General features: G+C 44.6%; 52 protein-coding genes, 29 tRNA genes and 1 pseudogene. 17 read left to right on the top strand and 65 right to left on the bottom strand.

Features of this window, described 5'->3' with window-relative positions:
* Positions 1-55: 55 nt before the first annotated feature.
* The 6 genes from JGK39_RS04140 to JGK39_RS04115 form a co-directional block, all read right to left on the bottom strand.
* Positions 56-823, bottom strand: coding sequence for a phycobilisome rod-core linker polypeptide (locus tag JGK39_RS04140; RefSeq protein ID WP_293257283.1), 768 nt, complete (start codon positions 821-823; stop codon positions 56-58).
* Positions 824-935: 112 nt separating this feature from the next.
* A complete protein-coding gene (locus tag JGK39_RS04135; protein ID WP_293225294.1) occupies positions 936-1,811 on the bottom strand; it encodes a phycobilisome linker polypeptide in 876 nt (291 codons plus the stop codon).
* 203 nt (positions 1,812-2,014) lie between these two features.
* Positions 2,015-2,614, bottom strand: coding sequence for a chromophore lyase CpcT/CpeT (locus JGK39_RS04130; RefSeq protein WP_293257280.1), 600 nt, complete (start codon positions 2,612-2,614; stop codon positions 2,015-2,017).
* Positions 2,615-2,786: 172 nt separating this feature from the next.
* The gene (locus JGK39_RS04125) at positions 2,787-3,320 is read right to left on the bottom strand and encodes a phycobiliprotein lyase (RefSeq protein WP_293257277.1); all 534 of its coding nucleotides are present in this window, start codon (positions 3,318-3,320) and stop codon (positions 2,787-2,789) included.
* A 108-nt stretch (positions 3,321-3,428) separates the two neighbouring features.
* Positions 3,429-3,502: transfer RNA gene (locus tag JGK39_RS04120), tRNA-Lys, on the bottom strand.
* The gene (locus JGK39_RS04115; protein ID WP_293260522.1) at positions 3,493-3,639 is read right to left on the bottom strand and encodes a hypothetical protein; all 147 of its coding nucleotides are present in this window, start codon (positions 3,637-3,639) and stop codon (positions 3,493-3,495) included. The genes JGK39_RS04120 and JGK39_RS04115 overlap by 10 nt, the downstream gene beginning before the upstream one ends.
* Before the next feature lie 42 nt (positions 3,640-3,681).
* Here JGK39_RS04115 and JGK39_RS04110 point away from each other — a divergent pair, with 42 nt between their 5' ends.
* Positions 3,682-4,026: a XisI protein gene (locus JGK39_RS04110; protein ID WP_293260525.1), complete on the top strand. Its 345-nt coding sequence runs from the start codon at positions 3,682-3,684 to the stop codon at positions 4,024-4,026.
* Between the two features lie 119 nt (positions 4,027-4,145).
* Here the strand turns inward: JGK39_RS04110 and JGK39_RS04105 are convergent, their stop codons facing one another.
* The 7 genes and pseudogenes from JGK39_RS04105 to JGK39_RS04075 form a co-directional block, all read right to left on the bottom strand.
* Positions 4,146-5,234: a hypothetical protein gene (locus tag JGK39_RS04105; protein ID WP_293308380.1), complete on the bottom strand. Its 1,089-nt coding sequence runs from the start codon at positions 5,232-5,234 to the stop codon at positions 4,146-4,148.
* Between the two features lie 564 nt (positions 5,235-5,798).
* Positions 5,799-5,897 (bottom strand): annotated as a pseudogene (locus JGK39_RS04100) (hypothetical protein); the annotation flags it as partial.
* A gap of 3 nt (positions 5,898-5,900) precedes the next feature.
* A complete protein-coding gene (locus JGK39_RS04095) occupies positions 5,901-6,140 on the bottom strand; it encodes a hypothetical protein (RefSeq protein ID WP_293260531.1) in 240 nt (79 codons plus the stop codon).
* Positions 6,127-6,399 carry a BrnT family toxin gene (locus tag JGK39_RS04090; protein ID WP_293183806.1) on the bottom strand — a complete coding sequence of 91 codons (273 nt, stop codon included), beginning with the start codon at positions 6,397-6,399 and terminating at the stop codon, positions 6,127-6,129. The genes JGK39_RS04095 and JGK39_RS04090 overlap by 14 nt, the downstream gene beginning before the upstream one ends.
* 309 nt (positions 6,400-6,708) lie before the next feature.
* Complete coding sequence (locus JGK39_RS04085; RefSeq protein WP_293260534.1) at positions 6,709-7,278, bottom strand: 3'-5' exonuclease; 570 nt, start codon at positions 7,276-7,278, stop codon at positions 6,709-6,711.
* Positions 7,279-7,356: 78 nt separating this feature from the next.
* A complete protein-coding gene (locus tag JGK39_RS04080) occupies positions 7,357-7,572 on the bottom strand; it encodes a hypothetical protein (protein ID WP_293260537.1) in 216 nt (71 codons plus the stop codon).
* A gap of 170 nt (positions 7,573-7,742) precedes the next feature.
* Positions 7,743-8,318, bottom strand: coding sequence for a dihydrofolate reductase family protein (locus JGK39_RS04075; protein WP_293260540.1), 576 nt, complete (start codon positions 8,316-8,318; stop codon positions 7,743-7,745).
* A gap of 170 nt (positions 8,319-8,488) precedes the next feature.
* Here JGK39_RS04075 and JGK39_RS04070 point away from each other — a divergent pair, with 170 nt between their 5' ends.
* Complete coding sequence (locus tag JGK39_RS04070; protein ID WP_265234033.1) at positions 8,489-8,653, top strand: ribbon-helix-helix domain-containing protein; 165 nt, start codon at positions 8,489-8,491, stop codon at positions 8,651-8,653.
* Between the two features lie 77 nt (positions 8,654-8,730).
* Entirely contained in the window at positions 8,731-8,961 is a 231-nt protein-coding gene (locus JGK39_RS04065; protein ID WP_293260548.1) for a hypothetical protein, read from the top strand.
* 436 nt (positions 8,962-9,397) lie between these two features.
* Here JGK39_RS04065 and JGK39_RS04060 read toward each other — a convergent pair.
* From JGK39_RS04060 to JGK39_RS03915, 30 genes are all read right to left on the bottom strand, one after another.
* Positions 9,398-9,483 (bottom strand) — tRNA-Ser (locus JGK39_RS04060).
* 496 nt (positions 9,484-9,979) lie between these two features.
* Positions 9,980-10,054: transfer RNA gene (locus tag JGK39_RS04055), tRNA-His, on the bottom strand.
* A gap of 4 nt (positions 10,055-10,058) precedes the next feature.
* Positions 10,059-10,131: transfer RNA gene (locus tag JGK39_RS04050), tRNA-Ala, on the bottom strand.
* 5 nt (positions 10,132-10,136) lie between these two features.
* Positions 10,137-10,213 (bottom strand) — tRNA-Ala (locus JGK39_RS04045).
* A gap of 5 nt (positions 10,214-10,218) precedes the next feature.
* Positions 10,219-10,295: transfer RNA gene (locus JGK39_RS04040), tRNA-Ala, on the bottom strand.
* 6 nt (positions 10,296-10,301) lie between these two features.
* Positions 10,302-10,375, bottom strand: a tRNA-Arg gene (locus JGK39_RS04035).
* A 367-nt stretch (positions 10,376-10,742) separates the two neighbouring features.
* A complete protein-coding gene (locus JGK39_RS04030; RefSeq protein ID WP_293260551.1) occupies positions 10,743-12,029 on the bottom strand; it encodes an RNA ligase family protein in 1,287 nt (428 codons plus the stop codon).
* A gap of 601 nt (positions 12,030-12,630) precedes the next feature.
* Positions 12,631-12,703: transfer RNA gene (locus JGK39_RS04025), tRNA-Arg, on the bottom strand.
* A gap of 57 nt (positions 12,704-12,760) precedes the next feature.
* Positions 12,761-12,832: transfer RNA gene (locus JGK39_RS04020), tRNA-Gly, on the bottom strand.
* 100 nt (positions 12,833-12,932) lie between these two features.
* Positions 12,933-13,003, bottom strand: a tRNA-Gly gene (locus tag JGK39_RS04015).
* 57 nt (positions 13,004-13,060) lie between these two features.
* On the bottom strand, positions 13,061-13,903 hold the full coding sequence (locus JGK39_RS04010) for a TIGR02452 family protein (RefSeq protein WP_293260554.1): 843 nt from the start codon (positions 13,901-13,903) through the stop codon (positions 13,061-13,063).
* A gap of 93 nt (positions 13,904-13,996) precedes the next feature.
* Positions 13,997-14,068 (bottom strand) — tRNA-Thr (locus tag JGK39_RS04005).
* Between the two features lie 95 nt (positions 14,069-14,163).
* A tRNA-Leu gene (locus JGK39_RS04000) sits at positions 14,164-14,237 on the bottom strand.
* A gap of 179 nt (positions 14,238-14,416) precedes the next feature.
* Positions 14,417-14,490, bottom strand: a tRNA-Leu gene (locus JGK39_RS03995).
* Between the two features lie 28 nt (positions 14,491-14,518).
* Positions 14,519-14,593 (bottom strand) — tRNA-Leu (locus tag JGK39_RS03990).
* Between the two features lie 4 nt (positions 14,594-14,597).
* Positions 14,598-14,671, bottom strand: a tRNA-Pro gene (locus tag JGK39_RS03985).
* A 4-nt stretch (positions 14,672-14,675) separates the two neighbouring features.
* Positions 14,676-14,756: transfer RNA gene (locus JGK39_RS03980), tRNA-Leu, on the bottom strand.
* 24 nt (positions 14,757-14,780) lie between these two features.
* Positions 14,781-14,857 (bottom strand) — tRNA-Leu (locus JGK39_RS03975).
* 29 nt (positions 14,858-14,886) lie between these two features.
* Positions 14,887-14,960: transfer RNA gene (locus JGK39_RS03970), tRNA-Gln, on the bottom strand.
* 9 nt (positions 14,961-14,969) lie between these two features.
* Positions 14,970-15,039, bottom strand: a tRNA-Gln gene (locus tag JGK39_RS03965).
* A 231-nt stretch (positions 15,040-15,270) separates the two neighbouring features.
* Positions 15,271-15,345, bottom strand: a tRNA-Asn gene (locus JGK39_RS03960).
* Between the two features lie 5 nt (positions 15,346-15,350).
* Positions 15,351-15,423 (bottom strand) — tRNA-Phe (locus JGK39_RS03955).
* Positions 15,424-15,427: 4 nt separating this feature from the next.
* Positions 15,428-15,514 (bottom strand) — tRNA-Ser (locus JGK39_RS03950).
* 1 nt (position 15,515) lies between these two features.
* Positions 15,516-15,593: transfer RNA gene (locus JGK39_RS03945), tRNA-Cys, on the bottom strand.
* 34 nt (positions 15,594-15,627) lie between these two features.
* A tRNA-Tyr gene (locus JGK39_RS03940) sits at positions 15,628-15,709 on the bottom strand.
* Positions 15,710-15,722: 13 nt separating this feature from the next.
* Positions 15,723-15,797: transfer RNA gene (locus tag JGK39_RS03935), tRNA-Lys, on the bottom strand.
* Positions 15,798-15,802: 5 nt separating this feature from the next.
* Positions 15,803-15,876, bottom strand: a tRNA-Glu gene (locus JGK39_RS03930).
* Positions 15,877-16,362: 486 nt separating this feature from the next.
* Positions 16,363-16,436, bottom strand: a tRNA-Cys gene (locus tag JGK39_RS03925).
* A tRNA-Glu gene (locus JGK39_RS03920) sits at positions 16,437-16,511 on the bottom strand.
* A gap of 141 nt (positions 16,512-16,652) precedes the next feature.
* Positions 16,653-16,725, bottom strand: a tRNA-Gly gene (locus JGK39_RS03915).
* A gap of 257 nt (positions 16,726-16,982) precedes the next feature.
* Here JGK39_RS03915 and JGK39_RS03910 point away from each other — a divergent pair.
* Positions 16,983-17,744 (top strand): glutathione S-transferase family protein, encoded by a 762-nt coding sequence (locus tag JGK39_RS03910; RefSeq protein ID WP_293255734.1) that lies wholly within the window; start codon positions 16,983-16,985, stop codon positions 17,742-17,744.
* A gap of 130 nt (positions 17,745-17,874) precedes the next feature.
* Here the strand turns inward: JGK39_RS03910 and JGK39_RS03905 are convergent, their stop codons facing one another.
* Positions 17,875-18,042, bottom strand: coding sequence for a hypothetical protein (locus tag JGK39_RS03905; protein WP_293255731.1), 168 nt, complete (start codon positions 18,040-18,042; stop codon positions 17,875-17,877).
* Between the two features lie 37 nt (positions 18,043-18,079).
* On the opposite strand from JGK39_RS03905, the gene JGK39_RS03900 reads away from it, so the two are divergent.
* Positions 18,080-19,021: a polysaccharide deacetylase family protein gene (locus JGK39_RS03900; protein ID WP_293255728.1), complete on the top strand. Its 942-nt coding sequence runs from the start codon at positions 18,080-18,082 to the stop codon at positions 19,019-19,021.
* A 207-nt stretch (positions 19,022-19,228) separates the two neighbouring features.
* Entirely contained in the window at positions 19,229-20,050 is an 822-nt protein-coding gene (locus JGK39_RS03895) for a biotin--[acetyl-CoA-carboxylase] ligase (RefSeq protein WP_293255725.1), read from the top strand.
* A gap of 283 nt (positions 20,051-20,333) precedes the next feature.
* Here JGK39_RS03895 and JGK39_RS03890 read toward each other — a convergent pair whose 3' ends face one another.
* Complete coding sequence (locus tag JGK39_RS03890) at positions 20,334-23,942, bottom strand: BON domain-containing protein (RefSeq protein WP_293255722.1); 3,609 nt, start codon at positions 23,940-23,942, stop codon at positions 20,334-20,336.
* A gap of 120 nt (positions 23,943-24,062) precedes the next feature.
* Complete coding sequence (pdxA, locus tag JGK39_RS03885) at positions 24,063-25,109, bottom strand: 4-hydroxythreonine-4-phosphate dehydrogenase PdxA (protein WP_293255719.1); 1,047 nt, start codon at positions 25,107-25,109, stop codon at positions 24,063-24,065.
* 124 nt (positions 25,110-25,233) lie between these two features.
* Between pdxA and petM the strand changes: the two genes are divergently transcribed.
* From petM to JGK39_RS03870, 3 genes are all read left to right on the top strand, one after another.
* A complete protein-coding gene (gene petM / locus JGK39_RS03880; RefSeq protein ID WP_172189541.1) occupies positions 25,234-25,338 on the top strand; it encodes a cytochrome b6-f complex subunit PetM in 105 nt (34 codons plus the stop codon).
* A gap of 196 nt (positions 25,339-25,534) precedes the next feature.
* Positions 25,535-26,512 (top strand): NmrA family NAD(P)-binding protein, encoded by a 978-nt coding sequence (locus tag JGK39_RS03875; RefSeq protein ID WP_293255716.1) that lies wholly within the window; start codon positions 25,535-25,537, stop codon positions 26,510-26,512.
* 1 nt (position 26,513) lies between these two features.
* Positions 26,514-27,431 carry an NAD(+) kinase gene (locus JGK39_RS03870; RefSeq protein ID WP_293255713.1) on the top strand — a complete coding sequence of 306 codons (918 nt, stop codon included), beginning with the start codon at positions 26,514-26,516 and terminating at the stop codon, positions 27,429-27,431.
* Between the two features lie 615 nt (positions 27,432-28,046).
* Here the strand turns inward: JGK39_RS03870 and JGK39_RS03865 are convergent.
* The 9 genes from JGK39_RS03865 to era form a co-directional block, all read right to left on the bottom strand.
* Positions 28,047-28,988, bottom strand: a complete 942-nt coding sequence (locus JGK39_RS03865) for a Fic family protein (protein ID WP_293295524.1) — start codon at positions 28,986-28,988, stop codon at positions 28,047-28,049.
* A gap of 411 nt (positions 28,989-29,399) precedes the next feature.
* Positions 29,400-30,383 (bottom strand): hypothetical protein, encoded by a 984-nt coding sequence (locus JGK39_RS03860; protein ID WP_293218274.1) that lies wholly within the window; start codon positions 30,381-30,383, stop codon positions 29,400-29,402.
* Positions 30,384-30,410: 27 nt separating this feature from the next.
* Positions 30,411-31,130, bottom strand: a complete 720-nt coding sequence (locus tag JGK39_RS03855; protein ID WP_293295526.1) for a hypothetical protein — start codon at positions 31,128-31,130, stop codon at positions 30,411-30,413.
* A 266-nt stretch (positions 31,131-31,396) separates the two neighbouring features.
* Positions 31,397-32,758: a folylpolyglutamate synthase/dihydrofolate synthase family protein gene (locus tag JGK39_RS03850; protein ID WP_293295528.1), complete on the bottom strand. Its 1,362-nt coding sequence runs from the start codon at positions 32,756-32,758 to the stop codon at positions 31,397-31,399.
* A 477-nt stretch (positions 32,759-33,235) separates the two neighbouring features.
* The gene (locus JGK39_RS03845; RefSeq protein WP_293295530.1) at positions 33,236-34,786 is read right to left on the bottom strand and encodes an AAA family ATPase; all 1,551 of its coding nucleotides are present in this window, start codon (positions 34,784-34,786) and stop codon (positions 33,236-33,238) included.
* Between the two features lie 324 nt (positions 34,787-35,110).
* The gene (locus JGK39_RS03840; RefSeq protein ID WP_293322000.1) at positions 35,111-35,482 is read right to left on the bottom strand and encodes a PIN domain-containing protein; all 372 of its coding nucleotides are present in this window, start codon (positions 35,480-35,482) and stop codon (positions 35,111-35,113) included.
* Complete coding sequence (locus JGK39_RS33540; RefSeq protein WP_366515968.1) at positions 35,439-35,705, bottom strand: hypothetical protein; 267 nt, start codon at positions 35,703-35,705, stop codon at positions 35,439-35,441. The genes JGK39_RS03840 and JGK39_RS33540 overlap by 44 nt, the downstream gene beginning before the upstream one ends.
* 392 nt (positions 35,706-36,097) lie before the next feature.
* Positions 36,098-36,328 (bottom strand): DUF433 domain-containing protein, encoded by a 231-nt coding sequence (locus JGK39_RS03835; RefSeq protein ID WP_293255701.1) that lies wholly within the window; start codon positions 36,326-36,328, stop codon positions 36,098-36,100.
* 74 nt (positions 36,329-36,402) lie between these two features.
* The gene (gene era / locus JGK39_RS03830; RefSeq protein WP_293255740.1) at positions 36,403-37,314 is read right to left on the bottom strand and encodes a GTPase Era; all 912 of its coding nucleotides are present in this window, start codon (positions 37,312-37,314) and stop codon (positions 36,403-36,405) included.
* 508 nt (positions 37,315-37,822) lie between these two features.
* On the opposite strand from era, the gene JGK39_RS03825 reads away from it, so the two are divergent.
* On the top strand, positions 37,823-38,242 hold the full coding sequence (locus tag JGK39_RS03825; RefSeq protein WP_293255698.1) for a hypothetical protein: 420 nt from the start codon (positions 37,823-37,825) through the stop codon (positions 38,240-38,242).
* 356 nt (positions 38,243-38,598) lie between these two features.
* Here the strand turns inward: JGK39_RS03825 and JGK39_RS03820 are convergent, their stop codons facing one another.
* The gene (locus JGK39_RS03820) at positions 38,599-38,865 is read right to left on the bottom strand and encodes a hypothetical protein (RefSeq protein ID WP_293255695.1); all 267 of its coding nucleotides are present in this window, start codon (positions 38,863-38,865) and stop codon (positions 38,599-38,601) included.
* 429 nt (positions 38,866-39,294) lie between these two features.
* Here JGK39_RS03820 and JGK39_RS03815 point away from each other — a divergent pair, with 429 nt between their 5' ends.
* The 3 genes from JGK39_RS03815 (at position 39,295) to JGK39_RS03805 (ending at position 41,398) form a co-directional block, all read left to right on the top strand.
* Positions 39,295-39,852 (top strand): NUDIX hydrolase, encoded by a 558-nt coding sequence (locus JGK39_RS03815; protein WP_293305244.1) that lies wholly within the window; start codon positions 39,295-39,297, stop codon positions 39,850-39,852.
* 116 nt (positions 39,853-39,968) lie between these two features.
* Positions 39,969-40,706, top strand: coding sequence for an ATP-binding cassette domain-containing protein (locus JGK39_RS03810; protein WP_293255690.1), 738 nt, complete (start codon positions 39,969-39,971; stop codon positions 40,704-40,706).
* A gap of 29 nt (positions 40,707-40,735) precedes the next feature.
* Entirely contained in the window at positions 40,736-41,398 is a 663-nt protein-coding gene (locus JGK39_RS03805; protein ID WP_293255687.1) for an ABC transporter permease, read from the top strand.
* A gap of 238 nt (positions 41,399-41,636) precedes the next feature.
* Here JGK39_RS03805 and JGK39_RS03800 read toward each other — a convergent pair whose 3' ends face one another.
* The 3 genes from JGK39_RS03800 to JGK39_RS03790 all read right to left on the bottom strand — a co-directional run bounded on the left by JGK39_RS03800 (position 41,637) and on the right by JGK39_RS03790 (position 45,908).
* Complete coding sequence (locus JGK39_RS03800; RefSeq protein ID WP_293255684.1) at positions 41,637-44,933, bottom strand: PAS domain-containing protein; 3,297 nt, start codon at positions 44,931-44,933, stop codon at positions 41,637-41,639.
* A complete protein-coding gene (locus JGK39_RS03795) occupies positions 44,930-45,139 on the bottom strand; it encodes a hypothetical protein (protein ID WP_293255681.1) in 210 nt (69 codons plus the stop codon). Before JGK39_RS03795 ends, JGK39_RS03800 begins: the two co-directional genes overlap by 4 nt.
* A gap of 157 nt (positions 45,140-45,296) precedes the next feature.
* Positions 45,297-45,908 (bottom strand): DUF1802 family protein, encoded by a 612-nt coding sequence (locus JGK39_RS03790; protein WP_293255678.1) that lies wholly within the window; start codon positions 45,906-45,908, stop codon positions 45,297-45,299.
* Between the two features lie 126 nt (positions 45,909-46,034).
* Between JGK39_RS03790 and JGK39_RS03785 the strand changes: the two genes are divergently transcribed.
* Entirely contained in the window at positions 46,035-46,994 is a 960-nt protein-coding gene (locus JGK39_RS03785; RefSeq protein WP_293295533.1) for an aldo/keto reductase, read from the top strand.
* A 260-nt stretch (positions 46,995-47,254) separates the two neighbouring features.
* The gene (locus tag JGK39_RS03780) at positions 47,255-49,120 is read left to right on the top strand and encodes a serine/threonine-protein kinase (protein ID WP_293295535.1); all 1,866 of its coding nucleotides are present in this window, start codon (positions 47,255-47,257) and stop codon (positions 49,118-49,120) included.
* A gap of 148 nt (positions 49,121-49,268) precedes the next feature.
* Here the strand turns inward: JGK39_RS03780 and JGK39_RS03775 are convergent, their stop codons facing one another.
* Together JGK39_RS03775 and JGK39_RS03770 are read right to left on the bottom strand one after the other, a co-directional pair.
* Positions 49,269-49,910 (bottom strand): Uma2 family endonuclease, encoded by a 642-nt coding sequence (locus JGK39_RS03775; RefSeq protein ID WP_293295537.1) that lies wholly within the window; start codon positions 49,908-49,910, stop codon positions 49,269-49,271.
* A 32-nt stretch (positions 49,911-49,942) separates the two neighbouring features.
* Positions 49,943-50,452: a hypothetical protein gene (locus JGK39_RS03770; protein ID WP_293295539.1), complete on the bottom strand. Its 510-nt coding sequence runs from the start codon at positions 50,450-50,452 to the stop codon at positions 49,943-49,945.
* Positions 50,453-50,765: 313 nt separating this feature from the next.
* On the opposite strand from JGK39_RS03770, the gene JGK39_RS03765 reads away from it, so the two are divergent.
* Both JGK39_RS03765 and JGK39_RS03760 read left to right on the top strand, forming a co-directional pair.
* Positions 50,766-51,254: a hypothetical protein gene (locus JGK39_RS03765; RefSeq protein WP_293295541.1), complete on the top strand. Its 489-nt coding sequence runs from the start codon at positions 50,766-50,768 to the stop codon at positions 51,252-51,254.
* A 71-nt stretch (positions 51,255-51,325) separates the two neighbouring features.
* Positions 51,326-52,444, top strand: coding sequence for a hypothetical protein (locus tag JGK39_RS03760; RefSeq protein WP_293295543.1), 1,119 nt, complete (start codon positions 51,326-51,328; stop codon positions 52,442-52,444).
* A gap of 29 nt (positions 52,445-52,473) precedes the next feature.
* Here the strand turns inward: JGK39_RS03760 and JGK39_RS03755 are convergent, their stop codons facing one another.
* The 4 genes from JGK39_RS03755 to JGK39_RS03740 form a co-directional block, all read right to left on the bottom strand.
* Complete coding sequence (locus JGK39_RS03755) at positions 52,474-53,409, bottom strand: branched-chain amino acid ABC transporter permease (protein WP_293295545.1); 936 nt, start codon at positions 53,407-53,409, stop codon at positions 52,474-52,476.
* Between the two features lie 36 nt (positions 53,410-53,445).
* Positions 53,446-54,015 (bottom strand): GNAT family N-acetyltransferase, encoded by a 570-nt coding sequence (locus tag JGK39_RS03750; RefSeq protein WP_293295547.1) that lies wholly within the window; start codon positions 54,013-54,015, stop codon positions 53,446-53,448.
* A gap of 47 nt (positions 54,016-54,062) precedes the next feature.
* Positions 54,063-55,013 (bottom strand): branched-chain amino acid ABC transporter permease, encoded by a 951-nt coding sequence (locus JGK39_RS03745; protein WP_293295549.1) that lies wholly within the window; start codon positions 55,011-55,013, stop codon positions 54,063-54,065.
* 93 nt (positions 55,014-55,106) lie between these two features.
* Entirely contained in the window at positions 55,107-56,366 is a 1,260-nt protein-coding gene (locus JGK39_RS03740) for an ABC transporter substrate-binding protein (protein ID WP_293262188.1), read from the bottom strand.
* Positions 56,367-56,597 lie beyond the last annotated feature (231 nt).

Genomic DNA, 56,597 nt, shown 5'->3' with positions numbered 1-56,597 from the left:
ACCCAAGAAAGTTTCTGGTTATCCCCAACTCAGGCTCGCGTCATCCCTCTATGGCTCAAGCAACTTCGGTGATACTGACAATTTTTCCGCCAGCGCGATGGATGCGCTGAATTTGCGGAGTCATCTTCGCACCAGAGACAAGATATTCAGTGTTGCTCACTCGGCGAGGGCTATCAAATTTAGCTCCCTTGACTGAAATCTTGAACATTTTTTCAGTGGCATCTTTGGCAGCACTAATGCGACCGCCTGTGCTTGGTAAAGTAATTTTGTTACCACTATTACCAGCTACGAAGTCAACTAAGCGAGAAGCGGTAAAAGCACTGTCAACTCCTGCATAACCTTGATACAGGGAAAGGGTGCGATTGTAGCCAACTTGCTTTTGTCCGAGTTGACTTTTTGCCCCTTGATAATAAGGGACTGTATTTTCGCCAAATTTGTCCTGATACTCTTGACTGTCGAGGTACGAGTCAATTTCTGCATCGTAGCCTTTTTCGATACAGGTGCGAATATGCTCGGAAAGTTCTGCTTGGTCTAAGGGAGCGCGACCTAACAAATGTTTAAAGTTTAGCTCGACAAAGCGGTAGGGCGCGCAGGATTCAAAATACCGACTGCGATAGAAGTCAGATTTTGCGACAGCGCGGACAAATTCCCGTACCGTTATCGCACCATCGCACAACTGCGATTCTGCCACAGTCAGGCGTTCGCTTTCCATCACGTGGGGATTCCCCAACACTTGCTTGTAAACTGCCCGAATTACGGCCTGTGTATCATCCGAACTGCTAGCAGACCAAAGTTCTACTGGCGCATCTAAAACCACGCTCATTGAGTTTCTCCTAAGATTAAATAACGTTTCAAAACTGGGAATTAACGATTGCAGACCAACACGCTCAGGGAGGTGATTCCCCAAGTCGTGAAGCTAGAAGTTTAAACGGTTTCTAGTTGACAGCAGTGATGCTGGCAATCACGCCGCCTTGTTTGTGGATGCGTTGATATTCTTGGGAAAGTCGGGAAAACGGCACTACATAAACTTGGTTGCTCTGCCGAATTTTTTGAACCCGATTTTTAGCAGAGGTGCGATAGCCAGTGACTTCGATACGGAACACCTTACCCTCGTCACCCGAACCCACGTTGTAAACACTTTTAGCACCGCGCTGTCTATCGGGAAATGACCAACCATCCCCAACTGAACCGCCGGAAGGAGGAATGATTGCTACAGGGGTTTCTTGAATCACGTATTTGTTCAAAACAGGGGATTTTCCAGACAGACTTCCTTTGAAATCGCTGCTGGAAGCACCGCGCAAGAGAGCAAACATATGAGTAAACCCAACCATGTTTTGTCCTGGTTGGGTTTTGTAGCCTCGGTAGTAGGGAACGATATTTTCGCCGTAGGCGTTTTGGTATTCATCGCTGTCGAGGTAAGAATCAATATCTGCCTCGTAGCCTTGGGTATCTAAAATTGTGCTGTGGGCTCTCATTTCTTCTAGGCCATCGGGAGTGCGACCGAGAAGATGTTTGAAATTGAGTTCAAGAAACCGATAGCGAGGACAAGTATCGAAAAAGCGAGAACGGTAAGCATCGGATTTTGCCAGAGCGCGGACAAATTCGCGTACACTCAATGCACCGCTTTTGAATTGCGATTCAGGAATTGTTGCCCGTTCGCTTTCCATGACGTAAGCATTACCCAAAACTTGCCGGTAGACGGCACGAATAATGGTTTCTACTTCTTCTTGTGAACGTCCTGGAATCAGTTCTAAACAGGGTGTTTCTTCAAATAAACTGACTCCAAGTCGAGATGCAGGTCCAAAAACCATTTAAAAAATCTCCACTATTGTGTTATGTGAAAATTTACCATAATTGGATGTTATATTAGAAAACTTTACATAATGTAACATTGGCTGCAAAGTTGCTGTTTCACGTACTACAGGAGTGTTTTTTTTACACAGGAGTTTTTTAGGACAATAAGTGTGGTTGTAGTATGTGCTGCGCTCGCCAGGAAATTCGTCGGCGGTAAAATTTAGAGAGGCGGTAGCTCTCCGGCAAAACTTTGGCGCTTTTCAAACCACAAAGAGCCATTATCCGAGCCCCAAATCTGTTGGTGAGTGTTTACGTCCATACCGCGATCGAGACTGCTCCAGGTTGTTTCGGTAATTTCTACGTCGCTGATGAGGTAGGTTGAACAACCTTTTTTTTCGATGAGACACTGGTTTCCTGGCTCTACACTACCGCGAAACATTTCTCCTTCTCGTTTGAAAACCATAGAGCAATTGTAGCGCCGTTGAATGCAATCTGGTTTAATTGTCTTGAGAATGCTTAATTCCCGTGCTGCTCCGGCGTACTGTACTGGATCGTTGAGACTATAATTTTCAATATAAATTTGTTCTCCTTGGTCTATTAATTTGTGGACTCCTTGACGGTAGGGAGTCCACAGATCGTGGTCGTAAACCTGTTCGGAGTAAAATCCAATGGCATTGAAAAATTCCCAGGGTAAGGGCCGGAAGAAGATATGAATGTGGGCAAATTGTTGGGGCTTTTCAAAGGATTGTTTGTAGTTGCTGAAATCCCCTGCCATCCACTGAGCGAGAGTGATTAAATCATTGGTTTTTACTGAATTCATAAGCTGTTATTTATTTTTTATACATCCAAAGTGTTGCTATAAAATCAGTGTTCGGCTTGTTTGAACGACTGTTTAGGTAAGGTGCGTCGCCGCGATATTGTCGATTAAAATTAGGGATTGTTTGTGGATCCGCACCCTACAAATAATGTTGCATGATTTTTGATGATTGGTATTATTTCGCAGAGAGCGATCGAATTTCTGAAGAAAATGATGCAGTGACAACTCCACTTCCTTTGCTGGTTTTGATCAGGGAAACACGAAAGCGCAGGTTGGGATTGGCAAACCAAATTTTTTCTTCGGCGGCGGCGTTATCGTAGCTTGTCAGGAGGACAAAGGTGCCATCGTCTGTGATGTGATAGTCTGCGGCGGCGGGAATGGTTTCGGCATATCCTTGGTCTCGCAGTAATTTACCGCGATTGGGGACTGTGGGATCTGGGATTGGTACGAGGATACAACTGCCTTTCATTTCAGCGTTTTCATCCCAATCTGACTGGCCTTCCCATGCCATGTGAAAGGGGTTTACTGCTTGGGCTGGGTCGATGTTGTAGGATTTGCAGAGGTCGATTACGGCAGCATCATCGGGTGAGAGTGCAACGATATCAATGACTGACTCGATCGCTTCAAAGTGTCGGAATGTCAAGTGATGGGCGCTGCGCTGCGATCGCCATTGTCCGAGGGAATTGTTAACAAATTGCTGGATGTTCATGAAAATTATTGTACAAGCTCAATGACACAAATATTCTTTCCAATTTTTTAAGATTGACGATATCACCACAGCTTGCTGGTAGTGGCATTGTACTGTGTGGTTGGAGGATGGGAGTAGAAGGACTTGAACCTTCGACCTTGAGATTAAGAGTCACCTGCTCTAACCAACTGAGCTATACTCCCGCATCTAAGCTACTATAACACAACTGTTCTAAAATATCAACTATTTTTGTAAATATTTGTGGCGATCGCCCTGAGGGAGTTTTTGTGTAAGGGCGACCGACAAGAGCCAAGAACCCGCAAGCTACTGATGATATCATTCGTTTAGTTACCTTCGATCCTACAGAGGAGGCGATCGCGCAATGGATTCATTAAACCTTCAATATCGCGACACAGTTGAAAAAATCCTCCAAGAATATATCGATTTTCTCGGTAATGACGACCTAGCTGAAGTCAAATTAGTATTAGAGGAAAAGCGCGATCGCTATTTGTTAGTCGAAACAGGTTGGCAAAACGGTCATCGCATTTACGGAAATCTGATCCACATTGAAATTATCGACAATAAGCTGTGGATCGAACACGACGGTACGGAAGATGGAGTTGCTTACGAGTTGATGGCGGCGGGAATTCCTCAAGCAGATATTGTTTTGCCTTTCAAATTGCCGGAACTGCAAAAAGTGCGATCGGGGGCGATTTCGCGATCGTGAGCGATCGACCTTACTCAAACCAAAAGTCTCTCAACCGATACCCGACTATCGGGAAATGCCAGCGGTATAATTATTCCGGATTCGAGCTTTGAACTTGTTAGGTCTCATTAAAGAGTAACCTATTCCGCTTGAATCCAGCCTTTAATTATAGCTTTACCAACGTTGACATAGGGGTTGGCTAAAAACTCTTCTATCGCGGTTTCCCCACCTGCTTTTAAGGCTGCGATTGCCCGTTTTTTAATATTTGGATTTGTTGCATCGTTGACATAAGCAATTTTTTCATCTTTGGTAGCAGTGGGATTGTCTATCTCCAACTGCTTGAGGAGTTTTTGGATTTCGGCAGCAGCTTCGGCAAGAGTCACCTTTTGCTCAGATTGTACAAAAGTATTTTTATGAGAGCTAGCATATTTACCAACGCCCGCAGCCTGACCGCTAATATTGTATGTATCTCCGTTGTATGTATCCCCTTTGTTAACCATAATTGCATCTCTTTTTTTAGTGATAAACCCAATTACTGTAAAATATACTAGCACAACAACTATTATTGCTGTCAAGTATTTCCATTCTTTTTCTATAAAATTTTTTATAGAAAAAGATGGATTTACTTTAACACTAACTTGAATTGTGTTTGCTTCAAAACGCTTGGGTGGCAATTTTTCGTAGCCCGGAACATCAAGTATAACAGAGACAACAAAATCCAGTTTTTGCATTCCTGCTTCTCTTGGGGTTACATCCCATTGCCAGCTACTGAAAGATTTATCTTCTATTACTTGCTCTTCTCCATTTCCTTTTAGTTTTATAGCAAAACTTTCACCTGTTAACGTCACACTCATTCTAGAACTGACATATTGAAGTTTAATCTCTTCAATATTTTGGAAATTTAGTCCCTTATTTATAGCCTTTCTAAAATTTGATAAATATTTATCATTGGCAATACGGGCCGTACAATTTTCAGCTATACCTACAGTCATTTCTTTGGAACACGAATATACAAATAATCCTTTGGGAAGGATTTCAAAAATCTTGGAAATTTCTGATTGTGCAGATGGCGATAGGCTAGGTAGCCAGTCTTCTTTCGGTAAATAAAGATTTGGCAAATAAAATATACATAGTAGTATAAATAAACAGCTAAAACTAAATTCTAATATTTGGGTTCGCAAGCTAGCATCTCTATGTCTATAGAGTTTATAAATAATTATTACTTCCAATGTAACCCAGCGAACTAACAGAGCTGTAGCTATTATTATAAAAAATATTTTATAACTATTAACTGAATTAGGTAAAATTAGTGTTAAAAAAATGCCAAGCAATATCCATAAAAAGATATCACCAATTTTTACGATCTGAGAGCGGAAAACAGTATGTCTCTCTCTCTAAATTTTAAGTTTATAAAAAATTATTGATTCAAATATAAACCAGCTTATTACAGTTACTAATAGTGCTATTTTTATCAGCATTCTTCTATCAACATTGTCCGACAGATGTGAAGTTAGTAGTGAAAATATACATAGCACTATAAATAAAAAACTAACACCGATTTTTAATATTTGGTATAAAAAATCGGCATATCTATTTCTATAAAAATTAAAAAACAATATTAATTCTAATGTTTAAAATATAAACCAACAGGTTACAACTATAGTCAAAGACATGATTTTATAATCGAATGTTTACTTACTTTTATCAACTTACCTGCTGACGCTAGGCAATAAACTAGGTTTATTGCCGAAAGTTTAACTTTTTACTAGCTTGATTGTCGATCGCCCTTGTGCCTACTTCAAAATTTGATAGACGACACCAGCACCGACAGTACGATCGCCTTCGCGGATGGCAAAACGCATATTTTGCTCGATCGCGATCGACTTCACTAAATTCTAGCCATCGCCTCTCATATTGCCGAGAGGATACTTATTGTCTTTCATAACTCTCATCAAAAACCGTAGAGCTTCATTCACTGCTTCAGAATCGGGAAACATTTCTGCAACATCAGGTTCCAGATGAACTGTCAGCCCGTCAAAACTCTTGCGTGCGTTGCCTACCTTTCTCACTCGCAAGCTCTTCAGATCGTATTCCGATCGCAGTTCGTCTTCCATATCTGTTTCAGCCTTCTTCATAAACTTCTCGCTCTTTTCTAGTTACTTCTCTGGCGCTAATTAAACGAATTGTCTTGCCCCTTTCCGTATAAGACACTATTAATAAACGGCCTCGGCGCGATTCTCCTACAATAATATATCGATCTTCCTCATCAGAATGGTCTGGATCGTAGAAATCGACATATAGCGGATCGTCAAAAACAGTTTTTGCCTCTTCAAATGAGACTCCGTGCTTTGACAGATTTCTCGCTGCTTTGTTTTCATCCCACTCAAAATTCATGTACGTATTGTAGCATCATGCGTTTTTTGAATGCAACTGTGTTGTGCAGGCACGAACGTTATTTCTATTGACTGGCGATCGCCCCACTAACTATCTTACAACAGCACCTTTACAAACAAGCAAACAGAAAAGCCAATTACCATTCGGGCAATTGGCTTTTCTGCTACTTATCAATTCAGCAAAATGCTATCGCTGAATCTTGGAAACGACGCCCGCACCGACGGTACGATACTACGAACCTAGAATAAGGACTAAATTCCTCACTGCGAACCTAGAATAAGGACTAAAGTCCTCACTACGAACCTAGAATTAAGTAAGGTTTTTTTGACCTAGAATATAGGGCAACAATTTAGCGATGTTTCTAGCATCGTCAATGCCTCGATGATGGGTTCCTTCTAGGGGTAAAGCCGCAAGTTCTAAGGCTGTTTCCATGCCGTACCTTTTTGGCAAGCCTTGGGTTTCTGTAAACAATTGTTTAAGATTGATATGGGGATAAGCAATGGGAAAAGGAAGTTGATGAAAGTTGCTATCCTTTTTAAATTGTTTGCGATCGTAGTCTCCCCAGGAACCAAATACACCGTTTGAATAACCAGACAGCCAATTTTTCAGCATAGCGCTTGCTTCTGGGTAGGTTGGAGCCCGATCGACTTCTGTTTGGGCGATCGATGTTAGCGACTTGCAGAATTCTGTTAATATGGGATTGCGCCTTGGTTTGACGAAAGTTTGAAATTCATCAAGGATTGTTAGCGTTTTGGACTCTACCATAACTGCTCCTATTTCGATGATTTCCATATTGTTTGGCGCGATCGAGCCTTTGTCGCAGCAAGTTGCTTCTAGGTCAAGTACCAGATAATAGTCGAATGGTTTTAAATTCTTCATAAATTTTACCTCAATATTTTTTATTTTTAACCGCAGATGAACGCGGAGTAACGCAGATAGATTCCGATCGCAACAACTTTACATGATATATTCTTCAAAACCAGGAGGTGTTTCATCAAAATCATCTGCAACGTCACTAAAAATTCCTTTACCACAGCCAAATTGACGGGAATTGGTGACAGCAGTTGGTTGTGGTGACTTTTCTTTCAGTTCTTGGATTTCGTTTAAAACTTGAACATTATTCAATAACAAAATCCACTGAATCAATTCAAATTTGAGAATCTGAATGCTCATCGTTTCTATATTATAACTCTTTCAACAGTTGCAAACTCTCTTGAAATTATCTGCGTTTATCTGTGTATATCTGCCTGACATCTGCGTTTGAGCTATCAATTATTGTCTGTTGAATGATTGGTAAACTCAAATTTTTTATTGATGCTATTCGCTCCGATCGCCAAAACACCTCATTTCTGCAATCGATAGTGCAGCAGCATGAAACCGTTGCTGTAGATTTTGCGATCGACCAATTCCAGATTCGTCGGTGCGATCGCCCTGGCAAACATCGGAATGCCCGCCCCAATGACTACCGGATTCAACTTGACAATCATCTCGTCAATCTCTGAAACAACCGTTGCCGCTAACTCACCGCCACCGCACAGCCAGATATCTTTACCCGTTTCCTGCTTCAATTCCTGAACCAATTCCACAGCATTTTCCGAAACCAGTGCAACATTCCCATCGGGGCTGGCTGGCATACTGCGCGAAAAGACATACTGTTTCAAGCTGGGATAAGGATTAGTCAAACCGACATTTAGCCCGACTTCATAGGTTTTGCGTCCCATCAAAACAGCATCAAATTGCTTGTTTCCTAAAAAATTAATTCCCAGCGCTTCGTGAAGGTGAGCCGGAATGGTTTCGGGAAAGCGATCGAACAAATCGGCGAAATGCTCTCCTGACATCGGAAAACAATCAAAGGAGCCATCTTCGCGAGCAATAAACCCGTCAACGGTGCAAGCCACGTAATATATTAGTTTTCTCATATTTAAGATTGTTTTTTAAGAAGTTTTGGGAACGATCGAGACTGAAACCATCCTAGCAGTAGCGCTTTTAAAGTGCGCGATCGCCCGCATCCCTACAGACAATTGCATTAAGGCGCGATCGATACTCCGAAAGAAGATAAGCTGGTTTCAACTAAATATGACTGCTTGAAATGGCTGACAAAGAAGAGACTGCTGTGATTAAAGTCACAGTTCCCAAGAGTTTGCACGAAAAACTGAGAAAAATCTCCCAGCAGACAGGAGTTCCTATGTCCACTCTGCTAGTCATGGCGGCCGTCAAGGAATACAACCTCGTGGACGAACCCGAGTTTAAGTAACTAATAGCATACTACAAGTACCCTCTAAAGGTACTATATGGTATATTCCAGGAATGGTCAACCCTGGAGGTGCGTTTGTGACCCAAGATGAACTCGAAGCCCTTGTCGATGAACTCGGCTTAGTGGCTGTCGTTAGCCTGCTGGCAACTATCTGCCACAACAAAGCCCGACAAACCTTGTGCTTAAAGGGACAAGGGGCTACTACTTATACCGCGTGGAACAGCAATGGCTTCTTGCTGAAGCAGTTGATGACCAGACTGCGCCCGATCGGCAGTGGCGATCGCGATCTAAACCTCAACGTCAACTGAGGTTCTGAAATTCAACCCGTGCAAGTCCGCAAAGCATTGATTTTAGTCGGTTAACTGCCGGGTATGTATGCTTTAACTGTTAGAGCGCGGGTTGAAATTCCTCGCTTTTGAACCTTGAATGGAGAGGAGGGGACTCGAACCCGCATCGATCGACAGCAACTTTCAGGAAACGCGCTTCCTTACTGCCCGCAAGCAGACGGGAACTGCCCCCATCTCGGACTGTTAATTCCTTTCAGTGCATCTGCAACCCGCTGCCAGTTTGCAGTTTCAGGGAACGTCGCGAAGCAACTTTTTACCCTACTCAACAAACGCGATCGTCCTTTTGAGAGCCGCTTTACCTAGTTTTTACGGTGCCATTCCATTTAGGCGACCTCCCCAAAGTTTTTATTGCTATAGGATAGCAAATCTCTTTGCCAAATCCCAGAATATTTCATTAAGGAAGATGAAGGAATCGAACCCTTACAGGTGTTACCTGTACCCTTGTTTTCAAGACAAGTTGCTGACCATTTAGCGGCATCTTCCATGATGCAAAATATCCATGATTCCTATGGCTAAACCATAAGAAATCCACCGGGAAGGTACTGCCCCTTCTACCTCTGCGTTATCAGCACAGTTCCTCGCTTCTCGGATTCCGGTGGTGAGATCAAATCCCTGCAAAATATCACCGCATTGGTAAGGACATAGCAGTGCTGTGTCCCTACAATATATCGGTACAATTAACCGGATTTGATATTAAAAGGAAGATGAAGGAGTCGAACCTTTACAGTTGCCTGTACCCTGGTTTTCGAGGCCAGTTGCCAACCATTTAGCGGCATCTTCCAAGGCATTGTTGTCAACAAATACGCGCTGCGTTGCCGTCCGACAGGGAATTAATTCCCTGTCTCATAGCGCAAGTCCTCTGAAAGAGGACTGAAGAACTCATGAGTCGTCTTCAGACGACTTTCGCTATGAGGCAGGGGTTTAAACCCCTGCCGGATTGTGGGTGTAATGCTAAGCTAAATTAACATCACTTTCAAGGGGTATCCGACGGGACTCGAACCCGCTAATAACTAGCTTCACGGGCTAGCGTCTCGACCGCTTCGACTTCAGACACCGCATGGAATCAAGGAGGATCGAACTCCTAACCTCTTGCGTGCAAGGCAAGCGCTCTACCAATTGAGCTATGACCCCTTTTTTGGTGGATACTGGTCAGAATCGAACCGACATTTTCCTAGTTGCGAACTAGGCGCTTTTCCAATTAAGCTACAGACCCAAAGTTGGTGGATTGCGATCGGACTCGAACCGATATCTTTCTAACAGCCAGTTAGATGCTTTTCCAATTAAGCTACGAACCCATTTAACAGGAGCGGTAGGACTCGAACCCACAACATTCGAGGTAGAAGCTCGACACTCTTTCCAGTTGAGTTACGCTCCCGAATTCTTTGTTAATAGGACTTACGCACGAGTATCAGAAACCGGGTTTGTAGGAACACGGCATTGCATTTCGTTGTGTCAATTTAAGGTCAAACCCACAGTCCGGCAGGGGTTCAAACCCCTGCCTCATAGCGAAAGTCGGTTAAAACCGACTGTAAGGTACAATTATTGAAAGTAGGATACTTGTCAAACAAAGTAACTAAAAATGCTCTCGATTTCAGTCCTCTTTGAGAGGACTTTTGCTATGAGACAGGGAATTGATTCCCTGTCGGTCTGTCGGACTCACAAACGATATCCGTATAGCATTTGATTAAGTTGACCCTACGAAAGGTAATGCCGCGTTCCTACAAACATGAAATCTGCTGTATCTACAAAGATTTAGCTTTTTCCTGATACCATTTCTTAGCAGAATTCATCACAGCTTTGTTGACCTCTTTCCAAGAAAGTTGAGCCGCCTCTAATTCGGCAACACTTTCTTTTTGTACGTCAGCCACAAACCATTGCAAAAAAGTTCCGATTTTTGCCATTTCAAACCCCTCGCACCTAACTGCTGTCACTCCTTGTTCCAAACGAGCTGGCGTTACAAAAAGATTCACAAAATCGTCAATACTTTGAGCAACTTCCGGGTCAATTTGCACTGGTAGTTTTGTTTTCACTGCTTGGTGTTTTTCACCTTTAGCTTTGAACAACAGTTCCGCATAGGACAGCCTTTCTGCAAGTTCGCCGCTTTCGGGAAACAAAACCAATCCTTCGCCAATTCCTTCGATGCCAAAAGTTTCTTTCACCCAAGGATCGACTTTTTCTACAGTATCAACCGCTTGATTGATGGTATCAACAACTGATGCTAGTTGCTCGCGATCGCCAAAATCCAAAACAAACGGTTCTCCATAAAAAGGCAAGACGAAAATATCGGGATTTTTTGGCAAAAACTCGGTGATTTTGTCGGGGCGAATTTCCAGTTTTGCAACTTTTCCATCTATGCCGCCGAATTGCACTGCAAAAACTGCGAAGATTTTGCGATCGACCTCAGATACAGCCGTGCGTTTTTGAATGCCTTTACCGCACCATTCCCCAAAAATAGTAACGTGTTCGGAACTTGCCAAATTAGCGAAAAAACTGATGTTTTGATTTACCCAATTAGCAAAGCCGAGATTGTCGTTTTCTGGGGAGATTATTTGCGATCGGCTTTGGACAGCAACTTGACCGTCTGTAAAGATTTGAATCCCGCCATTAGTACCGTCGAGTTTAATTTTAGCTCGATAAGTTATCTTCGGAGCTTCCCCAAGCAATTCTAAACTGCGGCGGAGATTGTACAGCAATTCGATGCTCGGCCATGTTTGAATTACGGCCGATCGAGCCACAGTTTCCTGACAATAAATAGCCGACAAATCAGTGCCGATTGGTTCCTCAACCTTAGCGAGAGCCATGCCAAAAGAATAAACGCCTCGCAGTTTTACAGGTAGAATTTTGGTGCCATCTTTCAGCACGGAATCAGTTAGAGCTACGGCAACAATATCGCCAACATCGTAAATATTTTCTGAGTTGGCAACTATTTGCACGGATTCCCACGCCGGAGCTGCAAAACTATAGACACGCAGCGCATCAGCATTCGGATGATTTTGTGCGGTTTTGACTTCCATAGCAATTACAGGCATGGGAAACTCCTTGATTTTTCAGTTAATTTCTAGGTGAAATTGAGATGGTTTGTAGTGAGGGATTATTCCGCAAATTCAGAGAACTAAAGTCCGCACTACGAACCAACTTTACAGTTTGTAGTGAGGGATTGATCCCGCAAATTCCGAGGACTAAAGTCCCCACTACGAACCAAATAAATTCAGGTGAAATAGTGCGATCGCACTTTGCGTGCGAGTTATCGGAGCATTGCGTTTTCTCAGTTACTAGAGGGACTCCGCCGATGAGTTACTACACACTCTTTAAAGGATGGCTACTTCTAAGCCTACCTATCGGGTTCATTGCACTCCCCGTTCGCAAACGCCCGCCGTTTTTGACAGCGTTACCTTTCCTCTCGTACTAAAGTATGTAGGCTCCAAAGATTGGGACACGCAAAAGTGCGATCGCGTTTAATATAAAACTTACGCACCAGCAGTCAGAAACCGGGTTTTTTTCCAAAAATCTTCCCTCGAAGCCAACAGATTAGGTAAAAAACCCGGTTTCTTTGCTCCAATACGTAAGTTTTGCAATATAAAAAATTAACCATTCAATGGAATCAACCTCCTTAAATTAAATCAAAAACAACGAGAGTGGTAGGACTCGAACCCACAACCTCCGCGTCCGAAGCGCGGTACTCTATCCATTGAGCTACACTCCCCTAAATTGGTAGTCCTGGCAGGAGATTACCCCGCCCTTGCTTGTACAGGACTACAAAAGCGGATGATGGGACTCGAACCCATGCGCTGAGAATGGCATACTCAGATGCTAACCTTTACATCACACCCGCAAACAAATTTGATATTTTAGCTTACACGCAACAGTCAATTGTCAACAGTTATAAAACCTGTCAACTGTCAACTGTCAACTGTCAACAGTTTAATTAGCCAAGCGGATAACGAGGCTCGAACTCGTGCCTAGAGTTTGGAAGACTCGAATGCTACCGTTACACCATATCCGCGCGATCGAAAATGTAAAACTGCTTTTATAGACGGCTCCTCCTCATTAAAAATCTTCATTAATTTGAGGAAAATCGACTGTCAAATTCTGCAAATATCTTTCCTTCGTCGCTAGAGTCGAGTACAGAAAATAGTACGCTTTTGAATCGGCCCCAAAATTGACTGTTTGGCAATAAAAAGTCTGCAAACATCTGAGCTACCATAGATGGATCGTTTCTAAATACACCACATCCCCAAGCACCTAAAACTAGCGCGTCGCAATTTTTGTTAACAGCTAAAGCTAACAATTTTGCACCGCGTCCGTACAGAGTTTCGCGGATTTTTCCCGTACTTTCTGACTCTTGTCTCAAAATCTGACCAGCATTCGGAGCACAACTCGTGATGAAATCAACAAGATAAGGTTCCTCAAGCAAAGTTCCATCATCTTTGCGGAATACTGAACAGCCGGGAGAGTAGATCAGTCTATCTGAGTAAAGCAGCGATTTATGAGAGCGGTGGTACTCGTAGTATTTGGGACATTTTAAAAGGCTTTTGTACAGTGCAGAACTGCGTGCTAAGCTCTCTTCTTGTGCTTGGGCGCCTTTGATGAATCCACCACCCGGATTTTTAGCAGAAGCGAAATTTAGGACTCCAATTTTTTCAAATTTGTGCGATCGCCCTATACGCTCGGCCCCCATGAGCGTTGTCTCATTCCTCACCATAAATTCGGTGTTCGAGAATTGGGGAGTACCTGAGAGAACGTTTTCCTGAATCGCTGACAGGGCATCGGGTTCGTAGTATGCCGTCCCCGCAATACATGATGCTAATTGGCGATCTATCTTAACCTGCTTCCCTTCCGGGGACAAGTAGCAACCATCTTCGAGAATTTTTAGGGTGTTTTGGGCGATCGCAATTCTTTTCATGCTTTTTACTCGGATTTGCTGGTAAAAATTATGGCTGTAACTTCTCTTGAAAAGTTAGCACAATTAGATAGACTCCTTCTTAACTTTAGGACCAGCAGGTGGCGAGATTTGAACTCGCATAAAAGCTTTACAAGAGCCTCATGTTGCCAATTACATCACACCTGCAATATTGGTGGCGGGGGCAGGAGTTGAACCTGCTATAAAGAGGCTTATGAGACCTCCAAGCCTACCCAGGCTACTTCACCCGCGATATCACCAAATACCCCTGGCTGGCCTCGAACCAGCAACCTCCTCGTTCTAAGCGAGGCACCTCTTCCAATTGGGCTACAAGGGCAATTTTGTTTAGTTAACAGGACTTACACACTCCGACTCAAGAAACCGGGTTTTTTACCTAATTTGTGGGTAAGTGCCAAGGATTTTCGTAAAAAACCCGGTTTCTGGCCCTAGGTGTAAGTCTGAGCTAATCTTTTTTCCTGGACACTGTAAGTTCCTCCAATATTTATGAAAAATTCATGCTCCCGACAGGATTTGAACCTGTAGAAAACTAGCTTCTCGAACTAGCGCGTCTGCCGTTTCGCCACGAGAGCAAATAACAGAAATTGGCTGTTAGCCAAGTACCCCTGACAGGATTTGAACCTGCAAAAACACTCGTTCTGAGCGAGTGATGTTTTCCAATTACATCACAGGGGTAAAGTCGGGATAGCAGGATTTGAACCTGCAACCTTCGGCTCCCAAAGCCGCCGCGCTACCAAGTTGCGCCACATCCCGTTCATGCTCCTGGTGAGACTCGAACTCACAATCAAAATAGAACAGATTTTAAGTCTGCCGCGTCTGCCAATTCCGCCACAAGAGCAAGTAGAAACTTAGGAATGAAAGTTGGTACTCCTGACTGGATTTGAACCAGCAACATACAAGGTTTGAGCTTGCTGCCTCTGCCAATTGGGCTACAGGAGCATAATTAATCTGCTTTGGCAAAAGCAGAACTGGGACGGCAGGGATCGAACCTGCATTTTGCCGCTTTCAAAGAGCGGTGCCATACCAATTAGGCGACATCCCAATGATTAAATGCCTGGGTAGGCTTTGAACCTGCAACCTCATCGTTCAGAGCGATGCGACTTGCCTTTCGTCCCCTCGGCAATTTAACAGGAATTACGCAAACAATGCTTGGACGCGCTACTGATAAATACTGCGATTGCTTCGTTCTTCGCAATGACATAAATATGTGAAGGACTTACGCACGGGTGGCCAGAAACCGGGTTTTTTGGGAAAACTTTCGCTGTAGTCCGCAGATTAGGTAAAAACCCGGTTTCTTTTTCGGGAGTGCGTAAGTCATGACCTTATTAATGCGTCCAAGACTGTTTGTAAAATGGCTGCCTCAGTAGGACTCGAACCTACAACCATCACGTTAACAGCGTGCAGCTCTACCATTGAGCTATGAGGCAACGAATCCCCCAAGTCAGTATCGAACTGACGGCCTCTTGTTCTTCACACAAGCACTCTACCAACTGAGCTATCGGGGGAAAACGGAGAAGGTGGGATTTGAACCCACGACGGTTGTTAAACCGCTCTTTCTTAGCAGGAAAGCGCCCTAAGCCTCTCGGCCACTTCTCCTTGGCGAGAACGGAGGGATTTGAACCCCCAAATCTTCAGTTTTGCATACTGAGATGTTGTCCGATTACAACACATTCTCTCGAGCGCAACTGCATATTAAATACAGTTGCGAATGGGTCGGGCTGGAATTGAACCAGCAACGCTTTAAGCTACTGTTTTACAGACAGCTACCCACACCAATAGGAGGGCCGACCCAAGGTTGAAAATTTGGTAGGTCGCCGAGGAATTGAACCTCGATCCATCCGCTTAAAAGGCGGCTGCAAAACCATTCTGCCAACGACCCACACAAAGTGCTGACGGGAGTTGAACCCGCAATCACTTGGGTGAAAACCAAGCGGCTTAAACCATTTGCCTACAGCACTAAAAATTTGGCACAGGAACTGAGAAAGGGCTAATGCAATTCCCTACTATACAAATGAAGAAAGGGCTAATGCAGTTCCCTACTATACAAATGATGTCCGCCTTGGCGGACGAAGAAAGAAACAAAGAAATAAGAAAATAAGAAAGGGCGAATGCAATTCGCGACTATACAAACGATGTCCGCCTTGGCGGACTAAGAAATAAATAAATAAGAAAGTAATACAACGGAATTTGGTATTATACTATCCTGTTTTTGGTGGCAGCGGCGGGATTTGAACCCGCATTGACCAAGGTGTAAACTTGGCGCTTTGCCATTAAGCTACGCTGCTATTTTACGGTCGCTTTGTTCCTTTTTTAAGTTGAAAATTTGAATTACAGGACTTATCGAAAAAATCGTTTTATGCACTAATTATAGCGGTGGGCATTGCACACCCTACAGATAGGTTCTGCGTGCAGGACTGTAATTTTTAATTTCTGATCGGGAACAAAGGTTAGGGCGGGATTTGAACCCGCGAAATTCGGTTTTGCAGACCGATGCTTTGAGCCACTCAGCCACCTAACCTGGGAGTCCCGACGAGGTTTGCACTCGCAATCTTCTGCTTGAGGGGCAGACGGCTTGACTTTTGCCTACGGGACTATTGATTTTAGATTTTAGATGTTAGATTGCTCCTGCGAGTAAAGCTGTTATTTTCAATTTAAGATTTTCAATTTTGATTGAAAATCCCAAATTCCAAATCCCAAATCCCAAATCCCAAATCCCAAATCTAAAATTGCTTGACGGGGCTGACGGGTTTCGATCCCGCTACCTTCGCTGCGGGTGAGCGACGCTCTCCCGATTGAGCTACAGCCCCACAAGATTTCTGTTTGGACGGGGTGGCGGTTGATTCCGCGTACTACAACCCGAGGGGGCTATGGTTGCCGGAGTCTACACCGCCCAATGTTCAAAAGTATGTGACATTGTTAATTGCCTATTCTGTTTTCAAGGTTCGTATTGCTCTTGGGTTAAAGCTTTGAAGCTCTTTCCCCTTTGCTGTACATTTATACTACATTACATACTACAAAGCTGTCAAGGGGGTAATACAACTTTTTTGGGAAATCTTTTTTTTGAGTGGGGTGCCGATCGCCCTTTCCCAACACTCCCACTCCCCAAATCCACGAAGAATCAAGATATTGGGCTGCTAAACTGGTTGTGTCGTCCGAGGTAAATCCGATGCTGAAACTGTACTACAATCCGATCTCTCTGAATTCTCGCCGCGTGTGGGTGGCACTTCTGGAAAAGCAGGTGGCGTTTGAAGCGATCGAACTCAACCTCGACGGCGACCAATTTGCACCGGATTTTCTGGCAATTAACCCATTTCACCGCATACCGGTGTTGGTGGATGGAGATTTAACTTTGGTGGAGTCCCTGGCAATTCTGGATTATATAGATGCAAAATATCCGACGCCCCCGCTGCTACCGACGGAGCCGAAAGCCTTGGGAATTGTGCGGATGGTGTCCGTGGTGACGTTAAATGAACTGTTGCCGGCAATGTTTCCATTGACACGGCAAATGCTTGGTGTGCCGGGAGACACTGAGGAAAAAGTGGCACAGTCAGAGCAACAGATATTAACGGTGCTGAGGTTTTTTGAGGGCTTGCTGGACGATCGAACTTTTTTTGCTGGCGAGCAGTTTTCTTTGGCGGAAGTGGTGGCGGGGACTGCGGTGCCTTCTGTGGGGATGTTTGGCATATCTTTGGATGAGTATCCGAAGTTGCAGGAGTGGGTGGATCGACTTGCAGGGCGCGAGAGTTGGGTGCAAACAGAGATACCTCCAGCGCAAATTGACGCGAAAATCCCAATTATTCGGAATTTACTGGCGGCAAGGCTTTAGAGATATGCCGGGCGACAAATATACCGGGCGATTAGAAATCGCGGCTACACAAACAATGTCCACCTCCGTGGACTTAAGAAACTTCTAGCCCGGTAAATATATCGGGTTATTGAAATCGCCCTTAATTTCTTCAATCCGCGCACCATCCGGGTTTCGTCTGTGTCGGCCCATTTTCGATCGCCCATTTTCGATCGCCTATTTTCGATCGCCTATTTTCGATCGCCCTTTCGATCCCGCTGTCAATCCCCGCTGAGACATATTTATCAAAAATTAGGTTTCTTTTCCCTGAAATTCCCATTATCATTATCCGCAGTGTGGAGTGAAAGGAATTTCAAGTGACCGGAAATCATCTGTTTCAAAGACTGAGAAAAAAATGGCGTTTTGTGGCGATCGCCCTAGCAGCGGCTGCGATTAGCTTTGTCATCGGTACGCTGCTACCGGGAAACCAACAGGGAACCGACAGCCCCGCAACCGCTGCGGTGCAGAATCTCAACCGATCCTTAAACGCAAATCCGCTAGCAAAGGAGGTTGGAGAGGATCGAACAGGCTTTAATCTCGATCGTACAATTGAGGAACTTCTCACCGTATTGGAATCCAAAGAAAAAAACTTGACTTTTGTGCCGCCTGAGCAGTTTCAGGGAAAAACTGTTTTTGAAGGGACAATCAAATATTCCCAAAAAGTTATTGCTTTAACAGTTGATGACGGGCCGTGGCCAGAAACAACTGAACAAATGCTGGATATTTTTAAGCAAAATGATGTTAAAGCAACATTTTTTTGGATAGGTAAATCTCTCGAAGCTTCTCCTGAAATTGCTCGCCGAGTTGTCGCAGAAGGTCACGCGATCGGCAATCATACGTGGCATCACTGGTACGATCCGATGGATGCGGCGACGGCGGCTAGCGAAATCGATCGCACGGCTAAACTTATTTACGAAACAACGGGAGTTAAGACTACTTATTTCCGCCCGCCGGGGGGTGTGTTGAATAATGGTTTGGCTAAGTATGCTAAGGAGCAGAATTATTCTGTGGTGATGTGGTCGGTAACTTCTGCTGATACCGATCCGCGCGCTCAACCGTCCGCTTTTGTGGAGAATGTGTTGAAGAATGCCAAGCCTGGGGCGATCGTGTTGATGCACGACGGCGGGGGCGATCGATCTCGTACTATTACGGCTTTACCGGAGATGATTGCTGGTTTGAAACAGCAGGGATATCGGTTTGTGACGGTTCCTGAGTTGCTGGAAATGCAAGGGCAAGCAGCGCAAACAGTTGATAGTTGATAATTGACTGTTGATAGTTGACATGGGACGAATTTGGCGCTGCAAGTTTGTAAGAGTTCCCGGCAAAATAGAAAAAACTGAATTCCGATGCTGCGAACTTAATCAACTTGTTTGTAGTAGAGACTTGAGTCCCGATCGATTCCCAGCCAAATAGAAAAAACTGAAGTCCGATGCTGCGATGTTAATTCACATTACTTCCATAAAACCTTGTTTGAACAGTCATTAATTCCGCCCGAATCAACAAATCGCACTTCCGAAAACATCCCAGAGTGGCTGCACACTTTAGATACCTGTCCGAGTACCAACAGTTGGTCGATCGCCCGCGCAGACCAACTGCACCACGGAGATGTAGTATTTACTAAGCAGCAAACCAACGGGCGCGGACAACAAGGGCGCACTTGGCACTCCCCAACCGGTGTTTTGACTGCTAGTTTTGTCCTCGACAACCTCAATCCCAATCTGTTGCCCGGACTCAGTTTAGCAGTCGGTTTGGCCGTGATTTTCGCGATCGAGGATTTGGTGCCCGAATGTCGCGATATGCTGCGCCTCAAATGGCCAAATGATGTCTGGATCGATCGGCAAAAATTAGCCGGAATTCTCTGTGAAGCCACTTCTAACAAGGTTTCCGGTAAAACTCGCGTGGTTGTCGGAATTGGGCTCAACCGCTGCGTAGATTTCGCGGCTGTGGGATTGGATGCAAGGGATATCGGCAATGCGGTAAGCTTGCATTCTATTGCTAGTAATGTGCCCGATGAATTGTGTTTGCTCGATCGACTCCGCCACTATTTACTCGAACTAGCCGATATGTTTTCCACCACCGACAAGCCACCCGAAAAGTCGGGTTTAACGCGGCTGTTACCCCAATTGCGCCGCCGCGACGGGCTGATTGGCTGTAATGTGGCGATCGAACTTTCCTCCGAAACCATCTGCGGAGAAGCCGCCGGGATTGACGGATGCGGCCGGTTGTTAGTATGCTTGGCGGGCGATCGAATACAAGCATTTACCTCCGGGCGAATTCGATTAAATTAAGAGTCATTAGTCCTTAGTCATTAGTCCTTAGTCATTAGTGCTGTCCCCCCGAGCGAACGTCCAACGTCATTAGTCATTAGGGAAAATTACCAATTAAAAATTACATCATATCCCTTTGATTCTGAATTTTATATGATGGAGTTTTGTAGGGGCGGGTTCACCGATATATTTGATAAATATCGACAAATTATATAAACCCGCCCAGCCCCTACCCAAGACGGTGCAACCCGATTTGATATTACCCAATTACCAATTCCCAATTACCAATTCCCCATTCCCCAATTTAATTTACCACCTCAAATACTACCAACCTGCTCATCCACAGCGGTTGATTTACCTCCACACCTTCAGGACGACCCTTAGTAGAAGCAACTTGTATCCTATTGCCATTTATCCCTTCTTTAACCAGAGCAGCCTTCACATTTGTCGCCCTTTCCAGCGCCAACTTTTGATTTTCCGCAGGACTGCTTTTAAAATCGCTGTAGCCAATTACCCTCAAATTAGTCGTGCTATTTTCCTCCATATATTCCTTGACTTTGCTCAGCTTTTGTGCTATATCTTTCGGCGACAAAATTGCCGAACCAGCACCGAAATAAAAGCGAACTTCTATGGGCGGTGACGGCGGTTGAGTTCCGATTCCCACTGTATTTGTTACAGACTTCACCCCCGGAATTTTCTCAAAAGCTTGAGTGATTTTCTGAGCATCTGTCGCTTTGCTCACACTACCTGCAACGGCGACTTTTCCCTCTGCATAGCGAGCCGAGATATTAATGCTTTCTAATTTATTCAAAAGAGCCAGAGTCCGCTTGACATCGGCTTCCGCTAAAACCGGATCGGGAGGTACTTCAACGGCTATAATTTTATTGTCAATTCTTAAGTTGGGAGCGGCTTGCTGAGCGATTTTTTCCGCTTTCGATCGCAACTTTTGATTCGGCACTCGTCCCGAAATCTCCAAAACTTTATCTTTAACATCTGCCGCGAGGCGATAAACTGATAACTCCGGAGCAGATTGTAAAGCTAAATTCGTATCTGCCTCTAAAGTTGCTGCAATGCCGCTGCGGTATTGATGAATTCCCCAAGGTACGCCAATTAAACCTAACGCTGCCAAACCAATAATTGGTACAATTGGAAGTTTGGGAGATTTAACTTTAGGCTCTGTATTCATTAACTTTTGCAAGTTCAAGTTAACTTCTGCTGGCACCATGGTTGGATCGCCGTTAAATGCCTGGATTTTATCCCCGTATTCTTGAATAATATTTTTGAATATCGCTCGCATTTTATACTTAAACCATTGCCTGATTTCTCCTTGCATCACTACTGCTAGATAACACGAACCCGCTACTTCCAATACAATCGTAGATGTACCGTATTCTATAGCATCAATCTCTGCAATATTTCCCGACTGAAGTATGCAATCGTTCACAAAAGAGCGAATAGCAGTCAGCATTCCCGCTACCATCTCTGATTCTAGCTGTTCGCGTTCAGACTGCTGCACTGCTGAAATTACTAAGCCAGATTGTGCGTGAATTAAAAATACAGCTTTAACAGTCAGCGCTGTTGTTTCTTGCATCAACAATTCTGCTTCAGAAATTCCCTGCAATTTGGCTTTTATTTTGCGACTAATTCCCTCAGGACTTAAAGATGATTCGAGTTTTTCATTAATCTCCCGCATCGTCTCGGCCATGTATTTTAAAATTGTGCTGCCGATGATAGGATAGAGCGCATCCGACATCGCTTCTTGCTTGAGAGCGATTTGCTGTTTGATTGCCAAGGCCATTTCCGGCGCGATCGCCATTGCAATTTCATCGGGCGATTCACTTATGCTGTGGCTGATTCCCACAGGAAGGGCCGGCGATATAGCTACTCCCATCGAGTGCCTGTTTTCTCGGGCTTTGGTATTAATTACTTCGTCAATGATCGGAGCTAGGGTTTCGGCAAATGATTTTTTACACTCATTAATTGTTTGGATCATCAGTCCCGGAAAAAGCAGTTTAATTCGGGCCACTACTTCTTCCCGAGCGCCTCCCCATTCAGCATCAGTTATTTTGCGATCGAGTTCTTGTACTTTACCGTTGAGATTGTAATTATAACCTACCACTTCATCTAACAAGGGTAAAATAGATTGGATTACCGATTTTTCTAGTTGGGAGTGATGGCTAACCATCAGCTCGTCAATCAAAGGTTTGAGTAAATCTGTAAACAAGTCTGTCGATTGATAAATCCGGTGTTCGATCGCCACAATCTTTTGTTCGATCTGCCCGAGTCTTTCCTCAATCCTTTTATTCTGAACGATCGCATCGACAGCCGGGGCGATCGCAGATTCTATCTCTAGCTTAGCGTCCCGAATGCTTCCGGACAGCAGTTCTAAGATCGCGGGCATGATTCTTCCCATCAACCCTTCGATCTCGCCTAAAACTTGCTGCTGAACTTCGACAATCTTACTTTCATTTTGCAATATTTGTGCTGCTATACCGCTGTTTTGAATAGCAGTATCGACAGCCGGTGCGATCGCCTCTCTCACCTCTAACTTTGTCTCGTCGATTTTCCGGTTCAGCGAATCAATCATTAACGGCATCAACCTTGCCATGATTTCTTCCGGCTGAGATTTTTGCTGGCGCTGAAGATTATTGAGCCTACTTTCTACATCGCTCAATTTTCCTGGAACTTCTCTTTGCAGAATTGCTGATTCAATCAAAGGTTCGATCGCTGCTGCTACCTCTAATTTTGATTCATCAATTTTCCGGTTCAACAAATCCGCGATTGCTGGCATTAGCACCGCCATAATCTCTTCTGGCGTCTGAATTGGCGACTCTTGGGTAGCCAATCTGCGCTCGACGATGCTCAATACTTTTTCTTCTATTTCTACCCAAGCTATTCTTACCTGTACTGAGGGTGCGAGTGTTTCTACAACCTCTAACTTTAATTCACTAATTTTGCGGGCGAGCAAATCGCTAACTACTGGAAGTAACTGTTTGATAATATCTTCCGGCTGCTGCTGGGAACGCTGCTGAACAGTCGCAAGTTTCTCTTCAATTATGACTACTTGTTCTTCCAGTGCGCTTTGATTGTCAATTACTTGATTGATTGTCGGTGCGATCGCCGAAGTCACCTCTAACTTAGACTCCTCTACCTTGCGGTTGAGCAGATCCCCCACCATCAACATTAGCCGTTTAACTAACTGTTCTGAATTCCCCAATTGCTGCTGGTTGAAGTCAGAAATTTGATTTTCCAAATCCGCTAATTTTGCCTGAACTTCCAGGCGATTCATTTTATCGTTGCTGGCGAGTTCTATCGCGTTGTTTAATTGAAACTTCAACCGCTCTAGATCTTCTCTCACCAACTCAGGAATTAAAGGTTTCAATAAATTCATCAATTCTTTCGGTTCAGACATGAGCTTCTCAAAATTTTCTAACCTTTGTTCTACGCTAAAAATATTACTGTAAAATTCCGGCAAATCCCTTTCAAACAGCAGTTTTTGCAACCTCTTAAACTCTTCTACTGCTTGTTCTAACTCTTCATCTGACGGTCGATAATTATTTTCTAAATCCGCGATCTTAGATAAACCTGCTTCGTCATTCTTGTTTCGTCGTCTGTAAGAGGGTATCTCTTCACGATCTTTTAACACTTCCGGTACAACAGCAGGTGATTCGATCAGAAAAGACAATTGGTTGCGCCGAGTTTCCTCTTCCTCAAGTCGATCTGCTGACTTTTGGGATGGCGGTAACTTCAGTTCGATTGGTTCCTTTCTTGATTGCTTGAGTAACTGCATTTCAGTCAGGATGATTAGCAATTCCTGAAGTTGATCTCCTGCTTTACGACTTGCCAGAATTGCATCTGACACCTCTGTTTCTGACTGATATAGGTTCCCTGAATTATCATTAGATGCTGCCATACTGTGCTACCCAAATCTGATTTTAACCGATCGACTAAAATGACCAGCTTGCTTGTCGCCTGACGCCAGCGAACATCAATAGGAATGACACAATTTTGCCCAGTGTCAGACGTATTAAGGCTATCGCCCTATTTTAACTGCTGCTCTGCGACTAGCCAACTGAGCCGCCAACTGCAACGCTGCTGTCATGCTGGAGGCATCGGCAATTCCTTGACCTACAATATCAAAAGCTGTGCCGTGATCGGGAGATGTGCGGACAAAGGGTAAGCCAATTGTAGTGTTGACTGCTTTGTCGAAAGCCATCAATTTGACTGGGATCAGGCCTTGGTCGTGGTACATTGCCAAGTAACCGTCGTGAGCTTCTTTGGCCAAACCGTACCAAACTTTAGCCGGTTTTACCCACATGGTATCCGGGGGGACTGGCCCGTCTAACTGCACTTGAGGAAAACGATCGCGCTGCGTTTCCAACCAAGGTATCATCCAGGAAAGCTCTTCATTTCCCAGTTTGCCATTTTCGCCGCTGTGAGGATTTAAGCCAGAAATCGCAATTTTTGGTCTTTCCAGTCCAAAATCTTCGCGCAAACACTCTACCAGCAATTCTAATTTTTCGCTCAGCAATTCTGGAGTCAAAGCATCGGGTACTTGACGCAGGGAAATATGTGTGGTAGCGAGTAAAGTTACCAGCGTCCAACCGCTGTGGGGAGATGTGGCGGCAAACAGCATTCCGAACCGCTGCGATTTCGCTTTTTCTGCGAGGAGTTCTGTTTGTCCGGGATAATTGTAACCGGCCGCCTGCCAGCAAGTTTTGGAAATGGGGCCGGTGACGATCGCACAAAATTCGCCGTCAAGGGTACGGGCGATCGCCCTTTCCATATACTCAAAGCTAGCCGCCCCACTAGCCGCATTCCCGACACCGGGGACAATGGATCCCCACTTGCTGTCTGGTGCGATATCAATAATGTTTAATGTTGCGGGATTTGCTGCTGTTGTAGCCCGATCGGTCGATCGCAACCGATCGTAAGTTTGCTGCAAAATCATCTTAGACCCGAAAACCGTCACCATCAAAGCAACAGCCGGATCTGCCAAAGCCTTGAGAATCACCTCCGGGCCAATTCCCGCCGGATCTCCGAGAGTTACAGCTAATTTTGATTGCCGATCGAGACTCAAGGCAATTTTCTCCCCAAAAAATACAGCAATTTCAGCAGTGAGATTTTAGCATTCATGTAGCTGGTTGCCCCAAATTATATTATTATCTTTATTTAATGCGATCGCCCAATTAGGCATATAAATCATGAATCCTGAAATTTTCAATGCAGCCTTTTTGTCCTTTTCCCTAATTTTCGTGGGTATAGGCGGAGGCTTCCTCCTGCTCAAACTGCAAGGCGGCGAAGAATAAGTTTTTGTAACAATCATTCAGAAGTCTTCTAAGTCAAGCCTTCTAGCTTCTGCGTGCCACCCCGAGCCAGCGTGCTGCTCAGGCTCTCCAGCCGAAAATGAGAAATATTCAGGTTTTTGTTAAGTTTTTATAAAAAACATAACGAAAACCTGATACCATCTTATAGAAAGTTTAAGATTCATAAATTAATCCCTAGATGACTTTATTGATTGTAGGAGCCACCGGCACCCTCGGCCGTCAAATAGCCCGCCGCGCCCTAGACGAGGGCTACCAGGTGCGTTGTTTAGTCAGAAATTACAGAAAAGCGGCCTTTTTGAAAGAATGGGGCGCCGAACTCGTACCGGGGAACCTTTGCCAGCCCGACAGCTTGATTCCTGCACTAGAAGGCGTCACTGCTATCATCGATGCAGCAACAGCCAGCGCGGCAGATTCTGTCAGCATCAAAAGAGTAGACTGGGACGGAAAAGTATCGCTGATCCAAGCAGCAGCAGCAGCAGGCGTCAAGCGTTACATCTTCTTCTCATTTCTCGACGCCGAGAAATATCCGCAAGTCCCTCTGTTGGAAATTAAGCGCTGTACCGAGCTATTCTTAGCAGAATCCGGTCTAGATTACACGATATTGAGACCTTGCGGATTTTTGCAAGGACTGCTAAGCCTGTACGCAATGCCGATTTTGGACGGTCAGGCAGTCTGGCTGCCCAACAAGCCGTCAGCCCTTGCCTACATGAACACTCAGGACGTTGCGAAGTTTGCCGTCCGGGCCCTTTCTGTTCCTGAAACCGAGAAAAAAAGCTTTCCGGTGGTGGGAAACCGCGCTTGGGATGCCGAAGAAATCGTGCGGTTGTGCGAGCGACTTTCTGGCAAACAAGCCAAAATCACCCGCACGCCAGATGCCTTGTTGCAGGCTACCCGTCAATTTGCTAAGTTCTTTCAGTGGAGTTGGAACGTAGCTGACAGATTGGCTTTTTCAGAAGTTTTGGCGGCCGGAAAACCCTTGAAAGCTCCGATGGATGACGTTTACAGTGTCTTCGGAATCGACCCCAAAGAAACTACTACTTTGGAGTCTTATCTCGAAGAATACTTTAATCTGATTATGAAGAAGCTCAAGGAAATAGAGTACGAGCAGCTTAAGACTAAAAAACGGAGTAAACAAAAAATGCCCTTTACATTTTAAAGTGCCGAAAGCTGGGATTATATACAACGACGTTAAACCAGTCTCTTGTCGCATCGCCGAAGAGTTGAAAGACAAGCTGACTGCCCGCGGCTGGGAGGTCTGTGCGGTTTCCGGTGCCGGGGGAATTTTGGGCTATTCTAGTCCCGATCGCCCGATGTGCCACACTCCGATCGACCAACTCGTCCCCCCCGGTTTTGACAGCGACATGGAGTTTGCAGTGGTTTTGGGCGGCGACGGTACGGTGCTGTCGGCATTTCGCCAAGTCGCCCCCATCGGAGTGCCACTGCTGACTGTCAATACCGGTCATATGGGCTTTTTGACAGAAACTTACCTAAACTTGCTCCCGCAAGCTTTGGAAAAGGCGATCGCCGGAGAATACGAAATAGAAGAAAGATCGATGTTGGCCGTGCGGCTGTTTCGAGAAAACGACTGCCTTTGGGAAGCCCTTTGTCTCAATGAAATGGTGCTGCACCGCGAACCGTTGACTTGTATGTGCCATTTTGAAGTGGCGATCGGCCAGCACGCCTCTGTGGACATTGCCGCAGATGGGGTAATTATCTCGACTCCGACAGGATCGACGGCTTACGCCCTTTCCGCCGGCGGCCCTGTAATTATTCCGGGAGTGCCGGTGCTGCAATTGCTACCCATTTGCCCGCATTCAATGGCTTCGCGGGCTTTGGTGTTTTCTAACACCGAACCGGTCAAAATTTTACCTGCCAGTCCGAACCGCCTGGTAATGGTGGTAGATGGGAACGGCGGATGTTATGTTTTGCCGGAGGATTGGGTGCAAATTGAGCGATCGCCCTACCCAGCCCGCTTTGTTCGGGTGCAGCGTTTTGAATATTTCCACATTTTGCGGGAAAAACTCGGCTGGGGACTGCCGCACATTGCTAAACCCACTTCGGTTGAATTGCCTTGAAGTCGGTTTGTAGTGAGGACTTTAGTCCGCAGATGTTTATTTTCAGGACGATCAGTCTTTACTGCGAACCTCAAAGGACTCAAGTCCTTACTACGAACCTTAAAAGACCCAAGTCCTTACGCGGAAATGAGAATCTGCGCCGGAATCCTTAACTCTCGATCGAGATTCCGAACCATCTCCAAGGTAACTCTATTCCGTCCGCTCCACTGTGTTGTTAGCTGGCTGGCTACTGCGCGATGCTTCTAATTTCTGCCGAATTGCTACCTGAATTTTTGCGTCAAAATCGCGATCGCTCGGGCTTGTAACGATCAATTTCGGACGCTGACTGAACCTGTCTAAATATGCCTGACAAGCAGCTCGATAGGGCGCGATTTTCCAGAAAGTACCGTCTCAATTCGGCATCGCTCATAGCCTCAAAATTCACTTAGCTCATCAGAATACCTCCCCATTCGGTACAATTTCAAACTCAAGGTCTTCACCATATCCAGCTAGAACCTATACATTTCGAGTACGGCGATCGACACAAACCAGATGAATCGGTTGCAACATGATGAACGTTAACTGATAGCTGACGCGATATAAACTCTCTAACTTGTTTAACATCCTACCCATTACCTATTCCCCATTCCCTAAACCACCGCTACGATCGAGAAAATCAGTAATCTCCTGATAAAAAGCCTGTCCCTTTCCCCTGCTGCTACTTGCAGTCACCAACAATCTTAAAACTTCCACAAGCGAACTAATCGTAGCATCAAAAATCAATGCAAAAAGCTGGCTTAAATCATCTTGGTTTTGTTGCCCGTAGGCTAAAGCATTAATATAATCATTGCGGATTTGGTTATCAATCACCACGATAGGATAGCCTGCACGGATTAAGAGTAAATTCATTAATAATCTAGCGCTTCGACCATTCCCATCGCGAAAAGGATGGATAGAAACAAAACGATAATGAGCCATAGTCGCATATTCGACTGGATGGAGATTTAAGGCCGATTCTGAGTTGAGCCAGATCGCAAAATCTTTCATTAATTGAGATAGTAAATAATGGGGAGGATAACGATAATTAGTTCCTGCCGCCATTACATCTAGAGTCCGATAACTACCCGCTTCGTCAGAGTTAATTTTGCGAAGAATTAGATTGTGAATTTGCTTAATTTCCCATTCATTAATCTCCGTATCCCTTTGGGCTAAATTTTCAATATAATCGATCGCCTCCTTATGTCCAATAACTTCTAAATGTTCGTCAAGGGTTTTGCCCCCCACAGTAATGCCCTTCGTTAAAACTAATTCCGTTTCACTTTGGGTTAAAGTATTACCCTCAATGGCATTTGAGTTATAAGTAAAGCGAACATCATAGAGCTTTTTGAGTTCGGCGACGAGCGTGGAATCGAACGGTCTAAACCCATCTAGCCAAGCTTTTAGTTTATCGATTCGTTCTAATTTAAGCCGATAATTCATCATTAAATAGTTGTCGATCGAAGAGGTTAATGAAAATTCCTTTTGTTTACCTAAAATAATTACCTTTTGAATGAATTTATCGTATAGTTGAGTCTCCATCTTTGAAAATACTCCCCCATTCCCTAAAACGGCATCTCAATCCCCAACTTCTCACAAAATCCCCGAATCACTCGATCGTTCTTCTCCATTGTGCGATCCTACCAATTTTCTGTAGGTCAAACTCTCGATCGAGCTTCCGAATCATCTTCAAAGTCAGGCAACGTTTGCGAGATAACGTTCCCAAATTGAGTGGTGGTAGCTATCTCAGGACTCAGCACAGCGACTCTCGTCCGTCCGCTGCACTAGGTTTGTTCTACGGCTGCTAGCCACCGAATAGACTATTGTAAGTAGGTTTGGGTTGAAATACTGAGTTATATTTCAAAATTCAAATTAGCCTATAATGCTTATCTAATAAGGTTTATGAGGGTTTTGCAAAACCTGACTTAGTTACGTTTAACTACCCCAACCTACTTAGGAGTATGAATTTCTAATATAAAGCAAGACTTCTCGGTACAAACTTTCTACATATGATTCTTGCACCGCACCTTGATACGCATAGTTATCTAATCCAGGTGCGCTATTAACCTCAATAACAGTATACTGACCATCATTTTGCTGCGTGATATCATTTGTGATTATATCAATGCCGCATAAAGTTAAATTCATATCTCTTGCAATCAGCAACGCTAATTTTACAAAAGAAGGATGTATTTCATCTGTGAGTTCAATAGTTTCCCCTCCAGCCGACAAGTTTGAAATATCTTGCAAGATAACTGTTTCATTAAGACCAGGTATGCTCTCTAGCGAAAGACCTTGCTGAAGGATTTTATGAGCAAGGCGTGTATCAGTATCTATCAATTTAGTGTCTCTACCAGACTGTACGAATAATCGTTGTTTCTTACAAATTAATTCAGATATAGAAGAATCTCCATCACCTATAACATGGAAAGGAACTCTTTGATAAGCAGATAGCACTCTCCTATCTAAAACTACTATTCTGTAGTCATTCCCAGAATAAAACTTCTGAATCTGAGCCGTGTCACAGTACGTGAAAATTTCTGACAAAAAGCTAAAATATTCCGATTCGTCGTTAACTTTAAAAACAAAGCTGCCCTGTGACATATTATTTGGCTTAAGAATCACGGGAAAGCCAATTCGTCTTGAGTAGTCTAATCCTTCTTGAAGAGTATCATTAGATTGAGTTCGAGCACATTTCTCGTCACTATATACCATAGTAAATTCGGGTACTTGATATCCGAATTTCTCAAGAAAAAAAGATGTCGCAGCTTTGTTTTTTGCAAGTGAAGTTGAGGCACTCAAGTTGAGATTAAAATTAACATCCTTGATGTAATACTTCTTCCCACTATCGAATAGGATAACTCCGTACATTGCTCTTGTTGGTTCAATCAGAATTTTCATTCCTATTTTTTGAGCAACGGTTAATAGGACAGGCATTAGTAGTTGCTTTCGCATATTTTTACCTTAACTAAGCATACTTTCAATAGCTTCTTTATAAATATCTTTAGCTATCTGATAGTTGCTGTCATTCAATTGGGAAAAATATTCCATCATCACACCGCTATTGATCTCTAAAACCAAGTATTGATTTTTAGTTTCTATTATATCTATTGACGCGAAGTGAATATTTACAACTTTAGCTGCGCGCAATGCTAAATCACTTAATCGTCCAACAAGTTCTTTATCTTGAACAATTTCCGGGTTTGCTCCTTGTCCAAGATTATGTTTCCAATGCAAGTAATACTTCTTGCCAGAATTAAAGATTTTAGAATAATCTTCATCAGGAATATTAAAACTAACTGGACAATCTATGTTTTCTTTCAGGTAAGCAACCAAGAGCTGGCGTAAAGTAGATACTCCATCGCCTAATAAATAAGGAATGTTTTTCCGATAGACTAATTTAACTTTCCCATCTAGCACCACAACCCGAAACTCATTCTCTATTTCGTAAAACGGACACACTGCCATCGATCTTGAGCGATTGTATATTTTGTATTCGGCATTCTCAAGCTCAAATTGATTTGAAACAAGGTAGACACCATTACCACCTGTTCCCTCATTTGATTTACATACGAGTTTTTTATGCCGATTAAGCAACTCGCATAATTTTGACCAATTACCAGAAACACCAACATACTTTATGTTTACTGGTGACATAAAAAAGGTATGTTCTACGACAGGCACTTGACTCAATTGTAATAAATCACTCGCACTACACTTGTCAGAGCAAATTAGATGCGATGTAGATGAATTTTTCTCGAACTGATAGCCAAAAATGTGTACTGCTGTGCTATCTCTCGATAAACGAAATATCCAGTCGTATGAAAAAGATTCATAAGATATGTTATTTTATAGACAGACTTCTTTAATTATTTTAACAATTGATCTTTGTGAATTTTGCATGATTGATTCGATAGTTCTAATAAATCTTGGATATATTTTCTAATCTGTTATTCCTCTGCTCTCATGAGCAAAGATTCTGATGGATGCCAATACTCACGCACATCACCAGCGAGATAAAGAGAACCAGTAATCCATACTAGATCATTCTCTGCCGCTCTAGATAAACCCTCTCGAACCGCACTAATTGGATCGCGCACTATGAAGCATGGCACAGATGGGGCAACGCTGTTAATAACCTTCTTCAATTCTTCAGGTGGACATGGCTCCCACAATCCTTTAATCTTAAACGCTGTCAATATGAAGCATTTCACATTATCTACGAGATAAGGCAATATATCTTCAAGAAGCTTTCCCTCTTTGAAAGAAATGATTATAACTCTTTCTTTACCTCCAAATAATTTGTTAACTGAATGTGAAGCAGATCTCATCTTGTCGGGATTATGCGCACCATCAAGTATTACAACTGGCTGGGTTTGTAATATTTCCATTCGACCTGGGATTATGACATTAGCTAACCCTTCCCTGACAGCAAAATCAGATAAGCTACCTTGTGAAAATAAATAAGCTGCTGCGACAGCGCAAGCTGCGTTAGAGAACTGAAACTCTCCGAGAAGTTTGGTTAGCGATAAATTATCGTAAACTCTCTCTGGAAGATTTACACTTAAAGACCCCGAATTAACAGTAAATGAGAAGTCTTCCTCTAATTGCCATAATTGAGGACCGCTCTTTTCGCAACGTTGTGCAACAATCTCTCTTGTCGTTCTTTGAGAGAATCCACACACCACATTCTGAAGATCTTTGATAATGCCTGCCTTCTCTTCAGCGATTTCTTCTACAGTACCTCCCAATATTTCGGTGTGATCTAATCCAACACTTGTAAGTACCGATAATTTTGAGGACAAGACGTTTGTGGCATCAAGTCTTCCCCCTAAACCAACTTCGATAATTGCGACATCAACTTTTTGCTCTTCAAATAAGCAGAATGCCAAAGCTACTTGTGCTTCAAAATAGCTAGGCTGACCAAAGGGGTTTTCCTGAGCAACTTTCGCTATAGCCGATTTCACTCGTTCAAATATCTCGACAAGCTTTGTGGTCGCAACTGTTTTACAGTTAATCTGATACACCTCGTTAAATATCTGCAAGTGAGGGGATAAATAAAGCCCTGTTTTATAGCCCTGTGTGGTTAAGATTGACGCAATTAACGTAGAAGTAGATCCCTTGCCTGATGTACCTCCAACATGAATAGATAGAAAAGAGTTATGCGGATTTCCCAAGACTTCCAGTAGATGAGTGATTCGCTCTAGCTTCATATTCACATCTTTGTTGAACCGTTCTTGTGGAATTAGTTTGATAAAATCATTTTCCAAAGAATTATATAGATTTAGAATACGCTCCTTAGATTCAACCATTTCTCACCTCAAGTCATGGGCTGGAATTTGCCTGTTTTACACATATAACGCAAGTATTGCACATATATAGCAGCAATCCTAAATCATTTGTGAATTTCTTACTCCCTCCCCTTGGTAAGGGGAGGGTTGGGGTGGGGTAAAAATTTTACGACTCATTTAGGATTGCTATATCATCACACCTTTTTTGTTGCATAATGACTTTTTTTACTTTGTCGCATTCAAGCCGTAGAACTTATAATTGTATCGCAGTTGCGGTACAATACTGGATATAGTCGAATAATATCGCAGCTCGATGATGTATGTCAACCCCTTCTTACTCCCCATCTGAATCTCCTTTCCTCGATCGAGTTCGCCGCACGATTCGACTCAATCACTTAAGCCATCACACTGAAAAAAGTTATCTATATTAGATTTGAGATGAGAGTCGATCGCACACTCTCGGCGATCGCCAAAATCGACACATCGATCGCAACTGCTTCACGCTCGAATCACTGTAATTAACCGACCCATCGGGCTAGTCTGAATTTCAGTTTTCAGCCGTTCTTCTAACTCCGGTGCATTATCTCTGCGATCGAATATCACCAACCACCCCTCATCTTGCCCCAATCGAGCCAAATATCCATCCAACTGTTCCAACCCTTTACTCAGCGGATCGACTTTCCGAGTCCGCCAAACCTTCAGTTCAATTCCCAATGTTACCTCACCATAACGCAGGCATAAATCCATTCTGTCGCGCCCGATCGCATATTCTCTCTCCAACGTTCCGCCACCATTAATCACCCGATGCAGAAACGCCATCAGCACTAAATGCGGCGCAATTTCGGGGTAAGACGCACTTTTGAGTAACGGTTCGCCATGTTGCAACCAAAAGTCTAAAAAAGTTTTCAGTAAAGCCTGAGTATCTAATTTACCTTCTGATGTCAACCAACTCGGTGCAATTTGGGGCAGAGAGGCCATTGGAGTTACGGTGAGCACGCGGGGCAAAACTTCGCGATAAATTGGATTGGCGATCGTCAATCCACCCTGAACATCCATCTTACACAAACCCAAATCGATTAAAAACTGAATATCATCATTGGGAATATTGCCCAGTTCCAAACCTGCCAACATCGGCTCGATAATGGCTTTGACTCGGTTTTCTCGCAGTCGTTCTGCCAAACTATCTAAATGCGTATCTTGTCGTTTTATGAGAATTTCTTTGGCTTCTAAAATATGTTGTGGTGTAATTTCTATAGATTCATCTGTCACTAATTCTTCTACGATTTCCTTAGCTAAAGCATTCACCAACCAAGGTTGTCCCTGAGTCAGTTCAAAAGCTAAGGCTACGGCTTCAGGTGTAAAAATTTGTCCGGTATCTTGGGTATGTTGCGCGTAGAGTTCCGCGACTTCTGACGCATTAAAATCTCTGAGAGTAATCGATCGCACTTTAATATTAAACGGACTGGATGTATTTAGGCGATCGCTACCACCCGCAGCCACTTTGTAATCGCGAACATCCCGCAAACCGATTAAGCCCACCGATTGCGGAAACGCTTTCGGGCGAGAGGGATAACCATTGCGTAACTGACGCAAAACAGACAGCAATACTTCATTTTGGAGCGAATCAATTTCATCGATGAAGATTGCTAAAGGGCGAGGTGAAGTTTGTGCCCATTGCCGCAATGTTTCTTCAATTCCTTGTCCCACCTCCATCTCTTGCTTGGCGGGTGGCTGGAGTTCCGGTGGCAAATAGACTCGCGCCTCACTGCGCCAAGAACTTAAGATGGCCGCTTGGGCTTGTTGTGGATTGTTATTAAAGGGCGAACCTAACTCCACTGAAACCACGATCGCAGTGTAGTCCCCGCTATCGGTGAGTTGTTTGGCTAGCGCCAGCATGGCAGTGGTTTTTCCCACTTGTCGGGGTGCGTGGATGACGAAATAGCTGCGTTGAGCAATTAATCGTTCTAAGCCCGGTAAGCGCACCGTGGGTGACAGTGCGTAATGAATGTCTTCTTGGCAAGGGCCAGCGGTATTGAACCAACGTGGCATAGGTCAACTGGGGCGAATGGGGCTGCTCTCAGTTTACTTTACTGTTGTCGAAATGGGATTCTGTGGTTGTTAAGCGGGGATTTGTTTTGACTCATTGGGATCGATGAGAATCTTCGTCGGTATCCTTAATTCTCGATCGAGATTCCAAATCATCTCCAAAGTCAGGCAGTGTTTACGAGATAACGTTCCCAATCAGCGGCGGCTAGTAAACGGGAGCATCCCCACCAGTGAGTCTCAACCGTCCGCTGCATTGGGGTTGTTGGACTGCGTTTGTGATAATTTGGCAATGCGATTTCCATCTACGCTTCCTCACCAACTATCCCCCTACTCTGCCGTCCCCAATTGCTGCAACGTCTCTTGAATGGATAAAACAGGTATAGGCGAACTCAAAAAACCTTTACTATCGCGGGTCAAAATGGCATCCAACCCTTGAGCAACTGCACCAAAAATTTGAACAGCATCTTCAAAATCAACCAAACCAGAGTTGAAAGCTGATTCCAAAACGGCTCGATCAATAGGACAAATGACCATAGCAGTCAGCGTTTCTGAAACCGCTTGCCGTGCTTGCTCAACGCTGCGAGTATGTTTGCGAGAAATGTAGAAAATATCCGTGAGCGTTGTCGCCGTTACATAACCAATGATTTGACCAGCCTCAATCGCTTGGAATAACAGTTCTGCATCTTGGAAAAATGGCAAGATACTTCTCCGTCCGTCGCGCTTCCAACATTGCTGCCACGTCCTCATCTGTCGGTGCGGGTTGGTCTGTCTTTAGCAAGCCTCGCATCCGCTGAATCGCACCAGAACGATCTGCCCTGGCAACTGGCCGATCTTGTAAGGACTCAATGATGGCGCTCACTAACGCAAGGCGATCGCTCCGTGGCAGTTTGAAGACCTGCTCCTTGACTTCTTGTAGCAACATAGACGGCTCCTAAGATTGAAGGTGTCTACCGTCTAGTTTGACATACTCACCGCCCTAAAAGTGCGGTGATTCCCAAACATCACTATTTGGGTTCCTGTTTCATAGCAACTGCCTCAACCTCCCGAAGGGTTTTCCGGTCTTACAGCTCCACAGGCTTTGGCTTTTGCCTCCCGCAAGCCCTGCGGTACATTAATTAGCATACACTAAAGTCCCCCTAAAAGGGGGAGGTTTCAGACCCATTTTTTTGATGAACGATTGCGTTCTCCTTGACCAGCTTGATTCCCTCCACGACAGCTTTGTAAGAGCCATCACACCACTAAGCACCCTAGAAGGTTGGCATACTTCCTGTAGGTTCGACAACTTGGGCGACAAGTTTTCATCAAACAGTAATTTCATGCGGATAAGCTCGCGGTCATAAACCGACGCTCGCGGTCAGCAGCATAAGCAATACAGGCTTTTAAATCTTCTCGCGTCAAATCGGGGAAATCATCTAGAATTTCTGCTTCGGTCATCTCGGAAGCTAGGTACTCAAGCACTTCATAAACCGTAATTCGCAAGCCGCGTACACAAGGCTTACCACCGCGTTTATTTGCTTCGATCGTGATGCGGTTTCGGTAGTTCATAAGGAACACTCGGTAAGTGAGAAACTCAGCGTCTTCAGATTTGAGAGGGAAACGACGTACCAACTGCCAAAGTTTTATTCTTCCACCCGATAGCCCAATTCGGCTAAACGGGTGCGGGACTGCCGCCATTTCGGCTGCACCTTGACAAATAACTCTAAATATACTTTGCCTTCAATTAGCTTTTGAATCTGTTCGCGGGCCGCGCTGCCGATCGACTTGAGCATACTGCCGCTTTTACCGATTAAAATACCTTTTTGGGAATCCCGTTCGACGTGAATCGTCGCCAGAATGCGGGTAATTTTCGCTTCTTCTTGAACGATGTCGATCGCAATTGCTACAGAATGCGGCACTTCTTCCCGAGTCAGCAGCAAAATCTGTTCTCGAATCAACTCGCCCATAATAAAGCGTTCCGGCTGGTCAGTCACCAAATCTGGCGGATAATAATAGGGCCCTTCCTCCAGATGTTCGATTAACAATTGTTGCAGCGGTTCCACACCCTCGCCCGTAAGAGCCGAGAATTTTACTACAGGCCACTGGGGATTCACAATTTGCTCGTAAGTGCGATCGATCAACACAGAATCCGACCGTTGTTCGTCCAACTTATTCATCCCCAAAATCACCGGAACTTGGCAATTGCTGAGAATTTCAATAATATATCGATCGCCCCCACCCGATTCTACCGAACCGTCCACCACAAACAGCACCACATCCACCGACTGAATCGCCGCGCGGGCATTCTGCACCAAAACCTTACCCAGTTGGTGGTGCGGCTTGTGAATTCCGGGAGTATCGACAAAAATAATTTGTGCTTGGGCAGTCGTCAGGATGCCCCGCAGCCTGTTGCGCGTCGTCTGAGACACCGGCGAAGTAATCGCAATTTTCTGCCCCACCAACTGATTCATCAGCGTTGATTTGCCGACATTCGGCCGCCCGATAATACCCACAAAGCCGGATTTGTATCCCGCAGGAGCCGCGGGAACACCCATGATTTCCGATAAGTCTATAATCTTGCTATCTTCCACTAAGTTCACCTATTTTCAAGCCCCTTCTCTGTCTATTGTCGCCTGAAAATACTCAAACGCCCATCGATGTACTTTAGCATCTTTCTCCCCGTGGTATAGCGCGCAACACTCTTTTGGGCGATCGAGCCGTCAACCAGTGTTAAAACGCGACAGGCGATCGACAAAACTTGATATCTGAGACAAAATTTGATAAAGTTTCAATGACATCGATCGAAAATGAATCATTCTGGCAAAACCGAGTCTCTCACGCTGTAACAACTTCAGATGTGTAAATGTCTCACTCAACTGAAACAATTCTACAGTTTGTCAGACCAACCAGTTTTTACATTTTTGAAGATATCTGGTAATAAATTAGATGGGTCAAAACTCAGATAAAAGTTCATTAGCCTCAGATTTCTTATAAATTAAAGCTAATGTTTTTTGCCCCTACCTAATTAGTGCTAACCGTCATAAAGTTGAGGAGATGAATCGGATGAAATCGAAATTATTTTGGAGTTGCTGCACCGTATTGGTAGCTAGCTTGCCTGTACCCGCCTTCGCTCAAACAGCCCCCCAAGCAGGTATTGACTACAAAGGCGGCTCAATGAAGTACCAAATGGTACCGGGCAAAATTCCTGAAAGAACCTTACCCAAAGCCTTTGACTTTCCAATTATTACCAATGTTGCTACTGACACTAGCATCACCACAGATCACTTAATTACCGAGCAGTTTCGCGCGCCAGCGACTCGTACAGAATACACCCGCGCTCTCACCACCTGGTCAGAATCAATCAGAGAATGTTTGGGTAAACAGCCTCGCTTGATCCGGGCTAGCACCAAAAACCCGATTCAAATCAATGGCAAAGTAGGCACGATTGTCAGGAATGCAAATAACCGTGCAGTTTGCAAATAAGCGAGTAAGTTTCGCTGTCTGAAGACAAAAACTAGAAAGTGTTTTTACACAAAAAGAGCAATAGAAAACTATTGCTCTTTTTGTTGGTAAAATGTCAATGAATTGGTTTGTAGTGAGGACTTCAGTCCTTCTTAATACCATTTTTCTAAAATCGTGCAACACTCTTCGACCCCCCCTAGCCCCCCCCCGCTGTATTGCGGGGGGGGACAAGAATACTGTTGCATTCTTTTTTTAAATTGGTATAATTTCTGAGGACTAAAGTCCTCACTACAAACGAGATAATGCAAAAACCTGGTTTTTCCCCAAAATATGCTGTGAAGCCCTAAGCCTATGGATTTTAACACTGTAATTCTCGATTAAGTAGCGCAAAATTCATTTGTATTCAGCAAAATTTCCCCATAATCAGGAATCCAAGCCAGCCACTTGTCCTCGGAGCACTGACACAACAGCCATGCTTCGTCAAAACTGAATGCTGTTGGCGGATTGAACAATTTTACCCATATCGAAGGAGCCAATTTTGGTGCAGGTACCGCGCAGCCAAATTTTGCCCAGTCGAAGGCACTCGCGGCGCTGGCTAGGGTTTGTTCAGGTTGCCAAGTGCGAATATCTGTTTGCAGTTGCATAAATACTCCTGTTGAGCTAAGACCCTGCACTTCTGGCTGGGTTTTAACAACCCCGGCGAAGGCGCAGATAAAGTTAATTATGTAGTCTATGCTACGGAATTCTCCTGACAAATGTGCTCTACTGTAGCAAAAATTTACAATCGAGATCGAAAAATCGGGTCAAAGCACAAAAAACTGATCGACTGTGGGGGCGATCGACAATTATCAATTACGATCGGAAAAACATCTAATTTACAGCAACCGCACCCGACCGCTAGGAGGTTGTTAATTCCTCAGTCTTGGACGGACTCCGACCCTGAGAAACCCGGTTTTTTACGCCCATCTGTGGGCTGAAACGAAGTAGACGCAAAAAAACCGGGTTTCACTGATCTCATGCAATATCCATCTGTTACATCCGTTAAAAAAGAAGCGGACGTACTTCTTTCTAATATGAAACCAACCCAAAAATCCAACTGGAAAACCCTAGATAGATTTGTAGAAATCAACTCTCAATGGGTAAAACTAATTGGCGAACATCTCGAAACAACCGAAGGACAAACAGTAGAATATTGGCGAGTAGAAAGAGCAGATTCAGTGGTAGTCTTAACAATTCAAGCTGACAAATTGCTGTTTCCCCCACCGATGTATCGCCCCGGCGTAGCAGCAGCAACCCTCGACTTTCCCGGCGGGCGCGTACCGGAAGCCACAACAGCAGCAGCCGCAGTTTCAGGTATAATCAAAAAAGAACTAGGCGTGACAGAAAGTGCGATCGCCCGCATCGAACCAATCAACACCACAGGCTGGGCAATCAACAGTTCATTTTCCAATCAAAAACTCTACGGTTTTGTTGCAGAATTGCACCCCACAGCCACAGTAAACCCCGAACTTATCGGTGCTGCATATCCTGTCACTCGCGACGGAATTCGCGACTTGCTCAAAAAATTAACTTGCCTCCAATGTCGAGCATTGTTGCTAGAATGGCAAAACCAAGTTGATTTTAGATTTTAGATTAGTAAACTAAGTAGGGTGCGCACTGCGCATCTTACCCCTAAAACTCGCGGTTAAACCAATTTTTAGTTCATAATTTAAATTACTAAAAACCAACACGACGAAAATTAATAATCATGGATCTCAACAATGAAGTTGCTGTCGAATTCCTCGACGTTACATATCGCCTCAACCGCAGACATTTAGTAGACAAACTTAATTTCAAAGTGTTCCAAGGAGAAATTTTAGTATTGTTGGGACGCAGCGGTAGCGGCAAAACTACCACCATGAAATTGATTAACAATTTATTGACACCAAGCAGCGGCGAAGTGCTTGTCATGGGAAAACCGACAACTGAGTGGGATGTCATTCAACTGCGGCGAAAAATTGGCTACGTAATTCAAGAAATCGGTTTGTTTCCCCATTTTACCGTCGAGCAAAACGTTGGTTTAGTGCCGAAATTGGAAGGCTGGGAGGCCGATCGCATAAAATCTCGCGTCAGCCAACTGCTAGAATTAGTCAACCTCGACCCCCAGCACTTCGCCAAACGCTATCCCCATCAGTTATCCGGCGGACAGCGGCAGCGTGTAGGCGTCGCCAGAGCACTTGCAGCAGACCCTCCGCTGCTGTTAATGGACGAACCGTTTGGTGCTTTAGACCCCATTACTCGCCTGGAATTACAGCGGGAATTCCGTCAATTACAGCAGCAACTAGGGAAAACTGTGATTTTTGTGACTCACGGCATTCAAGAAGCTTTTTTTTTAGCCTCTAGAATTGGTTTGATGCAAGACGGAAGGTTGGTTGAATTGGCATCGCCTGAGAATTTTATGAAATCTCAGCATCCAGAAGCTCTCGCCTTTTTGGAATCTTTTTAATTAGCTAAATTAGAATGCGGTTAGCAATCATGAATTACCCAGCTATCAATTTTATTAACCGCTATGGCGCTGAGATGATTCAGAGGTCTATCGAACACTTGTATTTAGTAATAGTCGCGATTGTTATATCTACGATTGTGGGAATTCCCCTCGGGATTTTAGTTACTAGAAAACCAAAATTGAAAAAGCCGATTTTGGGATTTGCAAATATTATGCAAACAATTCCTAGTTTGGCTTTGTTTGGCTTGCTAATTCCGTTGCCGGTATTGGGCGGAATAGGCGATCGCACGGCAATCATCGCCCTCACACTATATTCCCTACTGCCCATAATCCGCAACACTTACACGGGCATAGTAGGCGTCGATCCGGCGATTGTGGCAGCAGGCACAGGCATGGGAATGACCGATATGCAACTGCTGTGGCAAGTGGAAATTCCCCTAGCCCTCGGCGTGATTTTGGCGGGCGTGCGGGTGTCGGCGGTAATTGCGATCGGGCTAGCAACGATCGCGGCCGCAATTGGTGCCGGCGGCTTGGGCGTGTTTATTTTTCGGGGCGTTGCTACAGTCAACAATCAGTTACTTTTGGCTGGGGCAATTCCAGCGGCTTTGATGGCCTTAGCTGCGGATTTTGGGCTGGGTTTTGTGGAAGCGCGACTCTCGAAAAGCACATTGAAAAGTGTTAAGGGGGACTGATACCAAATCCGGGTTAGATATCCCCTTTATGACTGGGCGGTTGAAACCGCGTCTACACAAACTTTCGTCGGCCTACGCCGACTGAAGAATAAAGGGGGTGGGAAACCCGGATTTGGTAGGAATTCGTGATTAGACTTGAATTGCAAAAATAATTAGGACGCTGCTCTGAGCAGCGTCCTAAAATTAGATTACAAGAAATTTTGCAATTCAAGTCTACTGCAAACTTGGGAAAAGATGTTTAAACCGATCGCACTTCCCCTGCTAAATTCATCTCAGGTTCAGGGTTCAAAAGCGGCAAAAATACCTTAAAAGTAGCTCCCAGATTCTCGCCCGCACTCTCCGCAGCAATTGTCCCGCCGTGTGCTTCCACCAAGTGGCGGACGATCGCCAATCCCAATCCCAGCCCGCCATATTTGCGCGTCAGAGACACATCCTCCTGATAGAAAGAATCAAAAATAGATAGCAAAAAGTCAGGGTGGATGCCTTTACCAGTATCGCTAACGGCAATCAGCGCCCGATCCTCTGCGAGGGCTCCGCTAACGCCCGATCGCTCCAGCCGAATCTCCACTGTGCCACCGTTGGGAGTAAACTTGATCGCATTAGAAAGCAAGTTCCAGACAATCTGCTGGAGTCGCACCGCATCCCCCAACACCAGCCCCAGATCCGGAAGTACCGGATGAATCTCGATCGACTTAGCAGCGGCTGCCGATTTCACCGTATCGATCGCAGATTCCACAGCCAAACTCAAATTTACCGGGACTGCATTCAAACGCATTTTGCCGTGCATAATCCCCGCAATATCGAGCAAATCATCAATCAACTGAGTCTGCAATTTGGCATTGCGCTCGATCGTGTCTAAAGCTTTAGCAGTTTGCGCCGCATTCAAGGCTTGACTTTGCAGCAGTTGCGTCCACCCCAGGATCGGATTCAGGGGCGATCGCAATTCGTGAGAAAGCACTGCCAGAAATTCATCCTTAGCGCGGTTAGCTTTTTCCGCTGCTGCGCGCAAAGCTTTTTCCTGCTGCAAGATATTGTCGCGCTGCTCTTCCAAGCATTTTTGGTCTTCAATATCAGTTGCCGTACCGAACCATTTGACAACTCGATCCGATTCATTTTTGAAGGGAATAGCTTGGTGCAAAAACCAGCGATACACGCCGTCGCAGCCCCGCATTCTACCTTCGGCTTGATAAGGGCTGCCGTCTTGTTGAGAACACATCCAGCGATCGCCCATCATAGAGACATCATCAGGATGGATCACCGCCGGCCAACCTTCGGCTTGAGCTTGTCCTAGCGTTAACCCCGTAAAATCTAACCAGCGCTGGTTGACATCGAGCAATACCCCCTCAACGTTTGCTGTCCAGATTAATTGCGGGATTGATTCTGCTAAATATCGATAGCGTTCTTCGCTTTGGCGGATCTTTTCTTCGGCTTGTTTGCGATCGGTAATATCGATCAGCGTTCCCACGTAGCCCGTCAGCGTTCCGTTGCTGTCTAGATAGGGCAGACACTGGGTGTAGTACCAGGTAATGCTGCCGTCCGGGTGTACGTGCCTGCCCTCGTTCTGGTAAATTCCTCGGGGTTCGGGTTTTTGACACCATTGCAGCCATTCGAGCCTGAGACGATCGCATTCCTCGGGATGCAAACTTTGCAGCCATCCCATCCCCAAAGCCTCCTCTATCGATCGGCCTGTCATTTCGCTCCAACGGCGGTTGACATAGAGACAGTTATTGTTAATATCGAACCGAAAAATCGCAGCGGGAGAGGCTTCTGCCAGAGTAGCAAACTCGCGCTGGCTTTCCTGCAAGGCGATTTCTGCTTGTTTGCGATCGGTAATATCCTCAGCAATCCCTGTGAACCGATAAATCCTTCCTGCCTCATCTTTGACCGGAAAACAGCGGTCTCTCACCCAGCGTACAGTGCGATCGGGCAAAACAATCCGGTACTCTCGATCGAACTTGCCCTCAAGCGCTTTCTCCTGAAACGCCAAGGCGTTTGATTCGCGGTGTTCTGGATGCACAAAATCTTTCCAAACCCGATAGTCATCGTACAAACATTGGGGGTTCAATCCCCACAGCCGTTCGTAAGCGGGACTGACATAAATCACTCGCCTGGAGGGGTAATCGGAAATCCAGAAAACAGCATCGATGTTTTCTGCTAACTGGCGGAAGCGTTCTTCGCTGTCGCGCAAAATTGCTTCGGTGCGCTTGCGCTCTTGCAGTTCTCGTTGTGCTTGCTGATAAAGCTCGGCCTGCCGGATGGCAATGCTCACCTGCTGAGTCAACTGCTGGAGCAAATCAATTTCTAAGGGTTGCCACAGGCGCGGCGCGGCGCAGTGATGCACGATCAGCAGTCCCCAACACTGGTTTTCGTGCAGGATCGGCACGACTAGATTTGCCCTGACTTCAAACTGATCCAGCAGTTGGACGTGACAAGGGTCGATCGAGCCATCGCGAATATCTGTTTTTGCCGTCACCAATCCTTGACGGTAGGGTTCGAGATAACTGCTTGCCAGACAGGGATCGTATATTTGGGAAGCTAGGATCGATCGCCACGGAGTCCCCACAGATTCTGCTACCACAGTGCCCCCGCCATCCGCCTGCAAACGAAAGACGATCGCCCGATCCGTGTCCAGAAAATGCCGCACTTCATCTACAGTTGTTTGCAAAACGCGCTCTAAATCCAGCGATTGGTGAACTTGCTGGGCAATCAGGGCGATCGCCCGCTCCCGCTGCAATTGTTGCAGGCGTTCTGCTTCTGCCTGTTTGGACAAAGTGAGGTCTACTACTGTGCCCAGGAGCCGCAGCGGTTGCCCTCTCCAGTCATAGTAAAGCTGACCTTTACCCCCTATCCAATGCAGCGAGCCATCGGCCCAGACAGTGCGAAATTCGACTTCATAGTTAATGCCTGTCTCAAGGGTACGGCTTACGGCCCGGTTAACACTTTCGCGGTCTTCCGGATGCACGAGTTCGATAAAATCTTCATAACTTGCCAGAGAAGTTCCCGCCGGCAGACCAAACAGCGGCCCCACCAAATCTGACCACACCAGACAATTGTTAGGAATCTGCCATTCCCAAGTACCCATACAAGCCGCTTTCAAGGCTAGGTGCAAGCGTTCTTCGTTTGCTTGCAGCTTGGCGTGCAATTGCGCTTTGTCGATCGTCCCGTTCACCGCCAGCCGCAAACTCTCCGGTGCGATTTGTTCTTTGATTAGATAGTCTTGGGCGCCGGCTTTGATGGCTTGGACTGCGATCGTTTCGTTCCCGACTCCTACCACAATTACAGGTAAATATCGCTGCGATACTATTTTGCTTCGCAGTTGGGCGATAAATTCCAAACCGTCCATATCTGGCAGCCGATAATCGAGCAACACCAGATCCGGCTGGTGCCCTTCCCACAGCGTCAAGCCTTCTTGTCCTAACGGCGCTGCGATTATTTTGTATTGGTACTCGCGATCGTGCAGCAGGTACTGCCGGTACGAATGGCAGTCTTCGGGGCTGCGATCGACAATCAAGACGGTGCGCTGGATCTGATTCATTGCACACCTTCCTCGATCGCGCGATCGATCTTCATGGCAATTTCACAGCACCCATCCTGTAAAGTCTGGATGCTTCCCTTCAATTGGCGAACATTCATCGGAGCGATCGTACAGCTATAATTTATTACAGATACTGGCAAAACATGAGCCAAACGCAGAAAGTCTATTTTTTGTACAGGCTTAAAAAGCACATCGTTGCTACCCATACATTCTATAGCGGTTCTCAAAAAAGTGAGGTATGCGCGGTTTGGCCTATGCCCTATGCCCTATGCCCTATGCCCTATGCCCGGCGCAGGCCAGTCGTACCTCATCTTTCCCTTGAAAAGCTATATCTACTTTCAACAACTTATACGTGCATAAATTTTAAACCGTCAGCGTCGTGATTTTCTGCACACCATCCGCATTCGGAGAATTCGCCATCAGATTGCGGATTTCATTTGAGCGTGCAATGTATTCTCGATCGCTCAAAACAGCTTCACTGCCCTCCAGAGAAATAGGAATTGCCAAATCAATCCAAGAACGGCAACCGCCGTATTCAGAAATGTACGGAATTTCTGCTGTTTCTGCGAGGCGATAAGCGCGCAGCAATATAATATAAATTGGCTGATTTCGTTTCCATTTTAGACGGTCGCTGACAAATTTTTCATTCCAAATATGGTAAGGCAGCAGTGCCTTAATTGCTGGTTCCCAAGCCACCAAAAAAACATCAGTAATCTCAGCCCAACTGGCAATTATAATATTTTCTGGATGCCAACCAGATTCTACAGTTTTTACTTGACTTGCAAAACCCGGCTTTAATAAATCAGGTTGTTGGTGTTCAAAAGTTGGATACAGCAAAACTTGCTTGTCGCTGACATTAAACTGTCCCGATTGCTCGCGAATGCCGCCCTTTCGCAACAGCACAATCGTTCTGCCCTCTTCTAAGGCATTAACTGCTACATTCCATTCTTTCAGCGCGCGAGTAGTTGATTTCATAGAAATATATTTTTGTTTTAACAATAGTAACAAAATCGGTGGACGAAAGCAAGTACAGCAGCTTTTTCCTGTTAAAATTAGATAGCTTGAGGGTAAATACTAAAAATCAAAATTAGGGCTATAGCTATGGAAAAGCGACAATTGGGGACATCGGAAATTCAAATTACCCCGATAATTATGGGGACTTGGCAAGCTGGGAAGCGGATGTGGGTGGGAATTGAGGATGCCGAAACTGTCAAAGCCATGGGCGCCGCTTTTGAGGCCGGTATTACCACTTTTGATACGGCTGAGGTTTACGGAGAAGGACATTCGGAACAAATTATCGGTCAAGCACTTTCAGACGTGCGATCGCAAGTAGTATATGCTAGCAAAGTCTTTGCTAACCACCTCAGACCCGATTTGTTAGTCGAAGCGTGCGATCGATCGCTAAAAAACCTCAACACTGATTATATCGACCTTTACCAAATCCACTGGCCCGCCGGCACTTGGAATTCCGAAGCTATACCAATTGCAGAAACAATGGACGCCCTGAACAAATTAAAGCAACAGGGGAAGATTCGGGCGATCGGCGTTTCCAACTTCTCCCGCGCCCAAATAGCAGAAGCCGCCCAATACGGACGCATTGACAGCTTGCAACCGCCCTATTCTCTGTTTTGGCGCTGGGTAGAAAAAGACGCCATGTCCTACTGTCAAGAAAATCATATCTCAATCCTTGCCTATTCATCTCTAGCGCAAGGCATACTAACAGGTAAATTCGGGCCGGAACACAAGTTTGAAGAAGGCGATCACCGCACCAAAAATAAGCTGTTCCTAAAAGAAAATTACGCCCGAGTGCAAGCAGCATTAAACCAACTGCGGCCAATTGCCGATCGCCACCAAACAAGCTTGGGAAACTTAGCATTAGCCTGGTTGATTTCCCAGCCACAAACCAACGCAATTGTCGGCGCGCGGGACGCAGAACAAGCCGCCGATAACGCTAAAGCTGCTGAGGTAAAATTGAGTCAGGAGGACTTAAAAGAGATTGACGCGATCGGGCGAACCGTCACCGATCGTTTAGACGACAATCCCGTCATGTGGAACTTCTAAAATAGTTGACTCCGAAAGGTTCGTAGTGAGGACTTCAGTCCTTCTTACCCCAACTCAGAAAAGACGAGTAAACTCCTCAATACAAACAAAACTTTGTATCTTCAGTTAATTCTAAAAGGTTCGGAGTGAGGACTTCAGTCCTTCTTTATTCAAACTAAGATAGAAGGACTAAAGTCCTCACTACAAACCAAATTATATAGAGTCTGGCAAGAGTTATAATATTTACTGGTTGATACAAATAATCTAAAATCTAAAATCGAATGAGTTACTGTTTAAACCCCAACTGTTCCAAGCCCCAAAACCCGGATGCAGCCAAAATTTGCCGAAATTGCAGGTCAAAACTGCTGTTGCGCGACAGATATCGGGCCATAAAGGCGATCGGACAAGGAGGTTTTGGCAGAACATTCCTCGCCGTAGACGAAGACAAACCATCAAAACCGCGCTGCGTCATCAAACAATTTTTACCCCCAGAAACCCAACTCATCCCATCAGCCAGCAATCGCAACAGCAAAAAAGCCGCCGAACTTTTTGAACAAGAAGCAATGCGATTAGACGAATTGGGAAAACACCCTCAAATTCCAGAACTCTTAGCCTATTCCATCCAAGACAACCGACAGTATGTAGTCCAAGAATTCATCGACGGACAAAACCTAGCACAAATTGTAGCAACAGAAGGCACATTTACAGAAACTCAAATTAAAGACTTACTCAACAGCTTACTACCAGTCCTGCACTTCATCCACTCCCACAACGTCATTCACCGAGACATCAAACCCGGAAACATCATCCGCCGCGCCGACAAACAATTAGTTATAGTAGACTTTGGCGCCGCCAAAATTGCCACAGGTACAGCCTTACTCAAAACAGGAACCAGCATCGGCAGCCCCGAATACATCGCCCCCGAACAAGCCAGAGGCAAAGCATTTTTTACTAGCGACTTGTACAGTTTAGGCGTAACTTGCCTGTATTTATTAACTCAAGTTTCCCCCTTCGATTTGTTCGATCCGGGCGAGGATGCCTGGATTTGGCGGCAGTATTTAAGCAACAATCCGGTGAGTGAAGAACTCGGAAAAATCTTAGACAAAATGATTGAAAATGCTACCAATCGCCGCTATCAAACCGCTGTAGAAGTATTAACACAACTGAATCCAGAAGCAGCAATTAAACTCACCATTCCTCAAACAATTACCAAACCAGTCAAACCCGCCACCAATCCCAATCCACCCCCACAGCAAACCCATAACTGGCAATGTATTCACACATTAACCGGACACAAAAACTTAATTTCCTCTGTAGCTTTCAGCCCCAACGGAGAAGTTATCGCCAGCGGCAGCGATGACAAAACAATCAAGCTTTGGCAGGTACAAGACGGGCAAGAAATAGTGAGTCTCGCAGGACACGCTAACTCTGTTCATACAGTAGTTTTCAGCCCCGACGGAAAGATACTTGCCAGCAGCAGCCACGACAAAACAATCAAACTTTGGCGGATGAAAGACGGGCAAGAAATCCGCACTCTTAGCGGTCACAGCAACTCAATTTACGGCTTAGCTTTCAGTCCCGATGGGGAAACTATTGCTAGCAGCAGTTGGGACAAAACAATCAAACTTTGGCGAGTGAAAGACGGGCAAGAACTTCGCACGTTTTCCGGTCACATTAACTTAGTTTACTTTGTCGCCTTCAGTCCAGACGGAGAAACTATTGCTAGCAGCAGTTGGGACAGAACCATCAAGATTTGGCGAGTCAAAGATGGCAAGCTAATTCGGACGCTGACAGGTCATACAGACTGCGTTCGCTGTCTAGCTTTCAGTCCAAACGGAGAGTTTCTTGCCAGCGGCAGTCACGACAATACGATCAAAATTTGGTGGATGAAAGACGGGCAGGAAGTTTTAACAATTGCTGGTCATTCTTGGTATGTTGATTCGATCGCTTTTAGTCCCGATGGCGAGGTGATTGCCAGCAGCAGCAATCAAACTATCAAGATTTGGCAAGTCAAAGATGGTGGAGAAATTTGTAATATTTCCGGGCATACAAATTCGGTTTACTCAGTTAATTTCTGCCCACAAGGAGAGTTTTTGGCTAGCGGCAGCAGTGACAAAACTATCAAAATATGGCAGAATATTATCTAGATTTACTTCCCAACACTAAAACAGGTTCGTAGTAAGGACTTTAGTCCTTCTTCATTGCGAAAACTTTTCCTAGAGGACTGAAGTCCTCACTACAAACCTAAGATAGAGGACTGAAGTCCTTACTACAAACCGAAGAGAGAGGATTAATTCAACCGTTTTCCATTTTAATTTTTTGCCGTAACTCCCGAATTACTGTACTTGTATGGCGATCGCGCAACATTTGCCAGCATTCCTCCACAATTTCTGATACATTAAAATTGGGGAAATAACTGCTGGTTAAACTTTCGACATATCGATCGTTTTGCAAGCAGTAAATTCTGAGCTTATTTTTCTTAAACAGCCACACTTCCGGCACTTGATATGGCAAATAATCATCTATATCCGTGTAGCTAGTTACATCTATTTCTATTACTAAATCCGGTGGCGGTTCGACACCCCAAGCAATCCGATCCTTACCAATAATTGCCGCACAATTATCGATATAAAAACAATAATCTGGTTCAATCCCCCTCACCTCCGGCAAATCCATTGTAATTGGCGTAAACGCTTCATAATCTCGCCCCAAGTAATCTAGCAAAACTTTGACGACATCAGCAATGATATTTGCTTGTTTTCCGTGTACGGGTAAAGGGGACATCAACAAAATCTCTCCTGGTCGATACTTGATGCGCGGAATCTGACGGTCTCCTAATTGTTGCACAAGAGCTTGATAGTCCTGCCAAGTACCAGGAAACTTTATAACTGTTCCTGGGGGTAAATGAATTTTTTCTGGGGTGACAACTGCAAACATAAAACTTATACCTCTAAAAAGCTCTTTATTTATCAATCCATCTGCTTCACTACCTCCAAGGCTAAGCCTAGCACCTCTGCAATTTGCTCATCGCTCAAGCCAAGCTGCCGTAACTTACCCACCGCTTCAATCTTAACTTGATTCTTCTTGCCCTGAGATTCAGGATTCGGAGGCTGACTTTTATCTGGGGTAGGAGTGGGTATTTCTGAGCAACCATTGATATAGTTAATTGTGTTGCTATGACCAAAATTAGTAGGATTGCGATCGCCAAAATTGATATTCAGATTTAATTGCCGTTCTAAAACAGATTCTAGATTCCCTTTATCAACTGGTTCATCAAAAACCTCCGATAACAATTGCAAAAGCTTGTAACCTACATCCTTAGCATGACCCGCCGTACAACCGTAAGTACCTGCAATATCGGAATACTTTTGCCGATTCAGTATTCCCTCGATAATTTTACGCTGCAAGTCATTGAGATGTTTGCCTGTTTTCGCGTTGAGCGCTTCATCTACAAATTCCAAGATATCGGCGGTGTTCATCAGTAGGGGTGTCCGAAAACTAGAGTTAGTATACCAGACTTTATCCGTCTTTTTCCGTCTTTTTCCGCCTTGCACCCCGAGTTGAGAAATACCCGTCTTTTTCCGTCTTTTTTTCCATTGTCAGTTTTGGGCGATCGGTCTATGATGTGGAAAAGGATAAAACGTAGCTTTGCTGAAAAAAGCAGATTCACGTTCAATCCTCCTCATTAACGGCGAGCGATAGAGATTTACTATTTTGTTAGCTGCGATCGCACTTCTAAATTATATACGTTTGGGGCGATCGGCTCAATAAAGCAAAGGAGTTATATAAGTCATGATACCACGTCGAAGGTTAACCGATTTAGAGGAAATCCTGGATTCCTTATACGAAACTCTAGGTAATCATCAAAAGCAACTTGCTTATACTGCCAGTGCAGCAGAAAGAAATACGATTAAACAAACAATTTCCAGACAAGTTTTACCAGAAATTCGTAAGTATGAGAAGGAATACTGGCAACTTTTAGCTCAGAATGCAAATTCATTCGAGATTAATGAAACGGATGCAGATTGCGCCCTTATAGAAATCTTACAGATTGTTGAGCAGATTCAGCAAAGTAGTACCGCTGGCTACTCTCAGGAAGCGATACAACTATTAACTGAAATTAGGAACAAACTAAATGAACCCGAAAACTCGGCTGCCGGAAAGCTGAAAGCTACACTTCCCCTACTGCCACCCTTTATCTCCTATGAAATTGAACTAGGTACAGAAGGTATTTTGCAACGGATGTTTCCGACCTTTAGCCGGATCTTAAAAAAAAAGTAGTTGACTCTGACTGGGATGAAGAATTAGTTATTAGTGACTGGGATGAAAAATTAGATGAAAATAAACCTCCAATGAAGTATAATCAGATTTTATCTATTTTGGGTATTATCTTCACAGTTATTAGTGTTGGTGCGACTGTTCCAGAAATTAGATGTAGGATAAGCTGGGACTCAAAAGTATGTGGTGTAACACAAAAAGAAGTTGAACTCATTACACAAACAAGCATGGGAGAAGCCTTGGCAGGAGTAAAAATTCAGTTCATTGCTCAAGGACCGCCAGTAGTTGAACATACTGATAATAATGGTTATGCCAAAGTGCGAATTCCGAGTAAAGGAGATGTTCGTGTCAACTTAAGTAAATCAGGCTATCCATCTCAAAACTTTAATATCAATTTAGAAAACGATCCAAGTATAGTCAGGATTATTCGGTTTGACGCATCAGGTCAACCTGAAGTTCAAAGCGTCCCATCTTTTCCCCAGCCTACTTCCAGTGTATCATCTAACCCTTCTACACCGACACCACCACCTGCACCGACCATCAACAATGATCTACTTACCAAGAGTGTCAAAGGTAATTTGAGTTCTCAAAATGAGAAAGAACGATATTATTTTACTTTAGGTAATCCGAGCAATATTAGCTTGTACCTAGATGAAGTTGAAAATGAAGCTCTGATAACGCTCTATACAGATAATGGTAATGGCTTGCCAGGCAATGAAATAACTGAAGCAACTGCTACTCTTTATCGACCAGTAGAAATTGAAAAAATTCTAGGTAGCGGGAAATATATTGTTGAAATTAAGCGGAGAATAGAAGATACAAAATACAGAATTACTGGCACTAATTATACCAAAAAAATTAACGATTTCGGTTCATTAGGAAATGACAAAAAAACCGATCCGTCTGCTCTAAATAAAGATAAGCGAAAACAGTATTATCGATTCACTATAGGTAATCCTGGTGGGGTAAGTCTGTATCTAGACCAGGTACAAAATGAAACCCAGATAACGCTCTATACAGATAATGGTAATGGCTTGCCAGGTAATGAAATAACTGAAGCAACTGCTACTCGTTCCCAGCCAGGAAAGATTGAAAGGAATCTAGCCAGTGGAAATTATATCGTTCTTTTGTCAAAAAGGGGAGGAGATACACCTTACTCTTTCTCGATTAAACTTTCTTCTCAGCCGCAGTGAATAAACTTAGCTGCAAATAATATAATTGCCTAAACAGAAGTGCGATCGCCCTTCCTCCACCTCTTCAACAACTCCGGCGTCACCAACCCTTGTGGAAAAAATATCGTCCCCACAACAATCAACAACCCAAAAATAATTAACCGCCCATCCCGCAGAAATTGCGCCAACCAAACCGGCAATCCCTGAATAGTCGCCATCCCCCTCAAAACCTCCGGCAAAGCAGTAAAAACCATCCCGCCCAACACCGAACCGACAAACGTTCTGCTACCACCAATCAACACAGAAGTCAAGTAAATAATACTAGCATCAAAAGTTCCTTGACGGGCATTCCAAGTATTGAGAAAATGCGCGCTAACCGCACCGACAACGCCTGCTAAAATAGCACCCAACGTAAAAGCCAGAACCTTGTAAAAAGTCGGGTTAATGCCGATCGCATCAGCAGCCAACTCATCAGCCCGAATCGCCGCAAAAGCCCGTCCCACCCGAATCCGTTCCAGCCGGTAGAGAATCGCCATACTTACCAGCAGCAAAGGCAGTACAATCCACAAATACTCGATCGGCGTTGCAAACGGTTGCGGAATCCCAAAAATCCCCACAGCCCCGCCAGTGATATCCAGATTCAGCGATAAAACCCGCAGAATTTCCACAAAAGCAATAGTTGCGATCGCCAAATAAATCCCCCTCAACCGCAGCGCCGGAACTCCCACCAAAATACCCAGCAACCCCGAAACAGCCCCTGCAATTATCATCTCCAATAATAGCAGCGGCAGCGGAAATAAACCGCCCGTCGTTTGAAACACCGTCGCAGACAAAATCGCCGCAATATACCCGCCCAAAGCATAAAAACCGGGGCTAGCGAGAGACAATTGTCCAGTCATCAAAGGCAAATATAGCGACAATCCCAACATTGCACCCAGCAACATCGAGACAATCAGAAACCCATAAGTAGTAAAAAATGTATTCATTTGATTTTAAATTTGCAATTATCAGAAAAAATCTGATTAACTTGGTTTCCAATTTGGATTGATTAAGCTAGTCTGAATATGGTCTTCCCACCGACCATTTATCAACAAATAGTCCCTGGCGTAACCTTCCACAACAAATCCCAATCTTCTAAGTAGATTACCGCTACGCTGATTGTGAGGCATATAATTTGCCATAATGCGATGTAAATTTAACTCTTCAAACACATATTGAATTGCAACTCGCACAGATTCAGTCATATAACCTTTACCTTGTTGCGATTCGGCCAGATTATATCCCAAAAAGCAGAAATGACCTGCACCTCGCACAAAATTATCAAAGTTAACGTTGCCGACAATATACTTAGAAGTAGCTTTCTCAAAAATCCACAATTTTAAAAATTTATCAGACTCAAATCCTTCTAAGTCTTTCTCTACTTGTTTTTGCCAATAATTTTCAGTTAAAAAATCCTCCGCCCAATGTCGGTGCCAGGGAGCAAAAAAACTTTGGTTGTGACTGTAAAAATCAATTATTTTGCCGATATCGTCTTGATTTGCCAATCGTAATAAAAGGCGATCGCTTACAATTAATGGAACTTCCACTTTCATATCACATCTCTTTAGCGACTGATGCACTATAATTCTTGCAAATAATCCTACACTTTTTGAATCAAACGTCGCCCAAACAAACCCTGCGGCCTAACCAAAAGCATAATAAACAATATCGCAAAAGCCACAGCATCCTTATAAGCCGAAAAATCACCCGGCACAAAAGCCTCCACCAAACCAATTATAAACCCACCGAAAACAGCCCCAGGAATACTCCCCAACCCACCAAGCACAATCACAGCCAAACCCTTCAAACCAAAAGCAATCCCAAAATACGGCCCCGCAATACTAACACTAGAACCCACCAAACTCCCCGCCAAACCAGCCAGAAAACTGCTTACAAAAAACGTCAAAACAATATACCTGTCAGTATCAATCCCCAACAAACTAGAAGTAGTAGCATCTTCAGCTACCGCCTGCATTGCTTTACCAAATTTAGTGAAATTTATCAAGTAAGTTAGGAGACTGACAATCGCCACAGCCACCACAAAAATCACTATTTGCACAGTGCGAATCGGAATCTGTTGATCCGCCGTACCAAAGTTAATAGCAGCAGGCAAATTGCCGTAAGTATTAGCCGGAAAAGTGTAAATCTCAGCCCCGACAAGATATTGAATGATATTTGCGATCGCCACCGCAGCCCCCAAACTCGAAACCACCGTCAGCAGAGGATCGGAGTTTCTGCGGCGCAAAGGCAAAAAAGCAACTCTTTCAACAATTACTCCCACCAAACCAGCCAGCGTACTACCCAAAATTAGCGCCACAGCAAAAGGAAACTGCACGGGAATTCTAGCATTAGCCAACAACCCGTTAAAACCGAAAGCCCCGCCCATCAGCGCATAGGTGAAATAAGCACCCAAAGTAAACACTGCACCGTGAGCAAAATTAATAATTCCCAAAATCGAAAACACCAGCGTGTATCCCAGCGCAAAAATAGCATACACACTGCCGATCGACAAACCATTCAGAAATTGTTGCAGAAACAGAGTTAAATCCATCCGTTACATCCGTTAAATTCGTTACAAAATCAGTTGCCGAACTTCCCTCTTCTATCCGTTAAATCCGTTACAAAATCAGTTGCCGAACTTCCTTCATTTCAAAAACTCAAACTTACCGTTATTGCCATCCGCCTCCATTTTGATTCGTGCCACATAAAAATCTTTTTGATTGATTTCCCCTTCCGGCGTAAAAGAAATTTCCCCCAAAGGCGTATCGTACTTGCCAGTCAACAACTGCTCATTAAGCTTTGTACGCAATTCCGCCAAAGGCTTTTCGCTAACCTTAGACTGAGCATTAATTGCCTTTAATGACTCGACAAAAACTTGAACGCCAGTAAAAGCTTGAGCACTAAACTGAGGCGGTTCCTTCTTAAATTGAGCGCGATAAGCATCGCGGAAAGCCTTATTAATTTCATTTTGATATTCCGGGCTGTAGGCTTGGGCAATCAAAACCCCATCGCAAAGAGCCTTGCAAACAGTAAATACATTGGAAGTATTCAAACCGTTGCCCCCAATGATAACGCCCTTGTAGCCCAACTCCCGCAACTGCTTAATTAAATTGCCTCCATCGGCGGCCAACCCAGAAATAATTATCAAATCGGGCTTGACATTGATCGCATTAGTAGCTTGAGATTGGAAATCTGTATCGGTGGTCAAGAATTTTTGGACTGTTGCCAATTCCAGCCCCATCTCTTTAACCGTTTTCTGAAAAGTTTCAGTCTCAGATTTGCTGAAAGCATCATTCTGAGCAAAAAACACGGCTACTTTCTTAATATTGGGATTTTGCTTGAGGGCAGCTTTCACCGCATTCGGTGCTACCACAGCGACAGGCGCGGAGACTCTGGCCACATAATCGCCAATCTGGGGAATGCCTTTAGCGGTGTTGGAGGGTGCGATCACGGGAACTTTTGCGCGATCGGCGATCGGATCGGCACCAAAAGCCTGCTGTGATAGAGTTGGACCCACAATCCCCACCACCTTATCCTGATTGATCAGAGTATTGAACGCATTAATCGCCCCTTGTTCATCTCCACCCGTATCTTGGAACACCAGTCTAATCGGCGTCCCATCCACACCGCCCTTATCGTTGAAATACTTCTCAGCAATTTTCGCCCCAGCCACCTGTTCCTGGCCGAGTAAAGCCACATTGCTAGTTTGCGCCACCCCAACCCCAACCGGAATAGTGGCCGAGTTCCCTGCACCCGCACCCTGTGGCGTAGCTGTGGGAGTTGGTGAAGTACCTGAAGACGCTGTATTAGTAGATGTCTGAGGAGTGTTGGTCTGACTGCAAGCGAGCAGCAGTGAGGCGCAGGTAACGAACAAAGCACCAGGGCGAGCAGTAGGTTTTTTCATTGGCGGGCGATCGAACACATATACACATAGAACATCTGTCTGTAGAGATATTCTACCCCTGAGCGGCCGAGTCCACGGAAAAAACCTAACCATTACCGCCCAAAACAGGTGACATCCGGAAAAGCAGAGAGGGCGATCGGAGACCCGAGCCTGTCCTGGTAGGTGAAACCCTTGCTGTGTATAGCTTCAAAAAAAGTCAAAAATATTTTCGCAAAAAGCTTGACAAGCCCT

Source organism: Microcoleus sp. PH2017_12_PCY_D_A, assembly GCF_020738565.1.
Lineage (GTDB): Bacteria > Cyanobacteriota > Cyanobacteriia > Cyanobacteriales > Microcoleaceae > Microcoleus.
Note: the sequence above shows the minus strand (reverse complement) of the source record. Positions and strands in the feature narration are given on the sequence as shown.

What these genes read in the sequence shown, in the direction of transcription:
- JGK39_RS04140 (WP_293257283.1), bottom strand. Translation starts at nt 823, where the DNA reads ATGAGCGTGGTTTTAGATGCGCCAGTAGAACTTTGGTCTGCTAGCAGT.
- JGK39_RS04135 (WP_293225294.1), bottom strand. Translation starts at nt 1,811, where the DNA reads ATGGTTTTTGGACCTGCATCTCGACTTGGAGTCAGTTTATTTGAAGAA.
- JGK39_RS04130 (WP_293257280.1), bottom strand. Translation starts at nt 2,614, where the DNA reads ATGAATTCAGTAAAAACCAATGATTTAATCACTCTCGCTCAGTGGATG.
- JGK39_RS04125 (WP_293257277.1), bottom strand. Translation starts at nt 3,320, where the DNA reads ATGAACATCCAGCAATTTGTTAACAATTCCCTCGGACAATGGCGATCG.
- JGK39_RS04115 (WP_293260522.1), bottom strand. Translation starts at nt 3,639, where the DNA reads ATGATATCATCAGTAGCTTGCGGGTTCTTGGCTCTTGTCGGTCGCCCT.
- JGK39_RS04110 (WP_293260525.1), top strand. Translation starts at nt 3,682, where the DNA reads ATGGATTCATTAAACCTTCAATATCGCGACACAGTTGAAAAAATCCTC.
- JGK39_RS04095 (WP_293260531.1), bottom strand. Translation starts at nt 6,140, where the DNA reads ATGAAGAAGGCTGAAACAGATATGGAAGACGAACTGCGATCGGAATAC.
- JGK39_RS04090 (WP_293183806.1), bottom strand. Translation starts at nt 6,399, where the DNA reads ATGAATTTTGAGTGGGATGAAAACAAAGCAGCGAGAAATCTGTCAAAG.
- JGK39_RS04085 (WP_293260534.1), bottom strand. Translation starts at nt 7,278, where the DNA reads ATGAAGAATTTAAAACCATTCGACTATTATCTGGTACTTGACCTAGAA.
- JGK39_RS04080 (WP_293260537.1), bottom strand. Translation starts at nt 7,572, where the DNA reads ATGAGCATTCAGATTCTCAAATTTGAATTGATTCAGTGGATTTTGTTA.
- JGK39_RS04075 (WP_293260540.1), bottom strand. Translation starts at nt 8,318, where the DNA reads ATGAGAAAACTAATATATTACGTGGCTTGCACCGTTGACGGGTTTATT.
- JGK39_RS04070 (WP_265234033.1), top strand. Translation starts at nt 8,489, where the DNA reads ATGGCTGACAAAGAAGAGACTGCTGTGATTAAAGTCACAGTTCCCAAG.
- JGK39_RS04030 (WP_293260551.1), bottom strand. Translation starts at nt 12,029, where the DNA reads ATGCCTGTAATTGCTATGGAAGTCAAAACCGCACAAAATCATCCGAAT.
- JGK39_RS04010 (WP_293260554.1), bottom strand. Translation starts at nt 13,903, where the DNA reads ATGAAAAGAATTGCGATCGCCCAAAACACCCTAAAAATTCTCGAAGAT.
- JGK39_RS03905 (WP_293255731.1), bottom strand. Translation starts at nt 18,042, where the DNA reads ATGGGAATTTCAGGGAAAAGAAACCTAATTTTTGATAAATATGTCTCA.
- JGK39_RS03890 (WP_293255722.1), bottom strand. Translation starts at nt 23,942, where the DNA reads ATGGCAGCATCTAATGATAATTCAGGGAACCTATATCAGTCAGAAACA.
- petM (WP_172189541.1), top strand. Translation starts at nt 25,234, where the DNA reads ATGAATCCTGAAATTTTCAATGCAGCCTTTTTGTCCTTTTCCCTAATT.
- JGK39_RS03875 (WP_293255716.1), top strand. Translation starts at nt 25,535, where the DNA reads ATGACTTTATTGATTGTAGGAGCCACCGGCACCCTCGGCCGTCAAATA.
- JGK39_RS03865 (WP_293295524.1), bottom strand. Translation starts at nt 28,988, where the DNA reads ATGGAGACTCAACTATACGATAAATTCATTCAAAAGGTAATTATTTTA.
- JGK39_RS03860 (WP_293218274.1), bottom strand. Translation starts at nt 30,383, where the DNA reads ATGCCTGTCCTATTAACCGTTGCTCAAAAAATAGGAATGAAAATTCTG.
- JGK39_RS03850 (WP_293295528.1), bottom strand. Translation starts at nt 32,758, where the DNA reads ATGGTTGAATCTAAGGAGCGTATTCTAAATCTATATAATTCTTTGGAA.
- JGK39_RS03845 (WP_293295530.1), bottom strand. Translation starts at nt 34,786, where the DNA reads ATGCCACGTTGGTTCAATACCGCTGGCCCTTGCCAAGAAGACATTCAT.
- JGK39_RS33540 (WP_366515968.1), bottom strand. Translation starts at nt 35,705, where the DNA reads ATGTTGCTACAAGAAGTCAAGGAGCAGGTCTTCAAACTGCCACGGAGC.
- JGK39_RS03835 (WP_293255701.1), bottom strand. Translation starts at nt 36,328, where the DNA reads ATGAACTACCGAAACCGCATCACGATCGAAGCAAATAAACGCGGTGGT.
- era (WP_293255740.1), bottom strand. Translation starts at nt 37,314, where the DNA reads ATGGGTGTTCCCGCGGCTCCTGCGGGATACAAATCCGGCTTTGTGGGT.
- JGK39_RS03825 (WP_293255698.1), top strand. Translation starts at nt 37,823, where the DNA reads ATGAAATCGAAATTATTTTGGAGTTGCTGCACCGTATTGGTAGCTAGC.
- JGK39_RS03820 (WP_293255695.1), bottom strand. Translation starts at nt 38,865, where the DNA reads ATGCAACTGCAAACAGATATTCGCACTTGGCAACCTGAACAAACCCTA.
- JGK39_RS03815 (WP_293305244.1), top strand. Translation starts at nt 39,295, where the DNA reads ATGAAACCAACCCAAAAATCCAACTGGAAAACCCTAGATAGATTTGTA.
- JGK39_RS03810 (WP_293255690.1), top strand. Translation starts at nt 39,969, where the DNA reads ATGGATCTCAACAATGAAGTTGCTGTCGAATTCCTCGACGTTACATAT.
- JGK39_RS03805 (WP_293255687.1), top strand. Translation starts at nt 40,736, where the DNA reads ATGAATTACCCAGCTATCAATTTTATTAACCGCTATGGCGCTGAGATG.
- JGK39_RS03800 (WP_293255684.1), bottom strand. Translation starts at nt 44,933, where the DNA reads ATGAATCAGATCCAGCGCACCGTCTTGATTGTCGATCGCAGCCCCGAA.
- JGK39_RS03795 (WP_293255681.1), bottom strand. Translation starts at nt 45,139, where the DNA reads ATGGGTAGCAACGATGTGCTTTTTAAGCCTGTACAAAAAATAGACTTT.
- JGK39_RS03790 (WP_293255678.1), bottom strand. Translation starts at nt 45,908, where the DNA reads ATGAAATCAACTACTCGCGCGCTGAAAGAATGGAATGTAGCAGTTAAT.
- JGK39_RS03785 (WP_293295533.1), top strand. Translation starts at nt 46,035, where the DNA reads ATGGAAAAGCGACAATTGGGGACATCGGAAATTCAAATTACCCCGATA.
- JGK39_RS03780 (WP_293295535.1), top strand. Translation starts at nt 47,255, where the DNA reads ATGAGTTACTGTTTAAACCCCAACTGTTCCAAGCCCCAAAACCCGGAT.
- JGK39_RS03775 (WP_293295537.1), bottom strand. Translation starts at nt 49,910, where the DNA reads ATGTTTGCAGTTGTCACCCCAGAAAAAATTCATTTACCCCCAGGAACA.
- JGK39_RS03770 (WP_293295539.1), bottom strand. Translation starts at nt 50,452, where the DNA reads ATGAACACCGCCGATATCTTGGAATTTGTAGATGAAGCGCTCAACGCG.
- JGK39_RS03765 (WP_293295541.1), top strand. Translation starts at nt 50,766, where the DNA reads ATGATACCACGTCGAAGGTTAACCGATTTAGAGGAAATCCTGGATTCC.
- JGK39_RS03760 (WP_293295543.1), top strand. Translation starts at nt 51,326, where the DNA reads ATGAAGTATAATCAGATTTTATCTATTTTGGGTATTATCTTCACAGTT.
- JGK39_RS03755 (WP_293295545.1), bottom strand. Translation starts at nt 53,409, where the DNA reads ATGAATACATTTTTTACTACTTATGGGTTTCTGATTGTCTCGATGTTG.
- JGK39_RS03750 (WP_293295547.1), bottom strand. Translation starts at nt 54,015, where the DNA reads ATGAAAGTGGAAGTTCCATTAATTGTAAGCGATCGCCTTTTATTACGA.
- JGK39_RS03745 (WP_293295549.1), bottom strand. Translation starts at nt 55,013, where the DNA reads ATGGATTTAACTCTGTTTCTGCAACAATTTCTGAATGGTTTGTCGATC.
- JGK39_RS03740 (WP_293262188.1), bottom strand. Translation starts at nt 56,366, where the DNA reads ATGAAAAAACCTACTGCTCGCCCTGGTGCTTTGTTCGTTACCTGCGCC.